Genomic DNA, 56816 nt, shown 5'->3' with positions numbered 1-56816 from the left:
CCGCGGCCGGGCGACCCCCTGGCCCCCGTCCCGCAACGCCACGTGCTGGTGCGGGTCAGGTAATGCGTACAGGGAGTGCCACGGGGCGGGTTAGGGACAACGGACAGTTCTGCGTCATGAACACAGCGAAGCCCTCATCCGCCGCTGTCTCGGCCCGGATGAGCCGACAGGCGCGCCGCGACACCAAGCCCGAGGTGGCTGTTCGTAAGCTGCTCCACGCCTCGGGTCACCGCTACCGGGTCAACGCTCGCGTTCCCGACATGCCTCGACGGTCCGTGGACATCATGTTCACCAGGGCCAAGGTCGCAGTCTTCCTCGACGGCTGCTTCTGGCACGGCTGTCCCGTGCACGCGACTCAGCCGAAAGCGAATGCCGAGTGGTGGCGCGAGAAGCTCGACAAGAACATCGCCAGGGACAAGGAGACTTCGGGGCATCTGGAGGCGGCGGGCTGGACGGTCCTGCGGTTCTGGGAGCACGAGAGACCGGAAGAGATCGCGTCGCAGGTCGCGGCGAACCTGGCCCACATCAAGTCCGAGAGAGCCCGACGAACCGAGGACGGAAACCCGTGAAGAAGCTGCGTTCCCTGGATCTGTGCTCCGGAGGGGGAGGGCTGACGCTGGGGCTCGAACAGGCCGGGTTCGAGCCGGTGTTGCTGCTCGACAAGAATCCCGTCGCGTGCGAGACGCTACGACTGAACAGGCCCTCTTGGCAGGTCCTGGAGACGGATCTCTTGGACTTCGACCCGGTGGATCACCAGCACTGCTACGACGTCGACCTACTCTCGGCCGGTCTGCCCCGGGTGAAGTCGGCGGCGACTCGCGGCCGGACCACCGACGACGACGAGGTACGTCTCCTGGAAGCCACCATCTACCTCGTCCACGCCGTCCAGCCGAGGGCGCTCCTCATCGAGAACGTTCCCGGGCTTGCGGGGGCGCCGGAATTCGCGGCGTTCCGCGACTTCGCCCACAAGGAGCTCGTCCATCTCGGCTACACCTTCAGTTGGTTCGTACTCAACGCCGCCGACTTCGGAGTCCCTCAGGACCGTAAGCAGGGTGTACTGGTCGCGATGAAGAGGAAGGGTTCGCGAGCCTACCAACCGCCTGTGGCCACGGTGTCCGAGCATGTCAACGTGGGCCGTGCCCTCCGCGCCTCCATGTCCGCACGCGGTTGGACCGGCACCGATGACTGGGCCGCGTCTGCCGACAAGGTGGCCCCGACCCTGGTAGGAGGCTCGGACAATCGCGGGGGTGCCGATCTGGGCCTGACCGGCACCAAACGTGCCTGGGCCCGGATGGGCATCAACGGCGGCGCCCTCAGCGACGAGGTCCCGGGCCCCGACGGGATCCAGGAATCGGACACGTCCGGCTCTCCGCTCAAGAAGCTGACAGTGGCGCAGACCGCCATCCTGCAGTCCTTCCCGTCGGACTGGCGGTTCGCAGGCGGCAAGACCGCCAGGTACCGGCAGATCGGTCATGCCTCACCGCCACCCGTGGGACACGCTCTGGGGCTGTCCATCGCCGAGGCCCTGATCTGAGGGACAGCCCGCCGCGCCGTGGGTGATTCCGTGCCGGGCCACCCGTGCGGCGTCGGCAGCGGCGCCGCACGGGTATCCTGTGCGACGGCGATCTTCGCGGATCGGTCATGAAACGCGACGCCTGTACAGCCACTTCGACAGCCTGGAGATCATGTGCGTCCGGTCGAGATCGTGGACCTGTTCGCCGGGCCCGGCGGGCTGGACGTAGCCGCGAGAGATCTGGGGCTACCGGTCAGCGGTATCGAATGGGATGACGACGCGTGTGCCACGCGGAAGGCTGCCGGCCTCGTCACCCAGCCCGGTGACGTACGAGAATTCGGCCCCTCGGACTTTCCCAACGCCACGGTGCTCGCGGGCGGACCGCCCTGTCAGACCTTCACCGTGGCCGGCACCGGTGCCGGACGCAAGGCGCTGGAGACCGTCCTCGAATATGTCGAACGAATGGGCCGAGGTGACGACGTCACCAAGGATCTGCAAAGGCTGGACGACGAGCGCACAGGCTTGGTGCTGGAACCTCTCCGGTGGGTGCTCGAAGCAGAGAAGACAGGCTCTCCCTATGACGTGATCGTTCTGGAGCAGGTCCAGTCGGTTCTTCCGGTGTGGGGTGCAGTCGCAAAAGTGCTCAAGAAGTTCCACTACTCGACAGAATTCGGCGTGCTGCGCACGGAAGAGTACGGGGTCCCGCAAACACGTCGCCGCGCCATTCTCATCGCACGCCGGAAAGGCGAAGGCCCCGACGCCACGCTCCCGCAGACGACCCATCAGCCCTACCGCAAGGGCGTGGGTCCCGATGTCGGCAGTTCGAAACATAAGCCCTGGATCAGCATGGGCGAAGCCCTGGGCAGGGACGACAAGTTCGTCGTCATCTCCAACTACGGAACCGGCGGAGATCCCAAACTCCGCGGCCGACGGCGCTCCGACGAGCCTGCTGCCACCGTCACCGGGAAAATCTTCCGCAACCGTGTGCAGACGATGGACGGCAAGGAACTCGACCGTTTCAGCCCGGCCGAGGCCGGACTCCTGCAGACGTTCCCCGCCGACTATCCGTGGAGCGGCCAGGACGTGGCGCAGCAGATCGGCAACGCCATCCCGCCGCTCCTTGCCCGGCACGTCCTCACAGAGGCGCTCGGCCTCGGGGAGCCGTCCTACTCCGAGGCCGAGGCCGGCATGTTCGACTTCGCCGTCTCCCGCTAAGCCGGCTACCGCCGACCGGTCGACGGGCTCACACTTCGGACGCCACGGTTCTCCCCCGTACCGGCGCGTCCTGGAAGAGGTCCCGGAACTGTTCGGCCAGAAGGTGCACGGCCTCTTCCGGTACGGGGATGTCTCCGGGCCCCTGAGGTAGGGACCGGCGCGCCACCGGCGGAGCCGAGTCGGCGCTCATGACCCATTCGTGCAGCGCCTCGCCGTCCCCCTCGTCGTCCGCCGCGAGTACGTCGTACAGCAGAGTGCTCGCTGCTGCGTTCGCAACGGTGGCGAGAGCGTTCACCTCACGGCCCGTACTCGCCACCTCCTGCTCCACGAGTCTTATCAACGCCTGTGCGGTCGGCCTGTGGTCGATGACGTCCAATCGCAACACCGTGTTGAGGACGTCCTGATTCCCGCAGGCCACCACCGCCGGACCGTAGTCGGCACCGTTTCTGAACAGTTCGGCTGCCCACCACAGGCGGGAAAAGGCTTGCGTGTGATGCGCACCGCGGAATCGACTCGCCGAGACCATCGGGGGCAGACCGTCCTTGCCCTTCGCCGGGAGGTGCCGCCACACGAGGTAGTCCGGGGCGACAGCCAGCGCCAGGTGGTTCCACAGACCCTCGTCGGCAGCCTCCCTACGAGTGAGCCGAAGCGTCGCGTGCAGGCGGGGAGCGAGCCACGCGTCGGCCTTGGTACGCGTGTCGTCCTTGTAGAGGTGCATCACGTCGTCGATCAGATCCCGCACCGGCTCGACCCGGAAACGAAAATCTGCATCCGGCAACGCCAACACCTGACGGCTCAGGTCGATGTACGGCGGATCCTCCCGACCCGCCCGCACTCCCGTACTGATGTACCTGGCGGCATTGATGTCCGGGAGCAGGGCCAGGCGGTCCGGGAGAGGTTCGGGCTTGTCGGTCATGCCTTGCTCGCCTTCTGGGACGCGTCGAGTGCCCGAATGGTGGTGCCGAGGTTTCTTGCCACTTTCGCCCGCCGCCCCGCCGCATAACTGATGCGGGGCAGAAGTTCGTTCCAACCGGACGACTCTTTGCGGCGGGCATATATCTCACCCAACGCATCGACGTCGGACATCCCCGGGAGGACGTCACGGAGCATTCCTCGAAGCACCGTGTCGCGCCATCCGCCGGGCCACTCGGGTTTTCCCTCGGCATCCAGTTCGAGGTCGCTGACGGCGGCATGGAACACCGCTGTCCATACGTCGATGGCGATCTGTGTCGCGAGCATGTCTCTGACAGCCCTTTCAAGCGAGCCACCACCGGAGTTGAGCAGTTCCGCGACGCCCTCGAATCCCGTGTTGAGATGAACGGTCGGAAGTTCCCCGGAGGTCTCCACCAGCCAGGGGGCATCCTTGAATGGGCGAAGCCACTCTTGCGGCCCGTCCACGAAGTCGACCTCGTTGATACGCAATTCACGTCGACGGACCGGCGATCGTGCGGTGAAGTCGACCACCCAGTTCGCCTCGGATCCGCCGATCACCCGTCCTGGCACACCGTCCGTCGTCGCGACGACGGACACCGACAAATCGGCACGGCTGAGATGGGCCGCCCGCCACAGTCCGAGCCTCCCTTTCCACTCCGTCCCGTCCCCCTGCCGTCGAAGCACCGCCGTTGTACGCGTGTTGGTAGCCTTCTCGGTCAACACGGCGACGGCAGCGACGTCCTGCCATGGCCCCTCGTCCAACTCCTTGGCGGGCAGGAACGCGGTGAGGCCGATCCGGCAGTAGGTCCAGTCGGACCGCTCCACCTGGTGGAGAGCGACGACACGCTCGTCTCCGGAGAACACCGACGTGGAAAGTCTGTGCTGGTCCTGTTTCACGGCCGTCACCTGGAGCGATACCTCTCCGGCCAAGGTCGGGTAGGGGAAGACCTTCATTCGGAGGCACCCTTCGACTTCTGGAGATCGACGACCAAGCCTGCGAGGACCGCGCGCACCGGGTGGGTGGAGACATCTGTGGTGGCGGTGAACGATGCCGTACGCGCGCCGGCCTTGAAGTGCAGTGCGTCGTCGACAACTCGGCAGTTGTCGCCGGCGACGACGCTCGACCACGCAACGGACGGCCGCCCGCCCGACCTGACCTCGAATCGGGCGACCGGGCTCATGACCCATGGGTCCTTTCGGACGGGCAATTTGACCTCCGCCTCGATCTGCCACGCTCCCGCGTCGTCCACGAAGGCGTCCAGGTCGAGGATGACCGGGAAGCCGCCGCCTTTCGTGCCGGCCGACGGCGCGCCTTCCAGCCCCAACAGCTCCCGAAGCGCTTTTGGACCCTCCTGACTCCGCTCCTCGCGACGACCGACGATCGCCCGAACCGCTTTGTTGGCAGCCGTGGTGAACTCGGAGATCCGCCAGTGAGCCGTGGGCGAGTAACTTGCGCGCAATTCTTCCGTCTGAGCCCATTTGTTGTGCTCGGGTGGCTCGGAAGCGCGAAGGAATGCCTCGGCCCTGTCGGCCTCCGCCGCGTCCTGTCCGGCTGCATGGCCTGCCAGTAGTACCGCTTGGAACGGGCCGGCCCCCAGGGGAAGATCCGAGACCCGTACGGACCGGACCTTCATTCGGCTGCCCCGCATGGTGACAATGTGGTTGGGCTTGCCATCTCTGTCCTCCGCAGCGGTCACCAGGAGCACCGCTTCGTGCACGACAGCCTTGCCACGTCCACGTATCGCCGGAACCTTCAAGGGAACCCGCGCCATGGCCACCTCTCCGACCTCTGTGAGTCGGTCGACGGTCTGTCCGTCGAAGAACGCCTTCAGTGCCCGGGTGAGTGCGGGGCGCGCGATTCGTGGATCGACACGTTGTTCCTTCATCACCACGGCGCCGTTTCGCAGGCTCCGAACCGATGCTTCGAGCAGGGGCGCGGTGGTGGAGCCGGACGTCATGGCCGCCCAGAAGTTGTCGGCGAGCGCCAGCACCAACTTCCTGTGCATCGTCTGGACGGACTCCTCCTCGTCGGCCTCTTCCCCTGCCGGGTCGTTCGGTCCGCTCGCCACGTCGTGCGCCCCGACGATGAGAAAGGACGTACCGGGCTCCTCGCTCTCGCGTGTCAGGTGAAGGCGCTCCACGGTCTCCTCGTCGGCCCACCATGAACGCGCCACGTTCTTCCGGGCTCCCGGATCTGTGTCGGGTTCGCCGAACCAGGCAGGACCCGCATAGGTCTCCCCGTCCACCATCCGCCAGGGCAGTTCGAGGCGCCCGATCAGTCGGCGCTGCGAACGACCCTCGTGAGGTTCGGACAAGGTGGAGTTGATGAGGACGAGTCCCAGCCGGCTGGTGGCCCACAAGGTGGCCTTGCCGAGACCGTACGAACCGCCCGCGCCGTCGTCCGACTTGTGACTGTCGAGTTGCCGTCGGACGACCGCCGCGAACCGGCCGTCCTCGTAGTCGTCCCCGGTGAGACCCGAGGCGTTGTAGTCGTCGACCCGGAGAAGTACGAGCCGGTCCCGCTCGTTCATGTCGCGCAGGCCCTCGGCGATGACCCTGCCCACCTTCTGGTCCTGGGCAGCCGCAGCTTCGTAGTGAGGACGCAGGTAGGACCAGCCGATCGCGTCCCGGAAGCGGGCCAGCGGCTCACCGCTGAGTTCGTGCAGGGTGTACCGAACCCGCACGGGGCAGGCGCGGTCCAGGCGTTCGTCGAGACTGTTCTGGGTCGCCTCCCGCGCCAGGACATCGACGTCGGCCTCGAAGGCGAAGGCCGCGGGATTGCCGAACTCACGTCCTCCGTCGGCATGCGACGGTCGGTGGTACCAGGAGACGGGACGAACGCTCACGGTGTCCGTCGTGCGTGTGTGAACCGTGCCGGCGTCGGTACCGAGGGCCTCCGCGATACGGCGCATCATGTCCTCGCGCGGCACAGCCCTCCCGGTGATCCAGGCGGAGACGGCCGCGCGAGTGAGACCCACTCGCTGCCCAAGTTCAGCCTGGCTCATGCCCAACCGTCGTAGCTGTCGCGCCAGCCAGGGACCGAAGTCCTCTCCGCCGTCCACGTCACACCACTCCTCGCCTCAGTTCGGCACATCGTTGCGAGCCTCATCCTAGCCGATATTTGACAACCATCATGAGTGACAATGTTGATTGACGCAGCCCACTCGACCCCCGGTTCCTTTCTCGTTCCAGATTTTCCATACGACGCCATCAACCCATATAAAGGAAATGGGAGCAATGGACACTTTGCCCGATATGCCCCATTCGAATTTCGATGCCGAGTCCATCTATCTCCCCCGAACGAGGTATGTCTGATCGGGAGTTGACGAATGAGAGATTCCCACATAACGTGCTGCCACGGCCAAATTACCGGCAGCCGAGGAACCCTCGGAATGTGGCCCTCCATTTGTCGTGCCCAACAACGGAAAACTCCTCTTCACCCACAAGGTGGAGAGCGAATTATCCGTGCTCGAAACAATATTCGCGTGCTTCGTGGAAGCAACCGGGTTCATCATTCTCCGAAGCAGTGCACGTCGTAATGTACTTCTCTCCTCAGGTGCATTCCTCCGCCCTACTTGCATGCCCATCAATTCGTCCGACCGACGACAGAGAAAACGGGGGCCTTCCATGCCGGAAGACTTTAGGTACATCGATCTCCATGACTCCATCGAAGGGCCCGAACTGCGTCTCGAATTCTTGATGTCGATGGGCATGACGCCTGCCGATCTCAAGAGCGCTCGTCGCAGGCGTGAGGCATCCCGTCGTCGCACGGCCGCGAAGAGGGGCGCAGAGCGGAGCGAGTCCCCGGTGACCGCCGAATCCCGCCGCGCGCGTAGTTCGCGGCGGCGTCGTCCCACGTCGACGCCCACGGCAACGACAGGACCGCGCGACAGGAACACTCCTCGTCGCCGCGTTCGGCGGTCCCCGTCCCGCCGGAAGTTCATCATTCTCATCATTGAGCTGTGACAAGCTGATACACCGTCAGATCTGACGTCCATCGTCTCCCCGGGGCCGGCCGAACGTGGTCGGCCCCTGCCTTCCTCGCGTCCGGCGATCGGCCCCAGAAATGGATCTCACTGTGAACCAAGCCTCTGCGACGAGCACTTCGGCTGCTTCTCCCGTCATCCAGAAGATCCTCGAGCAGTCGGCACGCGTGCTGGAGACCTACCGTGTCGATCCCGGTCTCATCCTGGAGCATGCCAACGGGGAGCGGCGAATCACCCAAGGGGGCTACGGGGATCGTCAGTTGTTCGAGCTGGTCCAGAACGCCGCCGACGAGATCGCCTCCGCGCCGGGCGGAAGGATTCACGTAGTTCTCACCGATGATCGCCTCTACTGTGCGAACGAGGGAACCGAGGTCACCCCGGAGGGTGCCGAGACCATTCTCCGCATGAGCGTGTCAAAAAAGCGCGGCGGTCAGATAGGCCGGTTCGGCGTGGGGGTGAAGTCGATTCTGGCTGTCACGAACACGCCACAGTTCTTCAGCACTTCGGGCTCCTTCGGCTTCGACCGGGACTGGTCCTACGACCAGATCAGGAGGGCACGTGGGACCGAGACGGACGAACAGTTCGAGGCGCCGGTCCTTCGGATGGCCCGCCCGCTCGACGCCGCCGAGGAACGTCTGGCGGACCCCGTGCTCGACCAACTGCTGGGCTGGGCGACGACCGTGGTGCGGCTTCCGCTGCTGCCCGGCGCGGCGGAACGGCTCGGACGCGACATGCACCGGAGCAAGGCGAAGGACGACGAGGACCGCAAGGAGTTCCCCGCCGGGTTCCAACTCTTCTCGCATCACGTGGGAGTTGTCGTTCTCGAGGACCGTCGTCCGATGCCCCACGCCCGTCGTGAGATCACCGTCGAACATGACGAGTACCGACACACGATCAACGAGACCCGGACGGGAAGCTCCGTCGTCACGACCGACTGGAAGGTGTTCACGCACGCGCACCGCCCCACCGACATCGCCCGACGCAGTGCCGGCGAGATGCACGACCGCGGCACGATCGACATCGCCTGGGCGGTTCCGGAGTACACGGGCGACACGGTCCTCACGACGCAGCGAGGTCGGGGCGAGTTCTGGGCCTTCTTCCCGACCAAGTACCCCATGAGCCTGAGCGGGGCCCTCAACGGTGCCTGGAAGACGAACGAGGACCGCCAGAACCTCCTGGACGCGAGCCCTTTCAACCAGGAGATCATCCGGGTCGCCGCGCGACTCGTCGTCGATTCCCTCCCCCACCTCGCACCCCGACAGGACCCCGCGGCCTACCTGCCTCTCTTGCCGGGTCGCGTCAGGGAGTCGTTGAACTGGGCGGACAGGTACCTGACCGAGCAAATCTGGAAGTTGGCAGGACAACGCCCTTCACTCCCTGATCAGGACGGCGTCCTGCAATGTCCCAGGGACTTGAAACTCCACCCGAGCATGGGCACCAAGGGGAGTCTCAAGCTGCGATGGCTCCAGATGTGGAACGCCCATCGGGGACGTCCCACCAACTGGATCCACCCCTCCACCCAGGAGGACGGACTCCGCATCGGCAAGGTCGAGCACATCCTCGACGAGACGAAGCAACAACGTGCCACCGTACGAGAGTGGTTGGAAGCACTGGTGTCCGACGGCACTGTCGAGGGCTCCGCCGTGGCGATCCGCATTCTCGCCGAAATGATTCGCGAGTTCTCACCGTTCGCGGCAGAGGCCCGTCAGGCCCACATCGTCCTCACCGAAGAACACGGCCTGGTGCCTCCCGTGGCCGGCAAGGTCTTCCGTAGAACGGTCCAGGACGGTCTCAAGGACGACCTGGTGTACGTGGACGGCCGGCTCTCGGCGGACCCGTCTCTGACAGCTGACCTCAACGAGATCGGCATCCGCGAGGCCGACGCCCGTGGTCGCTTCGTCGGCGTTCTCGATCAGGGCTTCGACAACTACGGCCCACAGGACTGGACACGTTTCTGGGAGCTGTTCCACAGTGCCGGCGGCAGCCACGTCTCCATGGAGGTGAAGACCCGCGTCGGCGCGCCCATGAGCACGCTCTTCGTCCGCACCGTGGACGGTCGCTACCACCGGATGAGCGACTGCCTGCTGCCGGGTCCCGTCGTCCCCGGCGACGGAACCCGGGACGGGTCCGTCACGGTGGACATGGGGTTCCACTCCGACGACATGTCCGTCTTCCGCGAGTTCGGCCTCCGCGACCGACCCGTCGGCGGGCAGCGGCCCGAGGGCACCGAGTGGTTCGACGAGTATCGCGTGTCGGTCCACGAGGACTACTGCAGGACCTTGGACAGCAGCGCGAGCCGGCCCGCCCTCAGTCGGATCAAGCTTGAGGGCGCAGCTCCTGGCGGGCCTCTGCACCTGCTCTCCAGGCTGTCCGACGAGGGCAAGGCAGCCTTCGTCAAGGCTCTGCCCGACGAGAGCGTCATCGACTCGTGGACGATGCAGATCGGTGTCCAGGCGTCGACCCGACGACGGGTCATCTCCCCACTCCGCTGGATGCTCCACGGTCACGGCATGCTCCCGACATCGCAAGGAGTCGTCCGGATGGGCGATGCCGTCGGGCCACAACTCCACGCGTACAGCGATGTCCTGCCCGTGGCCGACATCAGTGCGGAAAAGGCCCGGAAGCTGCATCTGCCCGGCGTGGTCGCCGACGTTCCCCCCGGCCAATGGGCCCAACTCCTGCAGGAACTGGCAAGCAGCGAGGACGACGCCTTCGTCGGACGCACCTACGTGATGCTCACGCGTCTCGAAGTGCCCTTCCCCGACACGCTCACACGCTGCCGTATCGGCTCCGAATGGGGTGCCCGCGAGGACGGAGAGATCGCGGTGGCCGCCGGTGAGGACGAATATCGGGCCCTCCGCGCCGAGCAGATTCCGGCCCTGCTCACCGGAGGCTCGGCGGACGCCGATCTCCTGATCCGCACCTGGGGGATGCTGCGTCACTCCGACGTCATCACCAAGGAGACTCGGCACGTGGGGGTGGGTGAGCCGATTCCGCTGCGGGACGAGTACCCCACCCTTCGCCAGCGGCTCGGGAGTTCCGTCAACAATCTCAGCCTCCTCCGGTGTTCCGAGTTGGAGGAGGTGACCCGCACGCCGCAAGGAACCCGTGCGGCACCGCTGACCGGCGCCCTCCACGGCTCCACCGTGCTCGTACTCGAATCCAGTTCCCGACTCGACGCACTGATCACCGCCGACCGCGAACTTCGCTGGGGCCTGGAGGAGTCGGGCTGTCGCGCCGTGCTGGACGCCCAGGAACGCCAGGAGGCCGACCAGCAGGTGCAGAGCGCCCTCCGTAAGGTCCGGGAGGCGGACAGCGTCGAGGAGAAGTTGGAACTTCTGATCGGTGCGACGGCGCTCCGGGCCGGTCTGCCACCCGGTCTGCTGGAGAGCGAGCGGGCGGCACTCGGCGACGAGGAGCCCTCCCCCCGGCGTATCGCGCGGATGGCGTACAACGCCCACGGGGACGGTGTCCTTCACAACCACGCCAAGGATCTCGTCGCGGCGTACCCGAGTCACGCGCCCTCCTCCTTCAGCGGCGCCTCCCCGGCGGTGAAGTTCGTGTCGGAGTTCGGTTTCCCCGACTCCTTCGCGGGTGCCCGGACACCGTCCCTGGAGCCGAGGATCGACGTCGCAGGACCGACGGCCTTCCCACGCCTGCACGACTACCAGGAGCGTCTGGCCACCAACGTGTTCGCGATGCTGGACCGGCTGACCCCGCAGCGCGGGATGCTGTCGCTTCCCACCGGTGCGGGAAAGACGCGAGTGACGGCCGAGGCCGTCATCAGGTGGGTCAAGCAGTCGGGGCAGTTGGCGGGTCCCATCCTGTGGATCGCCCAGACCGAGGAGCTGTGCGAACAGGCTGTTCAGAGCTGGAAGTTCGTCTGGTCCAAGGTGGGGGCCGACAGCCCGCTCACCATCAGCCGTCTCTGGTCGTCGAACGAGGCCGGTCCGGTGACGGACCGCCCGCACCTCGTCGTGGCCACGGACGCGAAGCTCCACAAGTGTCTGGGAACCCCCGGTTACGCATGGCTGCGGTCGGCCGGCCTCGTCGTCGTGGACGAGGCGCATGGGGCGATCACGAAGCGGTACACGGAGATCCTCGCGGAACTCGGCCTCACCGCGCGTGAGACCGAACGGCACCTGCTCGGGTTGACCGCCACGCCGTTCCGTAACACCAACGACGAGGAGACCCGCCGTCTGGTCCAGCGATTCGGCGCCCGGCGTCTTGACGAGGGAATCTTCCCTTCGGGTGCTCCCTACGCGGAGCTGCAGGAGTTGGGCATGCTCGCCCGGGTCGAGCACCGAGAACTTCTTGGTGGAACAATCGAGTTGACGCACGACGAGAAGCAGCGGGCCGACCAACTCAGTTTGCTGTCCAAGGCCGCCGAACAGCGACTTGCCGATGACCAGGACCGTAACGACCGCATCCTCGAGGAGATTCGAAGCATGCCGTCCGACTGGCCGGTCCTTGTCTTCGCCACGTCCGTCGACCACGCGAAGTTCCTGGCCGCGAAGCTCAAGGATCTCGACATCTCAGCCGCTGCGGTGGACTCCGCCACACCGACCGGTGAACGTCGACAGCGGATCGACCTCTTCCGGCGAGGGGGGATCCGTGTGCTCACCAACTACGGTGTTCTCACGCAGGGTTTCGACGCCCCCGCCACCCGTGCTGTTGTGGTGGCTCGCCCCACGTACAGCCCGAACGTCTACCAGCAGATGATCGGTCGCGGCCTGCGCGGGCCCCGCAACGGAGGCAAGGAGTCCTGCCTGATCCTGAACGTCCGGGACAACATCACGAACTACGGGAAGGCCCTGGCGTTCACCGGGTTCGAGCACCTGTGGGGAGCCAAGTGAGCGCCGTTTACCTCGAGAGTCCGCAACTGACGTCCGAGCAGCGGACGGTGGTCGAACAGCCATGGGACACGAGGTTGTTGGTCACCGCCGGTGCGGGTGCCGGCAAGACCCACACCCTCGTCCGTCGACTCGACGCGCTGATGAGTGACGAGGAGGAGGCGCTGGAGGCCCGGGAGATCCTTGTGTTGAGTTTCTCCCGAGCTGCGGTCAGGGAGTTGCGGGAGCGGATCGCGCTGCACGGGCGCGAGGCCCGTCGGGTCAGGGTGCAGACGTTCGACTCATGGGCGTACTCGCTGTTGCGGAACATGTATCCCGACCGCGAATGGAGCACGCTGGGCTTCGACGAGCGCATCCAGGAGGCCACCGAGGCGATCATGCGGGGTGCCGTCGAGGCCGGTGAACTCGGTGCGCCTGCGCACGTCGTCATCGACGAGGTACAGGATCTGGTGGGCGATCGCCGGGACATGGTCGAGACCCTGCTCGACCGCTTCCAGGACGGCTGCGGCTTCACGGTGGTGGGCGACGGGGCACAGGCCATCTTCGGTTTCCAGGTGGCGGACGACGACGCCCGCGCGGCGGAGACGAACTATTTCTTCGACTGGCTCAGGGCGTCGTACCCGGACGATCTGGTCGAGCTCCATCTGTCCGCCAACTTCCGGGCTCGTACGGACGAGGCGCGTACCGCGCTCCCCCTCGGCCCGACCCTCCGTCGGCTGCCCTCCGAGACAGAGGAATCCGACGCCGCCGGTGAACTTCTCCACCGCGAGCTCTCCGACCTGTTGCGCCGCTGCCCCGACTTCGGTCCGCTGGACAGCGACTTCACCCTGGCCTCGCTGCGGGAGTTCCCCGGTACGTGCGCGATCCTCTGCCGGGACAACCGGCAGGCGCTCGTCCTTTCGGACACGCTGCACGCGCGAGGGATCCGGTCCCGGTTGCAGCGGTCCTTCCGTGACCGCCCCGTCCCTGCCTGGGTCGCGTCCGTTCTGCGTGCCACCGGGTCCACGACCATGGTGGAGGAGCGCTTCCTGGACCTTCTCGCCGCCGGTCCTGCTCCTGACGATCAGGACCCGGGCCGACTCTGGCGTTCACTGCGTGGCGCGGCGCGCGGGCCCCGCGGTCTGATGGACGTCACGGGGGTGCGTCGGCTGATCGTCGAAGGGCGGTTCCCGGACGACCTCGTCACGACCGAACCCGTCGGGCTGGTGGTGTCCACGGTTCACCGTGCGAAGGGGCTCGAGTTCGATCGCGTCATCGTGGTGGAGCCGCCGAACACGACGGACCTGCGAAGGCAACACACGTACATCGACCCTGCCGCCGAAGCCAGGGCGCTCTACGTCGCGATGACCCGTCCGAGGGACGACCTGTTCCGTATCGCGGCCCCCAACACGGCAATGGTCCGAAGGGAGAAATTCAGCGACCGTTGGTACCTGGGCGGCGGGCAGTCGTACTTCCGTAACGGGCTGTCTGCGTCCGGACAGGACGTCTCCCGGGAACACCCTCCGGGTATGGACGGGTTCGAGGCGGATCCCTCGGAGATCCAGACCTACCTGACGTCCATGGTTCGGCCCGGCGACGAACTGGTGCTCCGTGCCCAGCACGAGATGCCGTTGGCAGTCGATGAGAGCCCTCCGTACACAGTTTTCCACCACGACAGGCCGATCGCGGTGGTGTCGCAGAAATTCCGTCGGGACCTTCATGCGTCCTTGAAGATCAACAGAACCTGGAGCATCAACTGGCCGGTGGAGATCACGGGCTACCGGGTGGACTGTCTGGAAAGCGTGGCCGGTAGTACCGCCTCCGCCGCGCGTGCCGGACTCGGCGACCACGGAGTGTGGGTGGTACCGCGTATGTCCGGGCTCGGTCGGTATCGACGAACCCGGACGGAACTCTGAAGAGGGACCTGAGACATGACGAACGGCGAAGGCCGACACGGCCGGCACTACGCGATGCGCGACGAACTCGTCGCCCAACTCCGGCGAGACCTCATGGGACCGGGGCCGGGGGGCGACGACGAGGTTCTGACGCAGGACCCGCCGATCACGACCTACCCCGTCGGGGTGCTGTTCCCCCGGCCCTCGACGGAAGAGGCGGAGGAGGAATTCGCCGCCGTCCGAGCCGAGGACGACGGTCTCGACGACGTGCCTGTCCAGCGACGCCTCGACGTCGAGGACCACGGACCGGATCTCGGAGTCGCGCTCGCCACCAACCGGCGGCCGTCGTCCATGGGGCTCACCTTCGCCGTCGACCCCGCCCTGTCGCCCACGATCCTGGTGACCACCGAGGCCGCCGCGTACGACCCGATCGATCCGCAGGGCCGACCGATCTCCGCGAAGCGTGCGGAGGCCCGAAGCACGTCCGACCAGTCCGAACACTGGCGACGACGCCCGCTGGCACTGCGTCCCGTGACGATCGACGTGACACGCACCGGCATGTTCCGGCCGGACCCCCTCGGCGACGGCGTTGAGCTTCGGGCACTTGTACGTCCTCCCTCGGGACCGGACGCCACCGTCACCGTGACCGTCACCTTGATCAACGAGAAAAGGGTCGGTGAGCACGAACTTCAGGACGCCTTCTCCCTGTACCAGCCTCGCCTGACTGTGACCTGCCCCAACGGTGAGCGGGCGTTCGTGGAGCGGCCGGCCACCAGGGGACCGGTCGACCCGGAACAGGGCGCAAGCAGGCTGCTTCACCGGTATGCGCCCACGTTCGCCATGGGCCATGGTTGTGCCGCCGACTGGGACTGGACCCCGGCGCCTGTCGGCGCTCCACCTGCCGAGCGGTCCGCCGTCGCCGCGCTACGGACGGAGTTCGTACCCACTCATGACGTACTCCTCACCGACTCCAACCCGGAGATCGACGATTCGGCACTCACCATGCAAGGTCTGGCGTCCGGTGCGGATTCCGACGTTCTCGGTGCCCTTGACGATCTGTTGACGGGATACGAGAGGTGGATCGGGAGCAAAGCGAAGGAAGTCGACACCCTGAAGGGCACGTCTTTCGAGGCCCCCGCAAGGGAGCAGGTCAAGCAGTGCCGTCAAGCACTGGTGCGCATGCGGTCCGGCGTCCAGGTACTCAGGGATGAACCCGATGCCCTGAAGGCCTTCCGCCTCGCCAACCTGGCGATGGCCCGGCAGCGCGCCCGTGGCGAGTGGATCAGGAACGGCCACGTCGGTTCGCCCGACGACAGCGCGGGACGATGGCGCCCCTTCCAGGTGTCCTTCATGCTCCTGTGTCTGGAAGGAATCGTCGATCCGACACACCCGGACCACGAGATCGCCGACCTGCTGTGGTTCCCCACCGGTGGCGGCAAGACGGAGGCGTATCTCGGACTCATCGCCTTCATCACGTTCCTGCGTCGTATGCGGCTGAAGGAGCGCGGCGCGGGCGTCACGGTGCTCATGCGCTACACCCTCAGGCTGCTCACTCTGCAACAGTTCGAACGCGCCACAGCCTTGATCTGCGCCATGGAGCGGATCCGGATCGAGCATGTGGCGACCCTGGGCACCGAGCCGATCTCGATCGGGATGTGGGTCGGTCAATCCGCCACCCCGAACAAGCTCTCGGTTGCGGCGGCCAGTCTGACGGACCTGCGGGGCGGTAAGGCGCTCCAGGAGAAAAACCCCGTCCAACTCCACGCCTGTCCCTGGTGTGGCGCCCGCCTCGACGCGTACCAGTACGAGGTGGACGAGGAGGCCTGTCGGATGTACGTCCGCTGCCCCGACGGTGCCTGTGACTTCCGCAACGGCCTCCCCGTCCATCTCGTGGACGAGGCCGTGTATGACGCCCGTCCCACACTGGTGATCGCGACGGTGGACAAGTTCGCCGCGATGCCTTGGCGCGAAAGAACGGCTGCCCTCTTCAACCGCGACCGCTCGGACGGAACCCCCCCGCCCGAGCTGATCGTCCAGGACGAGTTGCACCTCATCTCAGGACCTCTGGGCACTCTCACCGGACTGTACGAAACGGCGGTGGACCTCCTTTCCGATCGTCCGAAGGTCATCGCTTCCACAGCGACCATCCGACGCGCGACCGACCAGGGCAAGGCGCTGTTCGATCGAGCGGTGGCGCAGTTCCCCCCGGCGGGACTCGACGCACGCGACTCCTGGTTCGCCGTCGAGACCCCCCGGGAACGAAAGGCCAGCCGCCAGTACATCGGCCTCCTCACACCGAGTACGAGCCAGTCCACACTGCTCATTCGTACGTACGCGACACTTCTGCACCAAGCGATGCGGGCAGACACGACCGAGGACGTGCGTGACGCGTACTGGACGCTTGTCGGGTACTTCAACAGCCTCCGGTTGTTGGCGGCGGCCGAACTTCAGGTGCACGACGACGTCGAGGCATATCTGGAGTACCTCGCGGACAGGGACGGCGTCGAGAAGCGGACGATCAAGGAACAGACAGAGCTGACCAGTCGTGCGAACTCCAGCGAAGTCCCGGCCCGACTCAAACAGATCGAGCGGCGGCTTCCTCACGACGAGACGGTGGATGTCCTTCTCGCGACCAACATGATCTCCGTCGGAGTGGACATCGACCGGTTGGGACTGATGGCAGTGATGGGTCAGCCACAGACGACCGCCGAATACATCCAGGCCACCAGTCGGGTCGGCCGACGGCATCCGGGACTGGTGGCCGTCATGCTCAACTCGGCACGCTCCCGCGACCGTTCGCACTACGAGGGCTTCCGGCACTTCCACTCGGCCCTCTATCGCGAGGTGGAGTCGACCAGCGTCACGCCGTTCTCCTCCCGTGCCCGTGACCGTGGTCTGCACGCGGTGATCGTCGCCCTCGCCCGCCTGCTCATCCCCGTCGCCCGACCTGCGGACGGTGCGGGCAGGATCGACGAGTTCCGAGAAGAACTCGAACGGAGGGTCAAGACACCACTCCTGGAGCGGGTCCTGAGGGTGAACAAGGACGAGTATGAGGCGACGCGTGATGCGTTCGACGAATTCGTCGAGGACTGGTCCGCCCAGGCCGAGGCGAACGGCGGATTGGTGTACGAATCCCCACGTGGTCGAAGAACACCCTCTCTTCTGTGTGCCTTCGACGACGAAACCAATGAAACGGCGTGGCACACACTGTGGAGTCTGCGCGATGTCGACGCCGAGTCCGCTCTCTTCTTGGAGGCATCCCGATGACCCCGCCGCCCGCCCGTCGTCGCCGAGGAAGCTCGCCCGAGCGCAGCTTTCCGCGACGCGGTTCGGTCCGACGTTCACAGATGATCACGACGTACGGAGTCGGCTCGCTGATCGCTGTCGACAACGAGTCGTTCATCGTATGCGGGACAGATTCCTGGAATGTCAACGACGCACCGAGAATCGACGAACATCGACTCGCGCAGAATCTCGGGGTGAAGTATTTCCGACTCCCACCCGCCTCCGACGACACGAGCAGGGACGGGGTGAGGGTCCGCCGTTTCCCACTGTGGCACTCTTGCCCGAGATGCGGCACCTTGCAGCATGTGCGCGGCTTCAACTCTCCACCTGGTAAGAACGAGTGCGGGGACTGTGAGGAGGAATTGGTCCCTTCGCGCTTCGTCATGGCCTGCGCCCGCGGGCACATTGACGACTTTCCCTACTGGAAATGGGCGCACCGCAACAACCGCCGAATCGGCGAGACCGGCCTGTGCGGAGGAAAGATGCGCCTGCGGTCCAGCGGAAAGACGGCATCACTTCGCTCCATCCTGATCTCCTGCACCTGTGGTGTCCCCGAAGTTTCCATGGAAGGCGCTTTCCGCAGCAGGGCTCTGTCCGAGCTCAAGGTCCGCTGCGACGGCAGACGTCCATGGCTCAAGAATGACCCGGTCAAGCCATGCACCGAAGCGCCGAGAACCCTTCAACGAGGCTCGTCGGTCGTATGGCACCCGATCGTGAAGACCGCACTGTCGATCCCCCCGTGGAGTGGCGGTCTCGCCGCCCGCCTGGCGGACCATTGGGACGAATTGCGCGTCATGACACGCGACGAAATCAAGATCTATCTCAAAGCCGTCACCATCAAGGAGTCGTACGAGTTCTCCTTGGACTCCGTACTCGAACTCCTAGAGGCAGAGAGTCACGAGGACGGAGAAGATGTCGATGAGCAAATCAAGGACAGTTCCCACGTCGCCCTGCGTAGGAAGGAATACGAGCGACTGATCGAAGGGAAATTGGAGAGCTCTGCGGATCGGGAGGAACAGTTCATCTGTGAGCCGCCGAAGGCGTCGGCGTCGGCCTTGACGCCTTACGGATTGACGGGTCCGATGCTGGTGAAACGACTCCGTGAGGTTCGGGCGCTCACGGCATTCTCCCGGGTCGACACTCCGGACACACATTCCGATGTCCACAAAGCCGAGTTGTTCCTGACTCCCCAGGAGTGGCTTCCCGCCATGGAGGTCCAGGGCGAGGGGGTGTTCCTCCGACTCGACGAGCGGCGACTCGACGCGTGGGCACAGAACATCGCGGTGGCCGCCCGGGTGGAACGCATCAGGAACAACCAGCTACGCCGGCTACGCGTGCGTACCGGAGACCCTACGGCCGCCCCGGCCTCACCTACGACGCCTCGCTCGGTGCTGCTGCACACACTCGCGCACGTTCTCATCAACGAGTGGAGTCTGGACGGCGGTTACCCCGCCTCCTCGCTTCGGGAACGGTTGTACGGCGACGACAACATGGCTGGACTCCTCATCTACACCGCGACCAGCGACTCCGCCGGAAGCCTCGGCGGCTTGGTCGCACAGGGCGAACCGAACAAACTTGAAACATCTCTGCCGTCCGCATTGAGTCGGGCCAGGTGGTGCTCGGCCGATCCGCTCTGCGTGGAATCGGAGGCCAGTGGTGCCGACAGTGTCAATCTGGCCGCCTGCCACGCGTGTGTCCTGTTGCCGGAGACAAGCTGCGAGTTGAACAACACCCTCCTCGATCGCGCACTGTTGATAGGGACACCCGACGACCCATCGATCGGTTTCTTCCACGACTCATAACCACTCCGAGGGGAAGTCCGATCCTCCGCGCGCATCGCCGAGGCCGGGCAGTCGGCCAATCTCAGCGGATTTCTTCGAGTTGGGCCTCGAAGCGGGTCTGGGCGCGGTCCAGGGATTCGTCCGGGTCGCAGCCGTGGGCGCGGAGCCAGTGGAGGACGTCCGCGATCAGGTCGATCGCCGCCTTCTCCGCCAGCGCCGCCGACAGGGGGCTCGCCTCTTCCGGCGTGGGGTTCTGAGCAGCGCCGTGTCGGACGATGCTCATCTCGGCATGCGCGATACGTGGATTCCTCGGCTGCCCGCTGGACGCTCCCGCACCGGTGGGCAACTCACACCACACCGCCTTGGAGTCGACCCGGGAGATCACACCCCACCGGTCGGACACCGCGTCGAGGATCATCAGGCCGCGGCCCGACTCCGCGTCGGACAGGGGGGCGAGGAGCGTGGGCATCGCTCGGGCGTCCGGGTCGCTGAGTTCGATGCGGAGGTGGATCCCGTCCGTGGAGACCGCGAGAGTGACCGGGGTCCCTACGCCGATGTGGTTGATGACGTTGGCGACCAGCTCCGAGACGCAGAGCTGAGCGAGATCCTCCAGATCCGACAAGCCCCAGAGCGAGAGGTGCAGTCGCACCGCCCGGCGCACCCGGGGGACCGCCTGCGGCTCCGCCGTGAACGCCACCTCCCACGGGCGCCGCTGCACGCAACCACTCTCCTGGTAAATGGCCATGCTCCTGCTCCTTCCGTCGGGCGCCCGATGGCGTCGCGTCCGATGTGAGCCTGCGGTGACAGTCCGTCACTCGTTGTGACAGGATGACAGTGGGCATCCCGAGATGCAATGTGCACGAAGGGATTCCCTCTAACGAGTGATTGGCGTGAGCCATCCGTTCCGATGGGATGGAACCCCCGTTGCCGCAAGAGGAGTTGCCATGGCCGGATCACCCACCGCACGTCGTCGTCGCTTGGCGATCGAGCTCAGGAAGCTGCGCGACGAGAGCGGGATGACCTGCAATCAGGTCGGCAAGGAGCTGGACTGGAGCGGTTCCAAGGTGAATCGCATGGAGACCGGGCAAGGGCGGGTACAGCCGTCGGACGTGGACGCGTTGTGCCGCTTCTACAGCACGTCCGACGAGCTTCGCGAGTTGCTCAAGGGGCTGGCCAAGGAGTCGAAGACCAAGGGCTGGTGGCACGCGCACGGTGACGCCGTGCCGTCATGGTTCTCGGTGTATGTGGGGCTGGAGCAGGCCGCGTCCAACTTGCGTACATACCAAGGTGAGTTCATTCCCGGTCTGTTGCAGACCGCCGAGTACGCAACCGAGTTGAGCAAGGTCACGCCCGACCAGGATCACGACGAGATCCCTCGCCAGGTCGATGTGCGCATGCGTCGACAGGAGTTGCTGACGAGCGGCACCGCTCCGGACTTCTGGGCCGTGATCCACCAGAGCGCCCTCATGCACGTCATTGGCAGCGGACAGGTGATGGGCGAGCAGCTCGAACGTATGCTGGATATCGGAAGGCAACGCAACGTGACCTTGCAAGTCCTGCCGTACGACGCCGGGGCGTACCCGACGACCGGACCCTTCACAGTGCTCGGTTTCCCCGAGCAGGAGGACCCGGATGTGGTCTATCGGGAAGGGCTGACAGACTCCATCTACCTCGAACTCCCGGCACACGTACGTATCTACACGAAAGCCTTCGACCACCTCAGGGCTCTGGCTCTGAGCCCCCAGCAATCAGCAGTACTGATCCGATCAGCCTTGGAGGGACACTCCCCATGACCGCGTCCACCACCGACCCCCAGTGGCGAAAGAGCAGCTACAGCAACGGAGCCGGCGGAGAGTGTGTCGAGGTCGCCGAGTCGGGCGGTGGTACCGCCGTGCGGGACTCGAAGGTGCCCCACGGGGCGCGGATCGCCGTGCGGCGCGCCGCCTGGGGTGACTTCGTCGGCGCGCTGCGGGAGGGGCGGCTTGGTTGAGGGGTCAGCGGTAGTCGTCCGGGTGGTTCTGCATCCAGGCGTTGATCTTGTCGCGGGTGCCGATCAGGTCCGTGCGGTTCTTTTCGAGGTTCGGGGTGGATCTGTCGTCGCCCAGGGTCTTCCAGAGGTTCGCCGTCCAGGCCAGGGGCTTGTCGAAGTGGGACGGGCCCTTCGGGTCGGCCTTCATGGCGGATTCGAGGCCGGTGAGTTCGTCGTGGACGCGGCCGAGGAAGTAGTCGCAGTTGCCCGGCACGCAGTCGTCGTTCAGCGTGGCCTGGAGCGTGGCGAAGGCGTCGCGGACCTTGACCGGCGCCGGAGTGAGCGTTGAGGTCGGCGCCTCCGGGATCGGGGCGGCGGCCTTGGTGGGCGGGGACGACGGTGCGGTGTCGGCCCGGGGCGGGGTCGCGGAGCGGGGCTCGGGGTCGGCACCGGAGCAGGACATCAGCGTCGCCGCCAGGAGCACGACGAGTGCGGTGGCGCGGTGAGTTCGGCGTATGTGCATGGTGGTCCCCCTCAGGCTCGGTGCCGTCGAGCCTATCCCTGACGGGTCGTCGGCTCAGCGGCGGAGCACCCGGAGTCGGGCCGCGCGGGTGGTGGCGAGGTGAAGGCGGGTGAGGACCGCGGCGATCAGTTCCTGGGGGGGGTCGCGGACCAGGGACGGGGTCACGCTCAGGACCGACACCCCGTGGGACTCCAGCCGCAGGCGGCGGCGGAGGGCGGCGCGGTATTCCGCGATGCCCAGGTGGTACTCCGCCGAGTCGGCCTCCAGGGCGACGCCCTCGTGGGGCCAGTAGGCGTCCGGGGGGGCCAGGAAGGTGCCGGCCGGGGTGAGGAGCGTCCGGTTCCGGAGGGGGTCGGGGATGTCGGCGGCGAGCAGGGTGTCGCGGGTCTCGCCCTCGGCGAGGGAGCGGACGCCGACGCGGAGGTCGTCCATCACCGCGCGGGCCGCCGGGTTGCGCAGGGCGTGGGACGCGCGGAGTTCGGCGCGGAGGTCGTCCGGGTGGCAGCGGCCCCGCTGCACCGTGCCCACCAGCAGTACGCGAATCCGGTCCGGGGACGGCTCGTGGGCGGCGAAGTCGGAGGCCGCGCGGACCGCGCGGACGCGGGGGATGCCCTCGCCGCGCAGGGTCGGTGACGCGGCGGGCGGACCGGACGGTCCGGTTCACCCGCCCAGCGCGTGCGAGATCGTGTAGATCAGCAGGCCCGCCAGGGCGCCCACCACCGTGCCGTTGATGCGGATGAACTGGAGGTCACGGCCGATGTGCGCCTCGATCTTCTTGGACGTGTGCTTGCCGTCCCAGCTCGCGACGGTGTCGGAGATCAGGGACGTGATCTCGCTCCGGTACGTCGTCACGACGTAGTCCGCCGCGTCCTCCACCCAGCCCTCCAGCTTTCGCTGGAGCCTGCCGTCCGTCGCCAGCCGGGCGCCGAGCGAGAGGAGGGAGGCGCGGGCGCGCAGGCGCAGTTCGCTGTGGTCGTCCTCGGCCGCCGCGATGATCATCGCGCGTACGGAGGACCAGGCCGACGCGATGATGTCCTGCACCTCGGGGCGGGTCAGCAGGTCGGACTTGAGGCGTTCGACACGGGCCCGGGTCTCCGTGTCCGACTGGAGGTCGGAGGCGAAGTCCTTGAGGAAGCGGTCGATCGCGCCGCGCGCCGGGTGCGTCGGCATGTCGCGCATCTCCGTGACGAAGCGCAGCAGTTCCTTGTAGACGCGGTCGCCGATCCGGCGGTCGACGAAGCGCGGGGTCCAGCCCGGCGCGCCGCCCTGCACCGCGTCCATCACCGAGTCGCCGTGCTCGACCAGCCAGTCGTGGGCGCGGGTGCAGATCAGGTCGACGGCGCGGTGGTGGGCGCCGTCCTCCACCACGCGTTCCAGTGTCTTGCCCATGCCGGGGGCGACCTCCACGGCGTCCGCGCGGCGGGTGATCGCCTCGCCCACGACCGCCTGGACGTCGTTGTCCCGCAGAACGGTCAGGGCGCCGCGCAGGGCGGTGGCCAGTTCGGCGGTGACGCGGTCGGCGTGCGCGGGTTCGGCGAGCCAGGCGCCGAGCCGGCCGCCGATGCCCAGTCCGCGCAGCCGGGTCCGTACGACGTCGGAGGAGAGGAAGTTCTCCCCCACGAACGAGCCGAGGGAGGCGCCGAGTTGGTCCTTCTTGTTCGGGATGATCGCGGTGTGCGGGATCGGCAGGCCGAGCGGGTGGCGGAAGAGGGCCGTGACGGCGAACCAGTCCGCGAGCGCGCCCACCATCCCGGCCTCGGCCGCCGCCGCGACATAGCCGGGCCAGCCGGTGTGGCCGGAATTCTCGGCCCAGGTGGCGAGGATGTAGACGAGGGCGACGAGGAGCAGCAGACCGGTGGCGGTGGCCTTCATACGGCGGACGCCGCGCCGCTTCTCCTCGTCGGCGGCGGTGAATCCGAGCGAGCCGAGCGGGGAGAACGGCGAGCGCCTGCCGGGGGTGGCGGAGGAACCGGGAGCGGCCGGGGCGTCGGCAGGGGCCGAGGCGGTGGCCGAGGCGGTGGGAGGGGCCGAGGCGTCAGGAGGGACCGGAGCGCCGGGGCCGGGCTCGGACGGCGGGCGTGCCGGGAGGGCCGTCGCCGGGCGACCCGCGCGTACGGGGTCCACCGGTCGCTCCTCAGTAGGAGGACGGTCGTCCGCAGACGAGCGGTCGTCGGCCGTGCCGGAGCCTCGTGCCCTGTCCGGATCGGCCGGATCGCGTCGTTCCATTCACTCCACCCATCCGCGTACGAGCCCTGTCGTCCCCGTACCCCGCCGTGCCCCGCCTGTACGCATTCTCCCTGCCTCTGGTACTCCCGGCGCGCACCACGAGTTCCCGCGCCATGCCGGATGATGTCCTTTGTACGTAGGTGAGGGAGACACGGGGGACATGAGCGGACAACGGGGATTCGCCCTGCTCGCGGGCCTGGTGACGGTCGTGGCGCTGGTGTGCGCCACGATATTCGCCGGGGTGGGCGCGCTGGGCGGCGGCGGGGGCCGTGACCTGGGCGGCGGCAGCGGCGATCGGGCGACAGCAGCCGGGAGCGGCGCCGGGGACGGTGCGCGGGACGGCGCGGGCACGGGCACCGCCCGGGGAAGCGGCGCGGGAAGCGACTCGGGTGGCGAGGCGGGAAGCGGCTCGGGCGGCGGGCGGGCCCGTACGCCCGTGGGTTCCGCCGCACCCGTCTCCGCCGACGCGTGGGTCGGGACCTGGGCCGCCGCGCCCGCCGGGATCGAGCCGGGTGCGCCCCACGGCCATGCCGGGCGTTCCCTGCGTAACGTCGTGCACACCAGCATCGGCGGCACCGCCGCCCGCATCACCCTCTCCAACCTCTTCAGCCGCCGGGCGCTGCTGATCGGCCGTGCCTCGCTCGCCGTCTCGGCCGGGAACGGGAGCGCGGGCGCCGCCCCGGGCACCCTGCGGGTCGTCACCTTCGGCAAGAAGCGGTCGGTGATCGTCCCGCCGGGCGGTCGGGTGGTCAGTGACGCGGTACGGCTCCGAGTACCGCCGGACACCGATCTGCTGGTGACGGTGCACACGCCGCTGCCCGGTGGTCCCGTCACGTACCACCCGCGTGCGCTGCGGACCTCGTACACGGCGCGCGGCGACCGCACGCTGGACGGCGGCGGCGCCCCGTACACCGGGCGTGTCCCGGTCTGGCGGTATCTCACCGCCGTCGACGTGCTGAACCGGCGGGCGCGCGGCTCGGTCGTCGTCATCGGCGACTCGATCACGGACGGCGTCGGCTCCTCGTACGACGCCGACCGCCGCTGGACCGACACGCTGGCGGACCGGGTGCGGGACAGCGGTCTGGGCGTGCTCAACGCCGGCATCAGCGGCAATCGGGTCCTGCGCCGGAACCTCGCCGCGGGCAAGGGCCCGAGCGGCGTCGACCGGTTCGGGCGCGACGTCCTCGGGCAGTCGGGCGCCGAGGTCGTCTTCGTCGCGCTCGGCATCAACGACATCATCGGCCGGCCGCACGAGACCGACCCGGAGCGGATCGTCGCCGGGCTGCGGTCCCTCACCCGTCAGGGGCGCGCGCGGGGGCTGCGGGTGGTCGGCTCGACCCTCATGCCGTTCGGCGGCAGTCCGCGTCACAGCGACGCGGGGGAGGCCGTGCGGGACCGGGTCAACGAGGCCATCCGCGCGGGCCGGGTCTTCGACCGGACCGTCGACTTCGACCGGCTGCTGCGCGATCCGTACGCCCCCGACCGACTGCGGCCCGACTACGACTCGGGCGACGGTCTGCACCCGAGCGACGCCGCGTACCGGGCGATGGGGCGCTTCGTGGACCTCGGGGACCTGGTGGGCAGGGAGCCGGCGCGGCTCTGAACTCCCCGGCCGTGTCCGGTCGCCCGGCCGTGACCGGTTCTCCGGCGACGTCCGGTCCCCCGGCCGCCGGCTCCGCGTCGGCCCCGTTCCGTGAAGACTCCGTTCCATGACGGGCGGTGGAGCGGGGGCGGCCGGTGAGGGCTCCCGTGGATCAGTCCAGTTCCTTGCGGAGCCGGTCCTTCTCCAGCTCCGCCTTCTTGCGCTCCTCCTTGAGACGGCGCTTCTCCGTCACCCTCATCTTGCGCTCGACCCCCACGCCGCCCATCATCGCGAACCCCGTGATGATCACCCGTGGCGATCCCGGGCTCACCTCCGTGGTCTCCCCGCTCTCCCCGAAGCCGCCCATCAGCCCGAAGCCGCGCACGTTGACGTCCATGTCCGGCGGTACGGTCACATGGACGCCGCCCATCACCGCGAAGCAGCGGATGACCACGTCCCGCTCCTCGAACTGGGCCTCCCGCAGGTCGATCTCGCCGCCGCCCATGCAGGCCGCCGCGACGAACTTCGGCCCGACCGTCCACGACCCCTTGCGGTTGAAGCCGCCGAAGATGGCGAGCGCCCACTTGGAGGTCGCGGCGCTCCGGCCGATCCGCGCCGGCCAGCCCCCGCGCCGGTCGTCGATGCCGGGCCGCGCGAGGTCGCCGGTGGAGCCGGGCGCGGGCAGATCCCGTACCAGCGGCTGGAGTTCACCGTGCGTACGGGCCTTGAACGCGGCGTCGAGACGGGTGTCGAACTCCTCCATGTCGATGCGCCCCTCCGCCACCGCTTCGCGCAGCAGTTCGGCAACACGCTCGCGCTCGGAGTCCGAGGCGCGCATCTCAGGAAGTTCATTCGTCATGTTGTCAGCCTAGTCAAAGGTGAGGCAGACGTCACAGCGCCGGGCAGCACGCGGGCCCCTCGCTTCGCAGCGCCGCGCACCGCGCGCGTTCCGTCGAACAACGGCGCCGGGCGCCACGCGCGTTCCGTCGAGTGACAAGCGCCTGGCGCCGCGCGGGCTCCCGCGCGTCGTCACACGGGACGCCGCGCGGGCTCCGGCACCGTCCTTCGGGACAGCATCGTCGCGATGACCGACTCGATGTCCGGCTCCCGCACCGACAGATCCATCAGCGGATACTCCGCCGCGATCCGCGCCACCAGCGGCGCCGCCGAGGCCGCCGCCGGAAACGCCAGCCACTGCCGGGGCCCCTCCACCTTCACCACCCGCGCCCCCGGCAGCTCCACCGGCGGCAGCTCCCGCTCCAGGTCCACGACCAGCGTCCGCTCGCTCCCGCCCACCTCGTGCAGCCCGGCGAGCGCCCCGTCGTACACGAGCCGCCCGTGGTCGATGACCATCACCCGCGCGCAGAGCTGCTCGATGTCGGTGAGGTCGTGCGTGGTCAGCAGGACCGTCGTACGGCGCTCGGCGTTCAGCTCCCGCAGGAACTCACGGACCCGCGCCTTGGAGATCACGTCCAGCCCGATCGTCGGCTCGTCCAGATACAGCACCTCGGGATCGTGCAGCAGCGCCGCCGCGATGTCGCCGCGCATCCGCTGGCCGAGCGAGAGCTGGCGTACGGGGACGTCCAACAGCTCGCCCAGTTCGAGCAGTTCGACGCAGCGGTCCAGATTCTCCCGGTAGCGCCGGTCGGGGATGCGGTACATCCGGTGCGCCAGCCGGTACGAGTCGATCAGCGGCAGGTCCCACCACAGGGTGGTGCGCTGGCCGAAGACCACACCGATCCGGCGGGCCAGCCGCGTACGGTCTCGCGACGGGTCGATCCCGGCGACCCGCAGCCGGCCCGCGCTCGGGGTGAGGATGCCGGTGAGCATCTTGATGGTGGTGGACTTGCCGGCGCCGTTGGGGCCGATGTAGCCGACCATCTCACCGCGCGCCACGCCGAAGCTGATGCCGTCGACGGCACGCACCTGGTGTCTCTCACGGCGCAGCAGGCCCGCCCGTTTCCGTACGTCGAAGACCTTCTCGATGCCGTCCAGCCGGATGAAACCGGAGTCGTCCGCGTCCATGTCCCCGTGCCTTCCTCTCCTGATGTCTCTTCCCGAGGTTCTTCTCCGAGGTCTCTCCCGAGGTCTCTCCGAACGGCCTTAGCTTCCCGTGCTGCGGTACGCCCGCAGCCCCGCCCGCCACGCCAGCCCCGCCAGCGCGCAGCACCCCGCCGCCACCACCGGCGGCAGGAACGCCACCCAGTCCGGCAGCCCCAGCGGGTCCTCGCGGTCCAGCACGTACAGCGCGGGCAGCCAGTTGACGAAGGCCAGCGGCAGGACGAACGTCACCCCGCGCACCAGGTCCTTCGCGAAGACCGTGGGCGGGTACTGGAGCAGCGTGTTGCCTCCGTACGTGAAGGAGTGCTGCACCTGCGCGGCGTCCTGCGCCCAGAACTGGAACGCCGCCCCCGCCACGAACAGCGACGCGAAGATCGCCGTGCCGCTGAGCACCATCATCGGGATCATCGCCACCTTCAGGGGCGTCCACGCGATGTCCAGCGCCGTCAGCGCCCAGCCGAGCACCAGCAGACCCTGGGTGACCCGGCCCAGCCGCCGCAGCGCGAAGCGGTCGGCCGCGACCTGGGCGAGCACCGGCGCGGGCCGCACCAGCAGGGTGTCCAGCGTGCCGTCCCGGATCCGGCGGCCCAGCCGGTCCGTCGAGCCGACGAACAGGTCGGTGAGGCCGAAGGCCGTACCCGCCGCGCCGTACAGGAAGGCGACCTCGGGCAGCGAATAGCCGCCCAGCCGGTCGACGTGCGAGAACATCAGCAGGATCGTCACGAAGTCGAACCCGGTCACCGCGAAGTTGGCGAGGGCCGTCAGGGCGAACGACGTGCGGTAGGTCATCGTCGAGCGCACCCACATGGCGACGATCAGGCCGTACGCGCGGGGCCCCTCCCACAGAGGCGAGCGCCACCGCCCCTCGCCGGCCGGCTCCGCGCCGCCGGCCGCCCCGTACCGCCGCTCACCGACCACCGTGCCCGCGTCGTCAGCCACCCTGCACCACCACCCGTCGCATCGCCACGGCCTGGAGCAGCCGCCCCAGCGCCAGCAGCGCCAGCGCCCAGCCGATCTGGAAGGCGAACGCCTCGATCAGGCCCCACCCGGTGCGCCGGCCCAGGAACACGTCCGCCGGGATCTGGAGCAGCGACGACCACGGCAGCACCCTGGCGATCTCGCCCAGCAGGCCGGGGAAGAGCGTCAGCGGCAGCAGCATCCCGGAGAAGAACATCCCGGCCAGGAACGAGACATGGCCGGCGCCCGCGCCGTCCAGCAGCCAGAAGGCGGACAGCGCGACCAGGTAGCGCACGCCGAAACCGACCACCACGCCCAGGAACACGGACAGCAGGAACGCCAGCCAGATCAGCGGCCGGCCGGGCAGCGCCAGGTCGAAGGCGAGCGCGCCGACCCCCATCGGAACGATCCCGCGGCCCAGCAGTTGGAAACCGGCGCGCCCCAGGTCGGCCGCGAGCCACCACAGTTGGAGGTCGGCCGGGCGGTAGAGATCGATCGCGACATCGCCGGTCCGGATGCGCTCCATCAGCTCGTCCTCGAAGCCGCCGCCCATGATCGCGCAGGTCGTCAGCAGCGCCTGGCCGAGCCAGGCGTAGGTCAGGGCCTGGGAGAGGTCGTAGCCGCCGAGGTGGGGCCGCTCGTCCCAGAGCGCCGTGTAGGTGTACGCGATGATGAAGCCGAACACGGTGTTGGTGAACACCCCGGCGGCGGTGGCGATCCGGTACGTCGCGTGGCGGCGGAACGCGCCCGCGGCGACGGCCGCGTACAGACGCACGTCAGCAGTCCTCCTCGGCCCTGTTGTGTGTGAGCGCCCGCGAACGCGCGCGCGTGGTCGTCCGTCTGCGTGCTGGTCCTGCGTGTCCGTGCCCGTGCCCGTGTCCGTGCCCGTGTGCGCGTGCGTGCGGTCCTGCGTGCCCGTGCCTGTGTGCGTGTGCGTGTGGTCCTGCGTGTCCGTGCCCGTGCCGTCCTGCGTGCCCGTGTGGCTGTGCCCGTGCGTGTCCCGTGACGTACGTGTCCGGTCGTAGGTGCGCGTGTCCCGTTACGTGTGGTCGCCCCGTGCCGTTTCCGCTGTAGGGCACCAAAGCGCAGGACCCTAGCCCAAGGGGGTCAGCCACCGCGAGCGGTTATCCGGACGGCGGCCCCGGGCCGGTTCGACCGTGTTTCATGGTGGCGCAGAAGAATCGCCCGTACCGCCCGTTATCCCCTCATTGACCCGGTCGAGGAGCCTCCGCACACATGAGCGACGCGCAGCAGCGGGGCTGGGACCCGCGCGACCCGACGGACCGCGGCTCAGGCTCAGGCTCCGGCTCCGGGTCGGGCTCCGGCTCCGCCGGGAGAAGGACCGGCCGCAAGGGGCGTCGCAAACGCACCGGCTGGCGTCGTGCCCTGCCGACCTGGCGGATGCTGCTCGGCGCGTTCCTGCTGTGCGCGATCGTCCTCATCGGCGGATTCATCGCCGGGTACACGCTGGTGAAGATCCCGGCGGCGAACGTCGCGGCCGTCGCCCAGTCCAACGTGTTCCTGTACGCGGACGGCGGCCAGATCGCCCGCGACGGCGAGGTCAACCGGGAGAACGTGCCGCTCTCCCAGGTCCCGAGGCCCGTACGCCGCGCCGTACTGGCCGCCGAGGACCGGGACTTCTACAACGAGCCCGCCGTCGACCCGCAGGGCATGGTGCGCGCGGCGTGGAACACCCTCACCGGCAAGGGCACCCAGGGCGGCTCCACGATCACCCAGCAGTACGTGAAGAACTACTACCTCGCCCAGGAGCGGACCCTCGTCCGCAAGGCGAAGGAGTTCTTCATCGCGATCAAGCTGGGCCGCGAGGAGAGCAAGGCGCAGATCCTGGAGGGCTATCTCAACACCAGCTACTTCGGGCGCAACGCGTACGGCGTCCAGGCCGCCGCCCACGCGTACTACGGCAAGGACGTCCAGCAGATCGACACGGCGGAGGGCGCGTTCCTGGCCGCCCTGCTCAACGCGCCCAGCGCGTACGACGTGGCCCTGCACCCGGAGAACAAGGGCCGGGCGGAAGGCCGTTGGAACTACGTGCTCGACGGCATGGTGAAGGAGAAGTGGCTCGGCCCCGACGAGCGGGCCGCCATGGTCTTCCCCGTACCGGACGAGGCGAAGCCGTCCACCGGTCTGTCGGGACAGCGCGGCTATCTGGTCCAGGCCGTGCAGGACCACCTCACCGGCAACGGCATCCTGGACGACAAGACCCTGGCCTCCGGCGGCTACCGGATCACCACCACGTTCCGGCGGCCCATGCAGAGCGCCCTGGTCGAGGCGGTCGGCCGGCAGGTCCTGTCGAAGGTCGACGACAAGCGCCCGGCCGACCGCGACGTGCGCGTCGGCGCCGCGTCGATCGACCCGGCCACCGGGGAGGTCGTCGCGATGTACGGCGGGGTCGACTACACCCGGCAGTACGTCAACAACGCGACCCGCCGGGACTACCAGGTGGGTTCCACCTTCAAGCCGTTCGTGTTCGCCGCGGCCGTCGAGAACGGCTCGCACACCCAGGACGGCGAACAGATCAGGCCCGACACCGAGTACGACGGCACCAACAAGCGCATGGTGGAGGGGCCCGACGGGCCCACCGGCTACGACCCGGCCAACGAGGACGACGTCTCGTACGGGCAGGTCAGCGTCAGCGAGGCCACCGACAAGTCCATCAACGCCGTGTACGCGCAGATGGCCCAGGACGTCGGCCCCGGCCGGGTCCGGGACACGGCGGTCCGCCTCGGGCTCCCCGACGACACGCCCGACCTCACCGAGTCGCCGTCCATCGCGCTCGGCCCGGCGACGGCGAGCGTGCTGGACATGACGGAGGCGTACGCGACACTCGCCAACCACGGGCGGCACGGCACCTACACGATGGTCACGAGCATCACCAAGAACGGCCGCACGGCCGAACCGCCGCGCGGGCGGGCGGTGCAGGCCGTCAGCCGTGAGGCCGCGGACACCACGACGGCGATCCTGCGGAGCGTGGTGGAGGACGGCACGGGGACGGCGGCGCGGTCCGCGAACCGCCCGGCGGCGGGGAAGACGGGCACGGCCGAGAACGACAAGGCCGCCTGGTTCGCCGGGTACACGCCGGATCTCGCGACCGTCGTCGCGCTCATGGGCGCGGACCCCGAGACGGCGCGGCAGCGGCCGCTGTACGGGGCGCTGGGTCTGGCGCGCGTCAACGGGGGCGGGCCGCCCGCGCGGATCTGGGGCCAGTTCACGGCGGCGGCGCTGAAGGGCACCGAGGCCACGGACTTCGACCTGACGCCGGCGGAGGGCATGGAGTCCGTCCCGCCGTCGGACGACGAGTCCGGCCGGCCCGACGGCCCGTCGTCGTCGCCGGGCCGGCCGGAGAGCCCGGGGACGTCGGAGCGGCCCCGGGCGCCGGGCACGGGCGGGGGCACCGGCGGGGGCGGGACCCGGCCCCCGGGACAGACCGACGGCGGCGGAGGCGGCACCGGCACGGACGGCGGCGCCGACGTCGGAACGCAGGGCCGGACCCGGGGCCAGGACCAGGACCAGGACGGGACGGACGGTCTGACGGACGGGTTCGTCGGAGGCGGAGCAGGAGGCGGGGACGGCGGCGGAGGCGGGGGTGGCAACGGGGGCGGTGGGAGCGGCGGGGCGGACGGCGGTACGGGCAACGGACCGCCCGGTGTCCCCGGCTTCTAGTGACCCGACGTCATCTTCAGGCCCACCACGGCCACCAGCAGCAGACACACGAAGAAGATCCGCGCGGCCGTCGCCGGTTCGCCCAGCACCGCCATCCCGACGACCGCCGCCCCGGCCGCGCCGATCCCGACCCACACGCCGTACGCCGTACCGATCGGCAGGGCCTTGGCGGCCTGCGCGAGCAGCAGCATGCTGGCGACGATGCCCGCGCCGGTGAAGAGGCTGGGCCACAGCCGGGTGAATCCGTCGGTGTACTTCATACCGACCGACCACCCGACTTCGAGCAGACCGGCGACAACGAGCAGAACCCAGGCCATGACGGCACCTCCGGCGGAGCGCGGACAACGGGTGCGTCGTCTTTACCTTTGACCCGGTACGGCGCGTCTCGTCGGGGTCCCTCCAACGTAGCAAAGGAACGCCGGAAGGGCCGGTGACCAAGGTCACCGGCCCTTCGGGCACGTGCTTACAGGTACAGCCCCGTCGAGTCGTCCGAGCCCTCGAAGCGGTCCGCCGCCACCGCGTGCAGGTCGCGTTCGCGCATCAGGACGTACGCCACGCCCCGGACCTCGACCTCGGCACGGTCCTCGGGGTCGTACAGCACCCGGTCCGAGGGCTCCACCGCCCGGACGTTCTGGCCGACGGCCACCACCTCGGCCCAGGCGAGGCGCCGTCCCACGGCGGCCGTCGCCGGGATGACGATCCCACCGGACGAACGCCGTTCTCCCTCGGGGATGTCGGTCCTGACCAGCACCCGGTCGTGCAGCATCCGGATGGGCAGCTTGTCGTGCGAGGTGCCGGGAGAAGTGTCGCTCACGCCGACGAACCTACCCGCCCGCCCGCGCCCCGTACGCCGGAGGGGTGACGCGGGGGGCTCAGAACCGGCGGCGGCGCGCCGACATCGTGAGCAGACCCACCAGGCCGACGGCGATCAGCGCGATCGGGACGAGCCGCTCCAGCCGGGGGGCGCCGTCCTCCGAGACGAAGGTGTCCCGCACGCCCGACACCGTACGGTTCACCGCGACGAACGCCCGGCCCGCGGTCTGGTCCACCCGGGAAACCACCCGGGCCTTCGCGTCGCCCACGATCGTCTGCGGGTGCACCCGCACGCCGATCTCGTCGAGCGTCTCGGCGAGCTGGTCGCGCCTGCGGACGATGTCCGCCTCGATCTGCGCAGGGGTCCTGGCATCCGACACCGCGCTGCCTCCGTGGTCGTGGTCCGGTGGGTTGGTCCTTCGATGCTCCGCCTTCACGGACAGTCTGTCAGCTCGGCCGCGCTCGCACCCCGCGGCGCCCCTACTACGCTCGCACTGATGCATCCGGGCGCCAGTCCGCCCCCGTACCGAGGAGAACCATGAGCGAGCGACTTCAGCCCGGCGACACCGCCCCCGCCTTCACCCTGCCCGACGCGGACGGCAACGAGGTCTCGCTCGCCGACCACCTGGGACGCAAGGTCATCGTCTACTTCTACCCCGCGGCGCTTACCCCCGGATGCACCAAGCAGGCGTGCGACTTCACCGACAACCTCGGCGTGCTGGCCGGCGCGGGCTACGACGTCATCGGCGTCTCGCCGGACAAGCCGGAGAAGCTGGCCAAGTTCCGCGACAAGGAGAACCTGAAGGTCACCCTGGTCGGCGACACCGACAAGTCGGTCCTCACCGAGTACGGCGCCTTCGGCGAGAAGAAGCTCTACGGCAAGACGGTGACGGGTGTCATCCGCTCGACGGTCGTCGTGGACGAGGAGGGCAAGGTCGAGCGCGCGCTGTACAACGTCCGCGCGACCGGCCACGTCGCGAAGATCATCAAGGACCTCGGCATCTGAGGTCCGGCTGCGACAGCCGGGTCCACCGCGGGTGGGCCCGGCAGGGGGCCGGGCGGGCGTGACGATCCGTCCGCGGGGCGGTCGTGACCATCCGAACAGCGGTTCGTTGATCCGTACGAGGCGGCGAACGTGCGGCCGGATGCGGAGGGGGCCCGTGGGGCCGAGATATACGCGCGAGACACTGCGGACAGCCGCTCGCTCGACCACGAACCTGGACGAGGCGTTGTGCCTGCTTGGCAGAACCCCGACACCGGCCCGCCGTGGCTATCTTCGCCAGAAGCTGACGGAGTGGGGCATAGACACGGCTCACTTCACCTCGGGACGCGTCCGGCACACGGAAGAACGGTTGCGGGCGGCCGTCGCCGCGTCGACAAGCGTCAAGGACGTACTGAGGCACCTGGGCATCAGCCCGGTGGGCGGCAATCACGCGCACATCAACCGGCGTATCGCGGCGCTGGGAATCGACACGGCGCATTTCGCCCAGAGGCCGCGACGCTCGAAAAAGCCTGGTGAACTCCTCCGCCTCGGTCTCCCGGAGCAAGGCCGCACTCCCGGAGCGCGCCTGCTGCGGGAGCTTCTGCTGGGCGGAGTACCGGAGTCCTGCGCGATGTGCGCGACCGGCGCGACCTGGAACGGCCGGCCGCTGAGACTGCAGGTCGACCACATCAACGGCGACTGGTGGGACAACCGCGCTTCGAACCTGCGACTGCTCTGCCCCAACTGCCACGCTGTGACGGACACGTATCGCGGCCGGAAGCGAGGGCCCGGGACATGAGCCTCAAGTATCCGGCGGAAGTGCTCGCGCGAGCCGCCGAGGAATCCGTCAGCCTTGTCGATCTGATGCGCCGAGTGAACGCCCCCCTGGGCAGCAACACACGCGCCTACCTTCAAAGGCGGCTGGACTTCTACGGAATCGACACGTCGCACTTCGCCGACGAGTCACTGCCCGCGCGAGAACGCCGCAGCTACTCCGAAGAGTTACTGCGTGAGGCAGCCGCCCAGGCGCACAGCATCCGTGAAGTGCTGGAGTACCTGGGCTTCCCGCCGGAGAACAGCCCGTACGGCCACATACGCAAGCAGCTCGACCGCTTCGGCATCGACACCTCCCACTTCGTCACGGCACGGCGTCACAGGCCGACGACCACGTCCCGAGCCGAACTGGTCGGCGCCGTCGTCAAATCCAGCAGCCTGGCGGGCCTGCTGAGAACTCTCGGTATCGCCGATAGTTCCACCGCCCGTGCGCAGCTGAAACGGAGTCTGGCGACACACGGCATCCCCGTCGCTCACTTCACCGGGCAAGCGCACGCCCGGGGCGTTCCGTCCGCACGTCGTAAGTCGGCGGCCGATCTTCTGGTTCACCTCCCGCCGGGGTCGGCGCGAACGAAAACCGCGACGCTGAGACGCGCGCTCGATGATCTCCACGTGCCGCACCTGTGCGCCACCTGCGGTATCGGCACCCTCTGGCAGGGCAAACGCCTCGTACTACAGATCGATCACGTCAACGGGGACCGGCTGGACAATCGCCGCGAGAACCTTCGGTACCTCTGCCCCTCGTGCCACAGCCAGACGGAGACTCACTCGTGCCGGGCCAGTCGTAGAAAACCTCGCGAGCCGGCGCCCGGGGCTCAAGTAAAGTGAGGGGGACGCGCCCGTACTCCAACGGCTAGAGAGGCTAGTTTTAGAAACTAGTGGTTGTCGGTTCGAATCCGACCGGGCGCACCAGGTATCAGCAGCCCGCGACCTTCGAAACCAAGGTCACGGGCTCTCTGCTGTGATCCGGCTCAGCCCAGCAACTCCCGCACCACCGGCACCAGGGCGCGGAATGCCTTGCCCCGGTGGCTGATCGCGTTCTTTTCCGACGGGGTCAGTTCGGCGCAGGTGCGGGTTTCGCCCGACGGCTGGAGGATCGGGTCGTAGCCGAAGCCTCCCGTGCCCGACGGGGTCGTGCGCAGGGTGCCGCGGAGTTGGCCCTCGACCACGTGCTGGGTGCCGTCCGGGAGGGCGAGGGCCGCCGCGCAGGCGAAGTGGGCGGTGCGGTGGGCGGGCGCGATGTCGGAGAGCTGGGCCAGCAGGAGGTCGAGGTTGGCGCGGTCGTCGCCGTGGGTGCCCGACCAGCGGGCCGAGAAGATGCCGGGGGCGCCGCCGAGGACGTCTACGCAGAGGCCCGAGTCGTCGGCGACGGCCGGGTGGCCGGTCGCGCGGGCCAGGGCGTGCGCCTTGAGCAGGGCGTTCTCGGCGAAGGTGACGCCGGTCTCCTTGACGTCCGGGATGTCGGGGTGGGCGTCCGCGCCGACGAGGTCGTGGGTGAGACCGGCGTCGGCGAGGATGGCCCTGAGTTCGGTGATTTTCCCGGCGTTGCGGGTGGCGAGAAGCAGGCGGGTCATGGGGCCGATTATCCGCGCGCCCGCCGGGTGCTCGGTCACCGGCACCGGCACCCGCATCGTCACCGGCACCGGCACCGGCACCGGAGACAGGTCACGGGGTGCAGACCTTGCCGATCTCGGCGGCCGCGTCCGTGACGGGGGCGAGGTCGGGGGTGGTGTCACCGTTCTCGATGGACTCGCGGACGGTGCCGACACCGGTGCTGAGGTCGCCGACCGCCTTGCTGAGGTCGGCGTTGTCCGTGGTGTCCCGGAGGTTGTCCAGCTCGGTGTCGATGGTGTCCAGGGCCTCTTCGGCCTGGGTCACGTCGTTCGAGGCGGCGGAGATCGCCTGCTGGAGGTTGTTGACGCTGGTGGCTATGGCGTCGGCGGTTTTCACACAGTCGACGGCCTTGTCGAGGGCGCCGCAGCCGGCCACCCCGGTGAAGGTGAGCAGGACGGCGGCGATGGTCACCGCGGTTCGTCGGCGCGAGGCCATGGGTGGGTTCCCTCCCGTTGGTGCGGTGGGGCGTACGCGGGCTTCCCCCGTACGCCCCTGTCGGTCGCGACTGTAACGACGCCGCACACGGGCTTCTTGGTTGCCCCTTTACCTGGCGAGGGTCTCTTCCAGGACAGCGGTCTGGACGGCGGCGAGGTCCGCGCAGCCCGCCGTGGCCAGGTCGAGGAGCGCGCCGAGTTCCGCGCGGTCGAAGGGCTCGGCCTCGGCGGTGCCCTGGACCTCGACGAAGCGGCCGTCGCCGGTGCAGACGACGTTCATGTCGGTGTCGGCGCGCACGTCCTCCTCGTAACAGAGGTCGAGCAGCGGCGTGCCGTCGACGATGCCGACGCTGATCGCGGAGACGGTCCCGGTCAGGGGCTTGCGGTTGGCCCGGACGATCTTCTTGGTCCTGGCCCATTCGACGGCGTCGGCGAGGGCGACGTACGCGCCGGTGATCGCGGCGGTGCGGGTGCCGCCGTCGGCCTGGAGGACGTCGCAGTCGAGCACGATCGTGTTCTCGCCGAGGGCCTTGTAGTCGATGACGGCGCGCAGCGAGCGCCCGATGAGCCGGGAGATCTCGTGCGTACGTCCGCCGATCTTGCCGCGTACGGCCTCCCGGTCGCCGCGGGTGTTGGTGGCGCGGGGCAGCATCGAGTACTCGGCCGTGACCCAGCCTTCGCCGCTGCCCTTGCGCCAGCGCGGGACGCCCTCGGTGACGGAGGCGGTGCAGAAGACCTTGGTGTCGCCGAAGGAGACCAGGACGGATCCTTCGGCGTGCTTGCTCCATCCGCGTTCGATGGTGACGGGGCGGAGCTGTTCGGGGGTGCGGCCGTCGATTCGAGACATGGGGGTGAGCCTAACGGGACATGGGTGAGGGGCCCGTTCCGGTTCTCCGCCGGGGGTACGGCGGTTGTCCGGATCGGGCCCCTCGGTGCGGGGTGGCCGCGCGGGCTCTCGGCGGCTCAGCCCTGGTCGTCCGTCATGTCATCGCATGTCTTCGATGTCGGCGGCGATCGGGTCGGCGTCCGTACCGATGACGACCTGGACGGCGGTGCCCATCTTGACGACGCCGTGCGCCCCTGCGGCCTTCAGCGCGACCTCGTCGACCTTGTCCGGGTTCACGACCTCCGTACGGAGGCGGGTGATGCAGCCCTCGACTTCTTCGATGTTCTCGATGCCGCCGAGACCGGCGACGATCTTCTCAGCCTTGCTGGCCATGACTGTGACTCCCTGCTGTCCGAGGGGCGGCGTCCCGGCGCCATCGTGTTCCGATTTTTACGTTAACTCACTGTTTTCCCAAGTTCACCGTTTGTCCAGCTTCACGGTTGGCCCATCCTCGCGGGCGGGCGACCGGCCGGTGCCGAAGGATGACGGTCACCAGGGGTACGCCGCCGACGGGCCGACGGGAGGTCGCCGATGAGTGCGACGGGGGCCGACGCGCCGGCCACTCCCCCGGCTCCCGGGCGCCGCTGGTGGAACGGTCTCTTCCAGGGGTTCCAGAAGGTCGGGCGCAGTCTCCAGCTGCCGGTGGCCGTGCTGCCCGCGGCGGGTCTGCTGGTCAGCCTGGGCAATCTCTTCACGGCGTATCTGCACGGCCCGTTCTGGGACAAGACCGCCAAGGTCCTTCTCCAGGGCGGCAACGCGATCCTGGACGGGAGCTTCGGGCTGCCGCTGCTGTTCTGCATCGGGGTCGCGATCGGTTTCGCCAAGAAGGCGGACGGGTCGACGGCGCTGGCGGCGGTCGCGGGGTTCCTCGTCTACCACAACGTGCTCGTCGCGTTCCCGGCCGACGGCACGGTCACGGACGAACTGCCGGAGGGAAATCCGCAGAATCCGGGGGTGCTCGGCGGCATCCTGATCGGGCTGCTCACGGCGGTGGTCTGGCAGCGGTTCCACCGTACGAGGCTGGTGGACTGGCTCGGCTTCTTCAACGGCCGCCGGCTCGTGCCGATCCAGATGGCGTTCCTGGGGGTGATCCTCGGGGTGCTGTTCGGGCTGCTGTGGCAGCCGGTGGGCGACGGGCTGACGACGTTCGCCAAGCACCTGATCTCGCTGGGCGCCTGGGGTGCGGGCATCTTCGGGGTGGCGAACCGGCTGCTGATCCCGATCGGTATGCACCAGTTCCTGAACACGTTCTTCTGGTTCCAGGCGGGTGAGTTCACGACGGCGGACGGGACGGTCGTCCAGGGTGATCTGACGCGGTTCTTCGCCCAGGACCCGACGGCGGGTCAGTTCATGTCGGGCTTCTTCCCGATCATGATGTTCGGTCTGCCGGCCGCCGCGCTGGCGATGGCCCACTGCGCGCGGCCGGAGCGGCGGAAGCAGGTGGCGGGGCTGATGCTCTCGGTCGCCCTGACCTCGTTCGTGACGGGGGTCACGGAGCCGCTGGAGTTCTCGTTCATGTTCGCCGCGCCGCTGTTGTACGGGGTGCACGCGCTGCTCACGGGTGCCTCGATGGCGATCACCTGGGCGCTGGGGGTGCACGCGGGCTTCAGCTTCTCGGCCGGGCTGATCGACTACGTCGTCAACTGGCATCTGGACACGAAGCCCTGGCTGATCATCCCGATCGGGTTGTGCTTCGCGGTGGTGTACTACGTGGTCTTCCGGTTCGCGATCACGCGGTTCGACATTCCGACGCCGGGGCGGGAGCCGGTGGCGGTGGAGGACGACGTGGAGCGGGAGAACACGAAAGGGTGACCGGCCTCACGGGGGTGCCGGTGTCACGGCGGTGCCCCCGGCCCGGTCCGGCCGGGGGCACGAGGAGTGCGGGTGCGGGGTGTACGGGGTGTGCGGGGTCCGCGGCGTGCGGAGGATCTCGTACGCCACGCCACGCCACGGTCACCTCACGTCCCGGTCCCGTACGCCGGCGCGCTCGGGGACTCGTACGCCGTCGCGTTCAGATCTCGTACACCGCGCCGGGCACGGCCAGTTCGGCCGGTCCGCCGTACACGGCCCGCGCGTCGCGCAGGTTCCGCTCGGCGTCCGTCCACGGCGGGATGTGGGTGAGGACCAGCCGGCGCGCGCCCGCGCGGGCGGCGTGCTCGCCGGCCTCGCGGCCGTTGAGGTGGAGGCCGGGGATGTCCTCCTTGCCGTGGGTGAAGGCGGCTTCGCAGAGGAACAGGTCCGTGTCCTCGGCCAGCTCGACCAGGGCCTCACTGACTCCGGTGTCGCCGGAGTAGGTGAGCGACCGGCCGTTGTGCTCCAGGCGGATGCCGAAGGTGTCGACGGGGTGGGCCAGCTTCTCCGTACGGACCGTGAAGGGCCCGATCTCGAACCAGCCCGGCTTGAGCGTGTGGAAGTCGAAGACCTCGCTCATGGACTTCTCGGTCGGGGTGTCGGCGTGCGCGGTGGTGAGGCGCTGTTCCGTGCCGTCCGGGCCGTGGACGGGAATGGTGTCGCAGCGTCCGCCGTCGTGGCGGTAGTAGCGGACGACGAAGTAGCCGCACATGTCGATGCAGTGGTCGGCGTGCAGATGGCTGAGGAAGATGGCGTCGAGGTCGTAGAGACCACAGTGACGCTGCAACTCGCCGAGGGCGCCGTTACCCATGTCGAGGAGCAGCCGGAAGCCGTCGGCCTCTACGAGGTAACTGGAGCAGGCCGATCCCACGGAGGGGAACGAGCCCGAGCAGCCGACGACGGTGAGCTTCATGGAGCGTGAACCTCCGTGGCGGGAAGGGGGGCGACGGGGGTCGTTCGGTCTGTCGAGCCTAAGGCGCCGAGTGGCCGGTCGCTCCTCCGCACCGGCCCGTTGTGGGGGAACTCACCTGCTGTGTCACCGGTTCGGGCGGTCCTCGCCGGCGGGGTCCCGGCCGGGGTCCCCGCCCCGCGCGGGCGGGGTGCGGCGTACGGTCCGGTGCATGGACACAACCTGGTGGGTGGCGTTGATCGTGGTGGTGGTGCTGGCGGCGGTCGCCACGCTCGTGGACGGGCGGGGCCGCAGTCCGCGCCCGCCGCGCGGGCGCTCGCGCGGTCCGGGCCGGACCGGCCGGACGGGCCGTACGGATCGCACCGACCGCAGGCCGCCGCGCGGCCCCGCCGGGAAGAAGACGCGCGGGAAGGCCGGCGAGAAGGCAGGCGGGCGGGGGCCTCGGGCGGGCGAGATCTGGTGGGCGATGGTGCCGTACGAGGACGGGACCGGCGCGAAGGACCGGCCGTGCCTGGTGCTGTCGGTACGGGGGCGTACGGCGCTGGTCGCCAAGATCACCAGCAAGTTCCACGAGGGGCGGCCTGGGGTGATCCCGCTGCCGCCGGAGGCGGTGGGGGACACCGAGGGGCGGCGGAGTTTCCTGGAGACGGACGAGCTGCGCCGGGTGAACACCCGTGAGTTCCGGCGCCGGGTGGGCACGCTGGAGGACGGGCTGTGGCGCCAGGTTCGGCATCTGGCGCGTTAGGTTCTGTCGCTCGGATCGGGCCGGACCGGTGAGCGCCCGCCGCGTCGGCGGCCGATGTCACGTGGGTGCCGTGGATCGCACGGCGGAGGAGGGAGGCTTGGCGGAGGCCGTGCCTCCCTCCGGTGCTGTCAACGGCGGTGAGGCGTGGTGCCGGGGCACGCGAGCCCGGCACGATCCGAACGACCGGCCCCGGGTCCAGCCCGGCGGATCTTCACGGGCACGTAGCTCCCCGGGCCGGGCCCGGGTCCCGCCCGGGAGCTTCGCGGATCGGCCGCCGCCCCGTCGGCGGGCGGCGGAGTCAGCGGCCGGGCACACGCGAGCACGCCCCGGGCCTGATCCGGCGGGGGGCCGACGCCGAGTGCCCGGCGGATCAAGGAGGTTGGGGATCGCGCGGTGGCCAGGTACGGCGGTCCCCGCGCGGGGAGCGCCGTACCGGCGGACGCTCAGGCCCAGAGCTGGCCCTGGAGGGTGGCGACGGCCTCTTCGTCCGTGGCCGCCGTGTAGACACCGGTGGAGAGGTACTTCCAGCCGCCGTCGGCGACGACGAAGACGATGTCGGCGCTCTCGCCCGCCTTGACGGCCTTCTTGCCGAGCCCGAGGGCCGCGTGCAGCGCGGCGCCCGTGGAGACGCCCGCGAAGATGCCCTCCCGCTGGAGGAGGCTGCGGGTGGCGACGACGGCGTCGGCGGAGCCGACGGAGAAGCGGCCGGTGAGGACGGACTCGTCGTACAGCTCGGGGACGAAGCCCTCGTCCAGGTTGCGCAGGCCGTAGACCAGGTCGTCGTAGCGCGGCTCGGCCGCGACGATCCGGACGTCGGGCTTGTGCTCGCGCAGGTAGCGGCCGACGCCCATGAGGGTGCCGGTGGTGCCGAGACCGGCCACGAAGTGGGTGACGGACGGCAGGTCGGCGAGGATCTCCGGTCCGGTGGTGGCGTAGTGGGCGCCCGCGTTGTCCGGGTTGCCGTACTGGTAGAGCATCACCCAGTCCGGGTTCTCCGCGGCGAGTTCCTTGGCCACGCGCACGGCGGTGTTGGAGCCGCCCGCCGCCGGGGACGGGATGATCTCGGCGCCCCACATGGCGAGCAGTTCACGGCGCTCCCGGGAGGTGTTCTCCGGCATCACGCAGATGATCCGGTAGCCCTTGAGCTTGGCGGCCATGGCGAGCGAGATGCCGGTGTTGCCGCTGGTGGGCTCCAGGATGGTGCAGCCGGGGGTGAGCCGGCCGTCCTTCTCGGCCTGCTCGACCATGCGCAGCGCCGGGCGGTCCTTGACGGAGCCCGTGGGGTTGCGGTCCTCCAGCTTGGCCCAGAGCCGGACCTCGTCCGACGGGGACAGCCGGGGCAGCCGTACGAGGGGGGTGTCGCCGACGACCGCGAGCGGGGAGTCGTACCGCATCAGAGCGCGGGCATGTCGGGCATCGCGGCGCCGGGGGCGCCGCCCGCGACGGCCGGGAGGATGGTGACGCTGTCGCCGTCGGCGAGTTTGGTGGAGATGCCGTCCAGGAAGCGGACGTCCTCGTCGTTGAGGTAGACGTTCACGAAGCGGCGCAGCTGCTCGCCGTTGGCGCCGTCGACGATGCGCTCACGGATGCCGGTGTGGCGGGTTTCGAGGTCGGTGAGCAGTGCCGCGAGGGTGTCGCCGTTGCCTTCGACGGCCTTGGCGCCGTCGGTGTAGGTGCGGAGGATGGTCGGGATGCGGACCTCGATGGCCATGGCGTGGGCTCCTGTCGGAAAAAAGGCGTGACGGGCGCGCGGCTCTGCCCCCGCGCGGGGGTGGTGCTCGGGACGGGCGTCGTACCGCGGCTCAGGCGGGGGCGCCGGCCGTACACATGGCGCTCGCGAGTCGGCACAGATCGACGTGCAGCCGCGCCACCAGCAGATCGCCGGGCGTCTTGTCGCTCACGTCAGGGGAAACCATGGGGTCATCGTATCGATTCCCGGTCCACGTTCCGGTATGGCATCTCGTACCTCGGACGTTCCGGGTCCGTCAGATGGACGGACCGGGGGCCCGCGCAGTTCGGCGCCCGTGCGGGCCCGCCGGCTCAGACGACCCGGACGTCCTCCTCGGTGACCTCGCCGTCCACGATGCGGTAGGAGCGGAACTGGAAGGGGCCCGCGCCGTCGGTGTCGGCGGTGGAGACCAGGACGTAGTGGGCGCCGGGCTCGTTGGCGTAGGTGATGTCCGTACGGGAGGGGTACGCCTCGGTCGCCGTGTGCGAGTGGTAGACGACCACCGGTTCCTCGTCCCGGTCGTCCAGCTCCCGGTAGAGCTTGAGCAGGTCCGCCGAGTCGAACTCGTAGAAGGTGGGCGAGCGCGCCGCGTTGAGCATGGGGACGAAGCGCTCGGGCCGGTCGCTGCCCTCGGGGCCCGCGATCACACCGCACGCCTCGTCGGGGTGGTCGGCCCGCGCGTGGGCGACGATCTGGTCGTACAGCGCCTGGGTGATGGTGAGCATGGGGTGAAGGATAAACAGGTGGCCTCCGCGGCTGAGACGCGGAGACCACCTGGTGAGACAGTGCGTGAGACGTGCGACGGGTGAGGCGAGTTGGGCCCCCGCAGGAACAGGGACGCCGGGGTCCGTCAGTCCGACGCCTTCGCGTACTCCGGCTCGTACGGGCCCTCCGGGTCGCCCGGCCCGCCCGCCGCGAGTTCCGCGCTGCGGCGCCTGAGCAGCGCCCAGCCGCCGGCCAGGAACAGCGCCCAGACCGCGCCGACGTACAGCGAGATCCTGGAGTCGGAGTCGTACGCGATCAGACAGGTCACGAAGGAGAGGAAGGCCAGCGCCACCCAGCTCAGGGCCGCGCCGCCCGGCGCCGGGAACGGGGACGCCGGAAGGCGCCCGGCGACCACGGCGGAGCGGTACTTGATGTGGCTGATCAGGATCATCATCCAGGTCCAGATGCCGGCGGCGGTGGCGACGGAGGTGACGTACAGGAACGCCTTCTCCGGGACGAGGTAGTTGAGGACGACGCCGATGCCCATCAGCGCGACGGACGCGGTGATGCCGGTGGCCGGGGAACGGCGGGAGTTGAGCCGGCCCAGCGCGCCCGGGGCCTCCTTGTTGGCGGCGAGGTCGCGCAGCATGCGGCCGGTGGAGTACATGCCGGAGTTGCAGGACGACAGGGCGGCGGTAAGCACCACGAAGTTGACGATCCCGGCGCCGAGCGGGATGCCGATCCTGGCGAAGGCGTGCACGAACGGGCTCTCGCCCTCGCTGAACTCGGTCCACTTCACGACGGCGAGGATCACGGTGAGCGCGCCGACGTAGAAGACGATGATGCGCCAGGGCAGCGTGTTGATGGCCTTGGGGAGGGTCTTCTCCGGGTTCTCGGACTCGCCCGCCGTGACACCGACGAGTTCGACGGCGAGGTAGGCGAACATCACGCCCTGGAGGGTCATCAGACTGGAGCCGATGCCGTTGGGGAAGATGCCGCCGTGCTGCCAGAGATTGCTCGTGGCGGCGGTCGCGCCCGCGTCGGAGAAGCCGAGGGTCAGCACGCCGAGGCCGATGACGATGATGCCGATGATGGCGGTGACCTTGACCATCGAGAACCAGAACTCGACCTCGCCGAAGATCTTGACGGAGATCAGGTTGACGCCGAAGAGGACCACGAGGAAGACCAGGGCGCTCACCCACTGCGGGATCGCGGGGAACCAGAAGTGGATGTAGATCGCCGCCGCCGTCAGCTCGGCCATGCCGGTCACGATCCACATGAGCCAGTACGTCCAGCCCGTCACGTACCCGAAGAACGGGCCGAGGAACTCGCGGGCGTACTCCGCGAACGAGCCGGAGACCGGCCGGTAGAGCAGCAGTTCGCCCAGTGCCCGCATGATGAAGAAGACGACGACGCCGGCCAGCGCGTACATGAGGATGATGCTCGGCCCGGCCTTGGCGATGTTCGCGCCGGCGCCCATGAAGAGACCGACGCCGATGGCGCCGCCGATCGCGATCATCTGGACCTGGCGGCTGCCGAGCCCGCGTTCGTAGCCCTCTTCCGAGGTGCCGGTGGAGGGACCGCGCGAGGGGCCGTGCGAGGGGTTGTCGACCTGTGGGGAGGTCATGGTGAGGTGCCCTTTCTCCGTGCCTGTGCCGGTGGTCGTGAAGATTTACCACGGGCCGGGCGGCGATCCCGGCAGGACGCTGTGGCGCGCTCCACAGGAAGAAAGGGAGGAACCTCCCCCGCGATCGCAATGCGCGCGGGGGCGGTGACGGGATCGTAATCAGGAGTTGAGGGCCCGTTGAGGGAACGGAGCCGGTCCGTGCGTCCCTCAGGGCATCATCGTCTCGACCAGCGTCTCCTGGAGCGCCCCGAGCCACAGATAGGCCATCACCATCGGCTTGCGCGGATCGGAGTCCGGCAGCCGGTACAGGCCCTCGCCCTCGTCCTCGTCGGTGATGTCCAGCCGGCTGGCGATCGTCAGCCGCAGGTCGTTGAGCACACCGAGCCAGTGCCGGCAGTCGTCCGGCGTCAGCTTCAGTACGGCTCCGCCCTCGCCCGCGGCGGACAGCGCGTCGAGACCGCGTACGACCGCGAGACCGTCCTCGCGCTTGCGGGTGCGCAGGTCGTTCTCGGTGAAGCGCCTGAACTCCGAGGCGTACTCGCGCAGTTGTTCGTCGGTCTCGTCGCCGAACCCGTACGCGTCCGGGAACAGCCGGGCCAGCGCGGGGTCGGACGGCGGCTCGCTGGGCCCCTCCGCGAAGAGCGCGGCCAGCGGGTCCTCGCCCTGGGCCGGTTCGTCGCCGGGGCCGATCAACTCCAGGAGCTGGACGGCGAGGGAGCGCAGGATGGAGATCTCGACCTCGTCGAGCGCGACGGCGGCGCCCCCGCCGGGGATCGCCTCGAACTGCCCGGCCATCAGTCGCGGTCCTGGGTGAGCGTGGCCCACAGGCCGTATCCGTGCATGGCCTGCACGTCGCGTTCCATCTCCTCGCGGCTGCCGCTGGAGACGACGGCGCGGCCCTTGTGGTGGACGTCGAGCATCAGCGAGTTTGCCTTGTCCTTGGAATAGCCGAAGTACGTCCGGAAGACGTACGTCACGTAACTCATCAGGTTGACCGGGTCGTTGTGGACGATCGTCAGCCACGGCACGTCCGGTTCCGGGACGATGAACGTCTCCTGGGCCGACTCGGGGCGTTCGATCTCTGTCGGGGCAACACTCACTGTGGGGGACGACCTTCTTCTCCGCCGGGGGTCCCGGGGCCGCGCCCCCGGGATGCAGGGCCTCACAGCCCCATGCTGCCACCCGGAGGGGTCCCCCGCACAAACGGCGGTACGCGCACCCGGCAGCACCGGAACGCGCCTCCGCGCGGACGACGGTATGAGCCTCCGTTAGAAATCGTCACTCTGACGAAATCCGCTGTAGCATCGTCGGCATGAACTCCGCGGACCTTGAGAAGGGCCTGGCGAGGGACGAGGGCGGCCGGCGGGTCGGCGTTCCCTCCACCGCGCTCTTCACCGACCAGTACGAGTTGACGATGCTCCGGGCGGCGCTCCGGGCGGGGACGGCCGAGCGCCGTTCCGTCTTCGAGGTCTTCACCCGGCGGCTGCCCGAGGGGCGGCGCTACGGAGTGGTCGCGGGCACCGGCCGGGTGCTGGACGCCGTCGAGAACTTCCGCTTCGACCCGGACCTCGTCGCGTTCCTGCGCGAGCGCGGCATCGTCGACGGACCGACCCTCGACTGGCTCGCCGACTACCGCTTCCGCGGCGACATCTGGGGCTACGCCGAGGGCGAGGTGTACTTCCCCGGCTCGCCGATCCTGCGCGTCGAGGGTTCCTTCGCCGAGTGCGTGCTGCTGGAGACGGTGATCCTGTCGATCCTCAACCACGACTCGGCGATCGCCGCCGCCGCGTCCCGGATGTCGGCCGCGGCGGGCGGACGGCAGCTGATCGAGATGGGCGCCCGCCGCACCCACGAACTGGCCGCCGTCGCCGCCTCGCGCGCCGCGTACGTGGGCGGCTTCGACACCACCTCCGACCTGGCGGCCGGGTTCCGCTACGACATCCCGACGGTGGGCACCAGCGCCCACGCCTTCACCCTGCTGCACGACAGCGAACGCGACGCGTTCCGGGCCCAGGTGGACTCGCTCGGCGGCGGTACGACGCTGCTCGTGGACACCTACGACGTGGCCGAGGCCGTCCGTACCGCCGTGGAGATCGCGGGACCGGGCCTCGGCGCGGTGCGAATCGACTCCGGCGACCTGCTGCTGGTCGCGCACCGGGTGCGGCAGCAACTGGACGAGCTGGGCGCGGTCGACACCCGGATCGTGGTCACCTCCGACCTGGACGAGTACGCGATCGCCTCGCTGGCCGCCGCGCCCGTGGACGCGTACGGGGTCGGCACCCAGCTGGTCACCGGCAGCGGCCACCCCACCTGCTCGATGGTGTACAAACTCGTCGCCCGTGCCCACTCGGCGGATCCGGGGGCGCCGCTGCACCCGGTGGCGAAGAAATCGCTGGGCGGCAAGACGTCGATCGGCGGGCGCAAGTGGGCGGCGCGGCGGGTGGACGCCGAAGGGTTCGCGGAGGCGGAGGTCCTCGGCACCGGCCCGGTCCCCGACGACCTGCTGGACCGGCAGCTGCTGGTGGAGCTGGTCAAGGGCGGCGAGGTGGTGGCGCGTGAGCCGCTGGAGGCCGTCCGGGAGCGGCACGTGGCGGCGCGGGCGGGGCTGCCGATGTCGGCGATCCAGCTGTCGCGCGGCGAGCCCGTCATCCCGACGGTCTACCTGTGACGGGCCCGGCCCCCGCGGCGGGCATGACCGGGCCGCGAGCGGGAACGCCGGGCTCCGAGGGGCCCTCCCGAGGCCGACACCTTAGGCTCGGTGGCCCGCACCCGTACCCCATCGAAGGACACCCGCCATGCACCGCGCGTTGATAGTCGTGGACGTCCAGAACGACTTCTGTGAGGGCGGCAGCCTCGCGGTTCCGGGCGGCGCCGAGGTGGCCGCCGCCGTCACCGATCTCATCGGGCAGTCGACGGCCGGCTACCGCCATGTGGTCGCGACGCGTGACCACCACATCGATCCGGGTGACCACTTCTCGGCCCGGCCCGACTTCGAGCACTCCTGGCCGGTGCACTGTGTGGCGGGCACGGAGGGGGTGGGCTTCCACCCCAACTTCGCGCCCGCCGTCGCCTCGGGGTCGATCGAGGCGGTCTTCGACAAGGGCGCCTACGCGGCGGCGTACAGCGGCTTCGAGGGCGCCGACGAGAACGGTGTGACCCTGGCGCGGTGGCTGAGGGACCGCGACGTGTCGGAGGTCGACGTCGTCGGCATCGCCACCGACCACTGCGTACGGGCGACCGCCCTGGACGCCGCGCGCGAGGGCTTCACCACCCGGGTGCTGCTGGACCTGACGGCGGGCGTGGCCGACAGGACGACGGAACGTGCCCTGACGGAGCTGCGCACGGCGGGCGTGACCCTGACGGGCACACCGGTGGTCCGTGAGACCACGACCGGCGCGTAGCGCCTGCGACCGGCGAGGCCGCGGGCTCCCCGGGCCGGTCCGGGGAGCGCCCTGCGGCAGCGGGCCGACGTGCCCGCCAGGCGCGTCCGCCTCCGGGCCATCACGCGCCCGGCTCGGCGGCCCCTAGGCGGAGGCCCACGTCCGTCGGGACGGACCGCCTCCGGGCCATCACGCGCCCGGCTCGGCGGCCCCTAGGCGGAGGCCCACGTCCGTCGGAACGGACCGCCTCCGGCGTGCGGTCCGGGGATCGGGGCGGAGCTACGAGCGCCACGCGGCGGCAGGCACGGGGCTGACGAGGCGTGCCGGTCGGCCGGCCCGCCTCCGGCGTGCGACGCGCCGGTTCAGCCGCCCTACGCGGAGGCCCACGTCCGTCGGGACGGACCGCCTCCGGCGTGCGGTCCGGGGATCGGGGCGGAGCTACGAGCGCCACGCGGCGGCAGGCACAGAGCCGACGCCCGTGCCCGCCGGGCCGCCCGCCTCCGGCCCATGAAACGCCCGGCTCGGCGCCCCTACGCGGCGCTCACGTCCGTCACGCCGCCAGGCGACGGGCAGGGGCCTGACGGGCAGGCCGGTGGTCCGCGTAGCGCCTGCGACCGGCGAGGCCGCGGGCTCCCCGGGCCGGTCCGGGGAGCGCCCTGCGGCAGCGGGCCGACGGGCCCGCCAGGCGCGCCCGCCTCCGGGCCATCACGCGCCCGGCTCGGCGGCCCCTAGGCGGAGGCCCACGTCCGTCGGAACGGACCGCCTCCGGCGTGCGGTCCGGGGATCGGGGCGGAGCTACGAGCGCCACGCGGCGGCAGGCACAGAGCCGACGCCCGTGCCCGCCGGGCCGCCCGCCTCCGGCCCATGAAACGCCCGGCTCGGCGCCCCTACGCGGCGCTGACGTCCGTCACGCCGCCAGGGCGGCGCTCGGGTGGGGAGGGTGTCGGGAAGGGGCCCGGGGCTGGTCGTGGGGGCGGCTGTGGGGGGGTGCGCTCGCCTGGGCGGGTGTGGTGGGCGTCCGGTGGGCCGTAGCGCCGGGCGGGGCGCAGCAGGGACCGTATCGGCTGCCAGAGCTCCTGCGCGCGCTCCGGGGTGCCCCGCCAGAGCAGGCCGTCCGGATGGTGGAGCACCGCCGTGATCTCGTCCGGGGTGGGCGGTTCCGCGTTGCCCCGGAGGTAGACGGCGCGCAGTCCGAGGTTCCGCAGCCTGGTCAGGGCGCGGGCCCGGTTTCTCGCGTGCACCAGGATCCGGACCGTACGGCCTTCGGCCACCGGGCTGGGCACGGTCAGTGCCACCACCACGGTCCCGGTCGGGAGCCTGCTGAAACCTCCGCCTGCCATGTGTGTCCTCATCCCCCGTGAGACGTCGCGTCAATAAGAGTCAGTAGGACGCACCTAAACACGATCGGCCGCCACCCCGCTAGTGGGCGACGGCCGATCATGGTTTGACCTGCAACGATGACCGTTACTTGGTCGAGCGGTCCACCTTCACCGTCATCGTGGAGCCATTGAGCGGCTCGTTCACGATGGAGATCTTGGTGTTGGTGTCAGGAACGTCGACACCGGCGGTCGGGTTCTCCTCGTACCAGTAGGTGCCCTTGCGGTCGTCGAAGACCGGCTTGCCCAGCTGGGGGAGGATCCACTTGGCCTTGCCGGCCTTGTGCAGCTGGAAGAGATCCGTCGGGTACAGGCTGAACGTGGAGTCGAACGCCTGGATGCGGTTGCGCATGAGCGTGCCGTCGGCCCACTTCATGGGCTTGGCGTGCGCGTCCACCGGAAGGACCAGACCCTTGCCCGGGTGGACACTGGTGTTGTTGTCCTTCTGGGAGGTGTCCCAGAGCCAGACCATCAGGCCGTTCTGGTACGGGTAGTGCTCGACCCAGTCGGCCTTCGGCGCGGCGAAGCCGAAGTTGTACGGCCCCGTCTTCAGGGTCGTGTCGAAGCTGACGTACTGCCGGTTCTCCGCGAGGTAGAACTGGTCGTAGTCCTGGGTGAAGGACTCACCGATGCGGGAGAAGCCACCTGTGGTCCAGGCCGCGTCCGCCGTCTCGGCGTTGTCGGTGAAGAGCGGGGTCCCGTCGGCGACGACGCTGATCGCGTCGGCCGTGAAGCCCTTGCCCGCCACGCCGCCGTCCGTCTGGTAACGGAAGCGGATGTCGACCTTCTTGCCCGCGTACGCGTCCAGCGCGTAGACGAGCTTCTTGTTCGTGCCCGAGACACCGGTCAGCGCCGGCTTGTCGCCCGCGTCACGGGTGATGGCCTTGCCGTCGGCGGTGCCTTCGGCCGGGACCCAGTTGCTGCCGTCCTCCGACACCTCGGCGTACAGGTAGTCGTAGTCGGCCTCGATGTCCCACCAGCCGGTCAGTTCCAGCGTGGCGCCGGACTTCCCGGTGAGGTCGACCGAGCGGGTGAGGGTGTTCTTGAGGTCGTCACCCATGTCGCTCCACCACTGCGTGGCGCCCTCGGCGGGCTTCGCGATGGTGGTGGTGACCTGCTTCTTGGGCAGCTCGACGACGAGGGCCTGCGGGTTCTTCGTGTTGTACTCGGAGACGCCCAGCTTGTGGGTCGACGCCGTCGCGGCCTTGGCCTCGTCGTAGTCGAGCCAGCCCAGCTGGAGCTTGTCCCAGGCGGTCATGTCGCCCGGCAGGTCACCGATGGAGCCCTGTCCCCGGCCGAGCCAGGAACCGGAGGACATCAGCGTCCAGAAGCCGGTCGAGTTCTCGCCGCCCGCGGTGTCGTACAGGTCGGGCAGGCCGAGGTCGTGGCCGTACTCGTGCGCGAAGACGCCGAGTCCGCCGTTCTCCGGCTGCATCGTGTAGTCGCCGACCCAGATGCCGGTGTTGCCGATCTGCGTGCCACCGGACTTGTTGTCCGCCGGGCCGGTACGGCCGGCGTCCGTGCCGTAGGCGTACCAGCGGTGCGCCCACAGGGCGTTCTCACCCTCGGCGCCGCCGCCGGCCGACTCGTCCTCGCCCGCGTGGACGATCTGGAAGTGGTCGATGTAGCCGTCGGACTCGTTGAATTCGCCGTCGCCGTCGAAGTCGTAGCGGTCCCACTGGTCGTACGTCGCCAGGTCGGCCTTGATCTGGGCGTCGGTACGGCCCTTGGCCTTCTGGTCCTCGGCCCACGCGGTGGTGCCGTCGCGGACCGCGTCCCAGACGTTGGCGCAGTTGGAGTCGCCGCAGTAGTTCGAGCCGTAACGGGCCTCGTTGTACTTGACCTTGACCCAGTCGGAGACCGCGCCGTCGACCGAGTAACGGCCGGACGAGGTCTTCTCGTAGTAGGTCTTCAGCGACTCCTTCGGCTGGGCCGCGGAGCCCTTGCCCTCACCGAAGTAGAGGTCCTGGAAGTGCTTCTGGTTGTAGTCGGCCTGCCAGGCGGTGGAGTTGTCCACCTTCCGGTCGGGCTGGGCTATCTCGTTGTGCTGCGGGCCGGGCTCGCCGCCGAACTTCTTGATCGGCGCCTCGGGACCGTCCGCACCGTCCGGGTCGAACATGGTCGTGTTGTCGACCTCGTCGCCGAACTCCACCAGGATCGTGAAGATCTTGTCGGTCTTCTCCCGGCCCAGCTCGACGTACTTCTTGTCGTCGAGCTTGACGACCTGGGAGCCGCCGCGCTTGGTGATCTTCTTGTCGCCCTTGAGAACCTGCTCCAGGGCGGCCTTGCGCTGCTGCTTGCGCTGCTTGCTGAACGGGCCTTCCAGATCGTGCTGGTGCTGGCCCTTCTGCGGCGCCGGGTCGCGGCGCTCGATGCTCGCCGGACCCGATGTGGGGTTGCCCTCGGCCTGCGCCGGGGCGAGCGTCGCAGCCGTCGCGGCGGCCGTGGCAAGGGCCACGAGCACCGCGGACGTTCTGAACGCCCCTCGATTGATGGTCACTTGATGTTTCCTCTCCCCGCACCCGGGGTTCGCGGACCGTTGTGTGGGGGTCCGCGCGCGGGGTGCGCGTCACAAGTGACGACATTCGACCGGAGTTGACGGAGAAAAGACAGCCCTTGACTTGAACAAGCCAAGTGCACTATGCACGAGTCCGGTTCCGGTATCCGGACGTTCCGCAATCGGACACCAGGCGCACCGGTCTGTCATACAGAGGGGTGTGTGACTCCGTGCGCCCCCCATGCACCGGCCTCGGGGGTGAGGTCATGCTTAGTGTCGATTCGCGCCGGGCATGGAGCGTCGTAGGGTCGTGTCATCGAGCGACTCCGCGCAGCCACGCGAGAGACCCAACACCCCCCGACATCAATCCCGATCGCCCCGAGGGACGGATACAGCCATGCCGCGTCCGACTGCCGCACAGCTCGCGTACGGTTCCGCCACCGTCGTCCTCTCCACACTCGCGATGCTGCTGCTCTCCGGCATCACGTCGGTCGTCGGCGTCTCGGTTGTCGGGTTCGTAGGTCTCTGTCTCGGTGTTCTGGTCTCGGTGAAGGCGGTTCCGGGGCGTCCGGCGGGTGCGGCTCGAGCCGCCGACTCCCCCGCGTCCGCGAGGAATACGGCCGGATCGCCGTCCGCCGCGGACACCCGGGTCCCGGCGTCACTGCGGCGCTGACACGACGACGGTGCGCGCGGCCTTGTCGTGCAGGCCCTGCCGGTAGGGCCGGTCGAGCAGGAGCAGCAGCAGGATCAGCAGCGGCCACAGACAGGCGCAGCACACCAGGGCGGGGACCCACAGCACGACGGCCCGCAGGAACGAGGCGCGTGAGTCGGGCACCCGTCCGTCGTTGAGCATCGCCACGCGAATCTTGAAGAGCTTTTTACCGATGGTCCGGCCCCCGCGCTGGGTCATCACCGTGTCGTAGCCGACGTACGCGATGAGCGCGATGATCCGGAAGACCCACTGGCCGCCGCCGTTCATGCCGTTGACGGTGTCGTTCCAGCTGTTCGACTCGTTCGACCAGTGGGTGTAGACGTTGAACGGGATGCTGATCAGCGCGAGCGGGACGGCGACGATGATCCAGTCCACGATGCGCGCGAGGATGCGTTTGCCCACGGACGCGAGGGGCGGCATGCCCCGGAGCGGATCGTTTCGGCCGTACGGGTCGCCGGGGGGCGGGGGCGGGGAGCCGCCGTAGGGGTCACCCGGCGGGGGCGGGTCGGCTCCGCCGTACGGGCTGCCCGGCGGAGGTGGCTGGGAGCCGCCGTACGGCTCGCCGGAGCCCGGTGCCGGACCGCCGCCCGGGGGCGGGCCACCGGGCGGCGGCGGCCCGTCGGGCGGCGGCTGCTTGCGCAGCGGGTCGTCGTCGGGCGGCTGACCGGGCGTCGGCTGATCGTTGCTCATGGGGGCAGTGCACCGCGCCGTACCGATGCCCGCAACGGATCACCCGCCGTTCGGACGAGCCCCCGGGCGGGACCGCGCCCCCGCCCGGGTGACCGGGTGTCAGCCCGCGACGAACGTGCGGGCCGCCTTGTCGTGCCAGCACTGCCGCCACGGCCGGTCGAAGACGCACCACAGCACGTTCAGCACACCGACGACGAGCACGCCGAGCAGGCCGTACACGAGCCAGCGGCGCAGCGCGGCGCCGAAGGTGGGCGTCTCGAACGACTCGATGTCCCGCACCTGGAGTCCGCACAGCTTCTTGCCGAGCGTGCGGCCCCAGGCGGCGGTCGGGAGTGCTTCGTACAGCGCGCCGATGAGCAGCAGCGCGGCGAGGACCCCGCCGAACAGGCCGGCCGTGGTGCCGTCGATCAGCCAGACGGTGACGGTCTCACCGGTCTGCTTCGCCGCCTCGACCTTGTCGTCGATGTGCGCGAGTGCCCTGGACACCAGGGGTACGGAGGCGGCGCCGACCATCGCGAGGAGGACGACGGTGTCGATCAGCCGGGCGGCGAACCGTTTGCCGAGTCCGGCGGGGCGGGCCGACGCCTGGGCCTGGGCGGCCCGCAGGAAGGGGTCGTCGGCCGGGGGCCGCCAGGGCACGACCGGCTGTCCGGCGGCACCGCCGGACGCGCCGTGCTGCGACGGGGTGAGCGGGTGCGCCTGCTGGGCCCAGGACGGGGCGCCGCCGCCGGGGCCGGGTGCGAGCGGGCCGGCGGCGGGCGGGCCGGCGGCGGGCGGGCCGGCGGCGGGCGGGCCGGCGGGCGGCTGCATCGAGCGGGCCTGCGGCGCGTCGGGTGTCACCGGCGGCGGCGCGGGCGTCTGGGCGGGCGGCGGGACGGGCGCGCGCCCGGCGGCGGCGCGGCGCAGGGCGCGCAGGGCCATGGTGCCGTCGGTCTGTCCGGTGCGGCCGGTGGCCTGTTCGCCCCGGGCGCCGCCCGCCGGGCGGATGGTGACGGTGCCGTCGGTGGGGATGCCGCCCTCGCCGGTCCGGTCCGGGCCGCCGCGTCCGGGGCGCGGGACGCGGATGGCGACCGTGCCCTCGCGGGGAGGTGAGTCGTCGTCATCGGGGTCCGACCCGGCGGCCGGGCCCGCGGACCGTACGCCGGGGAGCGCGCCGCCGGTGGGATCGGCCGCGGGTTCCGCCGTCCGGCCGGGGAGCCGCGAGTCGTACCGGGGGTCCCGGGCGGCCTCGTCCGGGTCCGGTGCGGCCGGGGTGTTCCGGCCGCTCTCGCCCCAGGAGACGCGCGCGTCACGGTCGCCGCCGAAGCCGGTCTGCCGCCGGGTGTCGGCCTGCCAGACGGAGGCGGGTTCCTGACGGGGTGTCCCGGCGGGGTCGTCCTCGTCGAAGAACATCGGCCCCGTCTCCTCGACGGAGGGGGCCGGGGTCCGCCGGGCGGCGGGCACGGCGGGCGCCGCCGGGCCGCCGTGGGGCTCCTCGGGGAGGTCCTCACCGGCCCCCGGCGCGGGGCGGCTGGTGCCGGGCACCCAGGAGCCGCCGTTCCAGTAGCGGACGTATCCGGGGATGGACGGGTCCGGGTAGAAGCCGGGGGAAGGGCTGCCGTCTCCGGTCGCCGAGGTCGGGGCGCTCATCACCGTGGTCCCGTATCTCTTCGATGGGCTCAATGCAAGGGTCCACATCTATCAGACCACCGCATGGCCCTGGGCCCATCCGGCCGTTTGGACCCCCATCCGGTCACGAACGAGTCACGGTACGTCGCGGGGGCACCTTCCTTCCCGAAGTCGCGTCATGGCGGCGGGAGTCGGCGCTCTCCATCGGTAGGCCCACTCCCCGGGGCGAGGTACGAGGAAGGACGCGTCTGACATGGACACCGTGGTGGAACGTGAGTTGGAGATCGATCTGGTGCTCTCGCCCGAGCGCACCGTGCCCGTCCCGGCCCGGCTGATGTACCGGTCGGACGATCCGTTCGCCGTGCACATCACCTTTCACATCGGCTCGGACACTCCCGTCAACTGGACGTTCGCACGCGAACTTCTGGTCGAAGGGGTGTTCCGGCCCTGTGGTTACGGTGACGTACGGATCTGGCCCACGAAGATCGACGGGCGGGCCGTCCTGAGCGTGGCGCTGTCGTCCCCGGACGGCGACGCGCTGCTGGAGGCGTCGTCGGCGGCGGTCTCGGCGTGGCTGGAGCGGACGTTGACGGTGGTGCCGCCCGGCTCGGAGGCGGAACTGCTGGGGATGGACGCGGGGCTGGAGCGGCTGCTCGCCCCGACGCCGGCCGACGATCTGTGGCCGAGCGCCCCGCGCCGGGACCCGGCGTCGGACGAGTCGCCGGACGCCGGGTCCTGAGGCGCGGGGCGGTGCGGCTCGGGGGCCGGGCCCGGTCGCCCGGGTCCGGTCCGCTGCCCGGTCGGTGTGCCGGTAGGGCGGTTCAGAACAGCTTTCCGGGGTTGAGGAGGTTCAGCGGGTCGAACGTCTTCTTGATGCCGCGCTGCAACTCCATGCCGACCGGGCCGAGTTCGCGGGCGAGCCACTCCTTCTTCAGGACGCCGACACCGTGTTCGCCGGTGATGGTGCCGCCCAGTTCCAGGCCG

51 protein-coding genes, 1 tRNA gene, 1 pseudogene and 1 riboswitch (2 of these 54 only partly in view) are annotated in these 56816 nt (G+C 69.5%); of the genes and pseudogenes, 22 read left to right on the top strand and 31 right to left on the bottom strand.

Going from position 1 to position 56816, the window contains the following annotated elements; all coding sequences use genetic code 11:
- The 4 genes from OG875_RS20420 to OG875_RS20405 form a co-directional block, all read left to right on the top strand.
- On the top strand, window positions 1-94 hold the final stretch of the coding sequence (locus OG875_RS20420; RefSeq protein WP_330175656.1) for an SEC-C domain-containing protein. Its footprint begins 905 nt before the window's first position; only the last 94 of its 999 coding nucleotides appear in the window; the start codon falls outside the window, past its left edge; it ends in the stop codon at window positions 92-94.
- 22 nt (window positions 95-116) lie between these two features.
- The gene (locus OG875_RS20415; RefSeq protein ID WP_330175655.1) at window positions 117-569 is read left to right on the top strand and encodes a very short patch repair endonuclease; all 453 of its coding nucleotides are present in this window, start codon (window positions 117-119) and stop codon (window positions 567-569) included.
- Window positions 566-1534, top strand: coding sequence for a DNA cytosine methyltransferase (locus OG875_RS20410; protein ID WP_330175654.1), 969 nt, complete (start codon window positions 566-568; stop codon window positions 1532-1534). Before OG875_RS20415 ends, OG875_RS20410 begins: the two co-directional genes overlap by 4 nt.
- A 171-nt stretch (window positions 1535-1705) precedes the next feature.
- The gene (locus OG875_RS20405; RefSeq protein WP_330175653.1) at window positions 1706-2728 is read left to right on the top strand and encodes a DNA cytosine methyltransferase; all 1023 of its coding nucleotides are present in this window, start codon (window positions 1706-1708) and stop codon (window positions 2726-2728) included.
- A gap of 28 nt (window positions 2729-2756) precedes the next feature.
- Here the strand turns inward: OG875_RS20405 and OG875_RS20400 are convergent, their stop codons facing one another.
- From OG875_RS20400 to OG875_RS20390, 3 genes are read right to left on the bottom strand one after another with little or no spacing between them, the layout of a single operon-like run.
- Window positions 2757-3644 (bottom strand): DUF6339 family protein, encoded by an 888-nt coding sequence (locus tag OG875_RS20400; protein ID WP_330175652.1) that lies wholly within the window; start codon window positions 3642-3644, stop codon window positions 2757-2759.
- Complete coding sequence (locus OG875_RS20395) at window positions 3641-4615, bottom strand: hypothetical protein (RefSeq protein ID WP_330175651.1); 975 nt, start codon at window positions 4613-4615, stop codon at window positions 3641-3643. Before OG875_RS20395 ends, OG875_RS20400 begins: the two co-directional genes overlap by 4 nt.
- Window positions 4612-6723, bottom strand: a complete 2112-nt coding sequence (locus tag OG875_RS20390; protein WP_330175650.1) for a helix-turn-helix transcriptional regulator — start codon at window positions 6721-6723, stop codon at window positions 4612-4614. Before OG875_RS20390 ends, OG875_RS20395 begins: the two co-directional genes overlap by 4 nt.
- Before the next feature lie 1004 nt (window positions 6724-7727).
- Between OG875_RS20390 and OG875_RS20385 the strand changes: the two genes are divergently transcribed.
- Genes OG875_RS20385 through OG875_RS20370 form a run of 4 tightly spaced genes read left to right on the top strand, consistent with a single transcriptional unit; the run spans window position 7728 to window position 19461 of the window.
- Window positions 7728-12503, top strand: coding sequence for a DEAD/DEAH box helicase (locus OG875_RS20385; RefSeq protein WP_443079154.1), 4776 nt, complete (start codon window positions 7728-7730; stop codon window positions 12501-12503).
- Window positions 12500-14395, top strand: coding sequence for a UvrD-helicase domain-containing protein (locus OG875_RS20380; RefSeq protein WP_330175648.1), 1896 nt, complete (start codon window positions 12500-12502; stop codon window positions 14393-14395). Before OG875_RS20385 ends, OG875_RS20380 begins: the two co-directional genes overlap by 4 nt.
- Before the next feature lie 15 nt (window positions 14396-14410).
- On the top strand, window positions 14411-17641 hold the full coding sequence (locus OG875_RS20375; RefSeq protein WP_330175647.1) for a helicase-related protein: 3231 nt from the start codon (window positions 14411-14413) through the stop codon (window positions 17639-17641).
- Complete coding sequence (locus OG875_RS20370; protein WP_330175646.1) at window positions 17638-19461, top strand: DUF1998 domain-containing protein; 1824 nt, start codon at window positions 17638-17640, stop codon at window positions 19459-19461. Before OG875_RS20375 ends, OG875_RS20370 begins: the two co-directional genes overlap by 4 nt.
- Window positions 19462-19522: 61 nt before the next feature.
- Here the strand turns inward: OG875_RS20370 and OG875_RS20365 are convergent, their stop codons facing one another.
- Entirely contained in the window at window positions 19523-20185 is a 663-nt protein-coding gene (locus OG875_RS20365; RefSeq protein ID WP_330175645.1) for an ATP-binding protein, read from the bottom strand.
- A gap of 199 nt (window positions 20186-20384) precedes the next feature.
- Here OG875_RS20365 and OG875_RS20360 point away from each other — a divergent pair, with 199 nt between their 5' ends.
- On the top strand, window positions 20385-21233 hold the full coding sequence (locus OG875_RS20360; RefSeq protein ID WP_330175644.1) for a helix-turn-helix domain-containing protein: 849 nt from the start codon (window positions 20385-20387) through the stop codon (window positions 21231-21233).
- The gene (locus OG875_RS20355; RefSeq protein ID WP_330175643.1) at window positions 21230-21430 is read left to right on the top strand and encodes a DUF397 domain-containing protein; all 201 of its coding nucleotides are present in this window, start codon (window positions 21230-21232) and stop codon (window positions 21428-21430) included. The genes OG875_RS20360 and OG875_RS20355 overlap by 4 nt, the downstream gene beginning before the upstream one ends.
- Before the next feature lie 4 nt (window positions 21431-21434).
- Here OG875_RS20355 and OG875_RS20350 read toward each other — a convergent pair whose 3' ends face one another.
- From OG875_RS20350 to OG875_RS20340, 3 genes are all read right to left on the bottom strand, one after another.
- Window positions 21435-21932, bottom strand: coding sequence for a hypothetical protein (locus tag OG875_RS20350; RefSeq protein WP_330175642.1), 498 nt, complete (start codon window positions 21930-21932; stop codon window positions 21435-21437).
- Window positions 21933-21986: 54 nt separating this feature from the next.
- A complete protein-coding gene (locus OG875_RS20345) occupies window positions 21987-22460 on the bottom strand; it encodes a hypothetical protein (protein WP_330175641.1) in 474 nt (157 codons plus the stop codon).
- 132 nt (window positions 22461-22592) lie between these two features.
- Window positions 22593-24158 carry a DUF445 domain-containing protein gene (locus tag OG875_RS20340; protein ID WP_443079153.1) on the bottom strand — a complete coding sequence of 522 codons (1566 nt, stop codon included), beginning with the start codon at window positions 24156-24158 and terminating at the stop codon, window positions 22593-22595.
- A 160-nt stretch (window positions 24159-24318) separates the two neighbouring features.
- Between OG875_RS20340 and OG875_RS20335 the strand changes: the two genes are divergently transcribed.
- On the top strand, window positions 24319-25761 hold the full coding sequence (locus tag OG875_RS20335) for an SGNH/GDSL hydrolase family protein (RefSeq protein WP_330175639.1): 1443 nt from the start codon (window positions 24319-24321) through the stop codon (window positions 25759-25761).
- A 151-nt stretch (window positions 25762-25912) separates the two neighbouring features.
- Here the strand turns inward: OG875_RS20335 and OG875_RS20330 are convergent, their stop codons facing one another.
- From OG875_RS20330 to OG875_RS20315, 4 genes are all read right to left on the bottom strand, one after another.
- Entirely contained in the window at window positions 25913-26599 is a 687-nt protein-coding gene (locus OG875_RS20330) for a DUF1707 SHOCT-like domain-containing protein (protein ID WP_330175638.1), read from the bottom strand.
- A gap of 170 nt (window positions 26600-26769) precedes the next feature.
- Window positions 26770-27765, bottom strand: a complete 996-nt coding sequence (locus OG875_RS20325) for an ABC transporter ATP-binding protein (RefSeq protein ID WP_330175637.1) — start codon at window positions 27763-27765, stop codon at window positions 26770-26772.
- Window positions 27766-27843: 78 nt separating this feature from the next.
- The gene (locus tag OG875_RS20320; protein WP_330177832.1) at window positions 27844-28647 is read right to left on the bottom strand and encodes an ABC transporter permease; all 804 of its coding nucleotides are present in this window, start codon (window positions 28645-28647) and stop codon (window positions 27844-27846) included.
- Window positions 28648-28732: 85 nt separating this feature from the next.
- Complete coding sequence (locus tag OG875_RS20315) at window positions 28733-29533, bottom strand: ABC transporter permease (protein WP_330175636.1); 801 nt, start codon at window positions 29531-29533, stop codon at window positions 28733-28735.
- A 461-nt stretch (window positions 29534-29994) separates the two neighbouring features.
- Here OG875_RS20315 and OG875_RS20310 point away from each other — a divergent pair, with 461 nt between their 5' ends.
- Complete coding sequence (locus OG875_RS20310; RefSeq protein WP_330175635.1) at window positions 29995-32439, top strand: transglycosylase domain-containing protein; 2445 nt, start codon at window positions 29995-29997, stop codon at window positions 32437-32439.
- Here the strand turns inward: OG875_RS20310 and OG875_RS20305 are convergent.
- The 3 genes from OG875_RS20305 to OG875_RS20295 all read right to left on the bottom strand — a co-directional run bounded on the left by OG875_RS20305 (window position 32436) and on the right by OG875_RS20295 (window position 33632).
- Window positions 32436-32756, bottom strand: coding sequence for a DMT family transporter (locus OG875_RS20305; protein ID WP_330175634.1), 321 nt, complete (start codon window positions 32754-32756; stop codon window positions 32436-32438). The genes OG875_RS20310 and OG875_RS20305 overlap by 4 nt on opposite strands.
- 30 nt (window positions 32757-32786) lie before the next feature.
- Window positions 32787-32858, bottom strand: a riboswitch (guanidine-III (ykkC-III) riboswitch).
- Between the two features lie 44 nt (window positions 32859-32902).
- On the bottom strand, window positions 32903-33205 hold the full coding sequence (locus tag OG875_RS20300; RefSeq protein ID WP_330177831.1) for a GroES family chaperonin: 303 nt from the start codon (window positions 33203-33205) through the stop codon (window positions 32903-32905).
- Between the two features lie 106 nt (window positions 33206-33311).
- Window positions 33312-33632 carry a DUF3618 domain-containing protein gene (locus tag OG875_RS20295; protein WP_330175633.1) on the bottom strand — a complete coding sequence of 107 codons (321 nt, stop codon included), beginning with the start codon at window positions 33630-33632 and terminating at the stop codon, window positions 33312-33314.
- A gap of 158 nt (window positions 33633-33790) precedes the next feature.
- Here OG875_RS20295 and bcp point away from each other — a divergent pair, with 158 nt between their 5' ends.
- From bcp to OG875_RS20275, 4 genes are all read left to right on the top strand, one after another.
- Window positions 33791-34258 carry a thioredoxin-dependent thiol peroxidase gene (gene bcp, locus OG875_RS20290; protein WP_330175632.1) on the top strand — a complete coding sequence of 156 codons (468 nt, stop codon included), beginning with the start codon at window positions 33791-33793 and terminating at the stop codon, window positions 34256-34258.
- A gap of 139 nt (window positions 34259-34397) precedes the next feature.
- Window positions 34398-35033, top strand: a complete 636-nt coding sequence (locus tag OG875_RS20285; protein ID WP_443079152.1) for an HNH endonuclease — start codon at window positions 34398-34400, stop codon at window positions 35031-35033.
- Complete coding sequence (locus tag OG875_RS20280) at window positions 35030-35896, top strand: HNH endonuclease signature motif containing protein (RefSeq protein ID WP_330175630.1); 867 nt, start codon at window positions 35030-35032, stop codon at window positions 35894-35896. The genes OG875_RS20285 and OG875_RS20280 overlap by 4 nt, the downstream gene beginning before the upstream one ends.
- Before the next feature lie 7 nt (window positions 35897-35903).
- Window positions 35904-35980, top strand: a tRNA-Leu gene (locus OG875_RS20275).
- 59 nt (window positions 35981-36039) lie between these two features.
- On the opposite strand, the gene rdgB is transcribed toward OG875_RS20275, so the two are convergent.
- From rdgB to OG875_RS20255, 4 genes are all read right to left on the bottom strand, one after another.
- Window positions 36040-36642 (bottom strand): RdgB/HAM1 family non-canonical purine NTP pyrophosphatase, encoded by a 603-nt coding sequence (rdgB, locus tag OG875_RS20270; RefSeq protein WP_330175629.1) that lies wholly within the window; start codon window positions 36640-36642, stop codon window positions 36040-36042.
- A 91-nt stretch (window positions 36643-36733) separates the two neighbouring features.
- Window positions 36734-37117: a hypothetical protein gene (locus OG875_RS20265; RefSeq protein ID WP_330175628.1), complete on the bottom strand. Its 384-nt coding sequence runs from the start codon at window positions 37115-37117 to the stop codon at window positions 36734-36736.
- A gap of 108 nt (window positions 37118-37225) precedes the next feature.
- Complete coding sequence (gene rph, locus OG875_RS20260) at window positions 37226-37963, bottom strand: ribonuclease PH (RefSeq protein ID WP_330175627.1); 738 nt, start codon at window positions 37961-37963, stop codon at window positions 37226-37228.
- Window positions 37964-38101: 138 nt separating this feature from the next.
- Complete coding sequence (locus tag OG875_RS20255; protein WP_330175626.1) at window positions 38102-38335, bottom strand: PTS glucose/sucrose transporter subunit IIB; 234 nt, start codon at window positions 38333-38335, stop codon at window positions 38102-38104.
- 198 nt (window positions 38336-38533) lie between these two features.
- Between OG875_RS20255 and OG875_RS20250 the strand changes: the two genes are divergently transcribed.
- Window positions 38534-39814: a PTS transporter subunit EIIC gene (locus OG875_RS20250; protein WP_330175625.1), complete on the top strand. Its 1281-nt coding sequence runs from the start codon at window positions 38534-38536 to the stop codon at window positions 39812-39814.
- 199 nt (window positions 39815-40013) lie between these two features.
- Here OG875_RS20250 and OG875_RS20245 read toward each other — a convergent pair whose 3' ends face one another.
- Entirely contained in the window at window positions 40014-40766 is a 753-nt protein-coding gene (locus tag OG875_RS20245; RefSeq protein WP_330175624.1) for an MBL fold metallo-hydrolase, read from the bottom strand.
- Window positions 40767-40974: 208 nt separating this feature from the next.
- Here OG875_RS20245 and OG875_RS20240 point away from each other — a divergent pair, with 208 nt between their 5' ends.
- The gene (locus OG875_RS20240; protein ID WP_330175623.1) at window positions 40975-41508 is read left to right on the top strand and encodes a type II toxin-antitoxin system PemK/MazF family toxin; all 534 of its coding nucleotides are present in this window, start codon (window positions 40975-40977) and stop codon (window positions 41506-41508) included.
- Window positions 41509-41951: 443 nt separating this feature from the next.
- On the opposite strand, the gene OG875_RS20235 is transcribed toward OG875_RS20240, so the two are convergent.
- The 7 genes from OG875_RS20235 to clpS form a co-directional block, all read right to left on the bottom strand.
- Window positions 41952-42902: a PLP-dependent cysteine synthase family protein gene (locus OG875_RS20235; RefSeq protein ID WP_330175622.1), complete on the bottom strand. Its 951-nt coding sequence runs from the start codon at window positions 42900-42902 to the stop codon at window positions 41952-41954.
- Window positions 42902-43219, bottom strand: a complete 318-nt coding sequence (locus OG875_RS20230) for a MoaD/ThiS family protein (protein WP_330175621.1) — start codon at window positions 43217-43219, stop codon at window positions 42902-42904. The genes OG875_RS20235 and OG875_RS20230 overlap by 1 nt, the downstream gene beginning before the upstream one ends.
- 91 nt (window positions 43220-43310) lie before the next feature.
- Window positions 43311-43424, bottom strand: a complete 114-nt coding sequence (locus OG875_RS20225; RefSeq protein ID WP_330175620.1) for a putative leader peptide — start codon at window positions 43422-43424, stop codon at window positions 43311-43313.
- Between the two features lie 124 nt (window positions 43425-43548).
- Complete coding sequence (locus tag OG875_RS20220) at window positions 43549-43962, bottom strand: M67 family metallopeptidase (RefSeq protein WP_330175619.1); 414 nt, start codon at window positions 43960-43962, stop codon at window positions 43549-43551.
- A 125-nt stretch (window positions 43963-44087) separates the two neighbouring features.
- Window positions 44088-45569, bottom strand: coding sequence for an amino acid permease (locus tag OG875_RS20215; RefSeq protein ID WP_330175618.1), 1482 nt, complete (start codon window positions 45567-45569; stop codon window positions 44088-44090).
- Between the two features lie 207 nt (window positions 45570-45776).
- Window positions 45777-46364, bottom strand: a complete 588-nt coding sequence (locus tag OG875_RS20210; protein WP_330175617.1) for a DUF2017 domain-containing protein — start codon at window positions 46362-46364, stop codon at window positions 45777-45779.
- Complete coding sequence (gene clpS / locus OG875_RS20205) at window positions 46364-46669, bottom strand: ATP-dependent Clp protease adapter ClpS (RefSeq protein ID WP_330175616.1); 306 nt, start codon at window positions 46667-46669, stop codon at window positions 46364-46366. The genes OG875_RS20210 and clpS overlap by 1 nt, the downstream gene beginning before the upstream one ends.
- A gap of 212 nt (window positions 46670-46881) precedes the next feature.
- On the opposite strand from clpS, the gene OG875_RS20200 reads away from it, so the two are divergent.
- Window positions 46882-48237 (top strand): nicotinate phosphoribosyltransferase, encoded by a 1356-nt coding sequence (locus tag OG875_RS20200; RefSeq protein WP_330175615.1) that lies wholly within the window; start codon window positions 46882-46884, stop codon window positions 48235-48237.
- A gap of 127 nt (window positions 48238-48364) precedes the next feature.
- Window positions 48365-48970 carry an isochorismatase family protein gene (locus OG875_RS20195; protein ID WP_330175614.1) on the top strand — a complete coding sequence of 202 codons (606 nt, stop codon included), beginning with the start codon at window positions 48365-48367 and terminating at the stop codon, window positions 48968-48970.
- 1022 nt (window positions 48971-49992) lie between these two features.
- Here OG875_RS20195 and OG875_RS20190 read toward each other — a convergent pair.
- Both OG875_RS20190 and OG875_RS20185 read right to left on the bottom strand, forming a co-directional pair.
- Window positions 49993-50289, bottom strand: a pseudogene (locus OG875_RS20190) (hypothetical protein); the annotation flags it as partial.
- 124 nt (window positions 50290-50413) lie between these two features.
- Entirely contained in the window at window positions 50414-52825 is a 2412-nt protein-coding gene (locus tag OG875_RS20185; protein ID WP_330175613.1) for an immune inhibitor A domain-containing protein, read from the bottom strand.
- Between the two features lie 394 nt (window positions 52826-53219).
- Here OG875_RS20185 and OG875_RS20180 point away from each other — a divergent pair, with 394 nt between their 5' ends.
- Complete coding sequence (locus tag OG875_RS20180) at window positions 53220-53495, top strand: hypothetical protein (protein ID WP_330175612.1); 276 nt, start codon at window positions 53220-53222, stop codon at window positions 53493-53495.
- Here OG875_RS20180 and OG875_RS20175 read toward each other — a convergent pair.
- Both OG875_RS20175 and OG875_RS20170 read right to left on the bottom strand, forming a co-directional pair.
- The gene (locus OG875_RS20175) at window positions 53481-54224 is read right to left on the bottom strand and encodes an RDD family protein (protein WP_330175611.1); all 744 of its coding nucleotides are present in this window, start codon (window positions 54222-54224) and stop codon (window positions 53481-53483) included. The two genes, OG875_RS20180 and OG875_RS20175, sit on opposite strands and share 15 nt — an antisense overlap.
- A 99-nt stretch (window positions 54225-54323) precedes the next feature.
- Window positions 54324-55853 (bottom strand): RDD family protein, encoded by a 1530-nt coding sequence (locus OG875_RS20170; RefSeq protein ID WP_330175610.1) that lies wholly within the window; start codon window positions 55851-55853, stop codon window positions 54324-54326.
- Between the two features lie 232 nt (window positions 55854-56085).
- Between OG875_RS20170 and OG875_RS20165 the strand changes: the two genes are divergently transcribed.
- Window positions 56086-56571: an SsgA family sporulation/cell division regulator gene (locus OG875_RS20165; RefSeq protein WP_330175609.1), complete on the top strand. Its 486-nt coding sequence runs from the start codon at window positions 56086-56088 to the stop codon at window positions 56569-56571.
- Between the two features lie 82 nt (window positions 56572-56653).
- On the opposite strand, the gene OG875_RS20160 is transcribed toward OG875_RS20165, so the two are convergent.
- A protein-coding gene (locus OG875_RS20160) for an FAD-binding oxidoreductase (protein ID WP_330175608.1) crosses the window boundary here: on the bottom strand, window positions 56654-56816 show its final stretch. The gene runs 1250 nt beyond the window's last position; only the last 163 of its 1413 coding nucleotides appear in the window; its start codon lies beyond the right edge, outside the window; its stop codon occupies window positions 56654-56656.

The organism is Streptomyces sp. NBC_01498 (assembly GCF_036327775.1).
Lineage (GTDB): Bacteria > Actinomycetota > Actinomycetes > Streptomycetales > Streptomycetaceae > Streptomyces.
This window is presented reverse-complemented; position numbering and strand designations above follow the sequence as displayed.

Coding starts and splice junctions, on each gene's coding strand:
- OG875_RS20265 (WP_330175628.1), bottom strand. CDS start 37,117: ATGGCCTCGCGCCGACGAACCGCGGTGACCATCGCCGCCGTCCTGCTC.
- OG875_RS20230 (WP_330175621.1), bottom strand. CDS start 43,219: ATGGCCATCGAGGTCCGCATCCCGACCATCCTCCGCACCTACACCGAC.
- OG875_RS20255 (WP_330175626.1), bottom strand. CDS start 38,335: ATGGCCAGCAAGGCTGAGAAGATCGTCGCCGGTCTCGGCGGCATCGAG.
- OG875_RS20375 (WP_330175647.1), top strand. CDS start 14,411: ATGACGAACGGCGAAGGCCGACACGGCCGGCACTACGCGATGCGCGAC.
- OG875_RS20235 (WP_330175622.1), bottom strand. CDS start 42,902: ATGCGGTACGACTCCCCGCTCGCGGTCGTCGGCGACACCCCCCTCGTA.
- OG875_RS20370 (WP_330175646.1), top strand. CDS start 17,638: ATGACCCCGCCGCCCGCCCGTCGTCGCCGAGGAAGCTCGCCCGAGCGC.
- OG875_RS20175 (WP_330175611.1), bottom strand. CDS start 54,224: ATGAGCAACGATCAGCCGACGCCCGGTCAGCCGCCCGACGACGACCCG.
- OG875_RS20335 (WP_330175639.1), top strand. CDS start 24,319: ATGAGCGGACAACGGGGATTCGCCCTGCTCGCGGGCCTGGTGACGGTC.
- OG875_RS20195 (WP_330175614.1), top strand. CDS start 48,365: ATGCACCGCGCGTTGATAGTCGTGGACGTCCAGAACGACTTCTGTGAG.
- OG875_RS20400 (WP_330175652.1), bottom strand. CDS start 3,644: ATGACCGACAAGCCCGAACCTCTCCCGGACCGCCTGGCCCTGCTCCCG.
- OG875_RS20210 (WP_330175617.1), bottom strand. CDS start 46,364: ATGGCCGGGCAGTTCGAGGCGATCCCCGGCGGGGGCGCCGCCGTCGCG.
- OG875_RS20360 (WP_330175644.1), top strand. CDS start 20,385: ATGGCCGGATCACCCACCGCACGTCGTCGTCGCTTGGCGATCGAGCTC.
- OG875_RS20325 (WP_330175637.1), bottom strand. CDS start 27,765: ATGGACGCGGACGACTCCGGTTTCATCCGGCTGGACGGCATCGAGAAG.
- OG875_RS20350 (WP_330175642.1), bottom strand. CDS start 21,932: ATGCACATACGCCGAACTCACCGCGCCACCGCACTCGTCGTGCTCCTG.
- OG875_RS20300 (WP_330177831.1), bottom strand. CDS start 33,205: ATGCTGCACGACCGGGTGCTGGTCAGGACCGACATCCCCGAGGGAGAA.
- OG875_RS20280 (WP_330175630.1), top strand. CDS start 35,030: ATGAGCCTCAAGTATCCGGCGGAAGTGCTCGCGCGAGCCGCCGAGGAA.
- OG875_RS20415 (WP_330175655.1), top strand. CDS start 117: ATGAACACAGCGAAGCCCTCATCCGCCGCTGTCTCGGCCCGGATGAGC.
- OG875_RS20225 (WP_330175620.1), bottom strand. CDS start 43,424: ATGGTTTCCCCTGACGTGAGCGACAAGACGCCCGGCGATCTGCTGGTG.
- rph (WP_330175627.1), bottom strand. CDS start 37,963: ATGTCTCGAATCGACGGCCGCACCCCCGAACAGCTCCGCCCCGTCACC.
- OG875_RS20165 (WP_330175609.1), top strand. CDS start 56,086: ATGGACACCGTGGTGGAACGTGAGTTGGAGATCGATCTGGTGCTCTCG.
- OG875_RS20200 (WP_330175615.1), top strand. CDS start 46,882: ATGAACTCCGCGGACCTTGAGAAGGGCCTGGCGAGGGACGAGGGCGGC.
- OG875_RS20365 (WP_330175645.1), bottom strand. CDS start 20,185: ATGGCCATTTACCAGGAGAGTGGTTGCGTGCAGCGGCGCCCGTGGGAG.
- OG875_RS20330 (WP_330175638.1), bottom strand. CDS start 26,599: ATGACGAATGAACTTCCTGAGATGCGCGCCTCGGACTCCGAGCGCGAG.
- OG875_RS20395 (WP_330175651.1), bottom strand. CDS start 4,615: ATGAAGGTCTTCCCCTACCCGACCTTGGCCGGAGAGGTATCGCTCCAG.
- OG875_RS20355 (WP_330175643.1), top strand. CDS start 21,230: ATGACCGCGTCCACCACCGACCCCCAGTGGCGAAAGAGCAGCTACAGC.
- OG875_RS20180 (WP_330175612.1), top strand. CDS start 53,220: ATGCCGCGTCCGACTGCCGCACAGCTCGCGTACGGTTCCGCCACCGTC.
- OG875_RS20305 (WP_330175634.1), bottom strand. CDS start 32,756: ATGGCCTGGGTTCTGCTCGTTGTCGCCGGTCTGCTCGAAGTCGGGTGG.
- OG875_RS20215 (WP_330175618.1), bottom strand. CDS start 45,569: ATGACCTCCCCACAGGTCGACAACCCCTCGCACGGCCCCTCGCGCGGT.
- OG875_RS20250 (WP_330175625.1), top strand. CDS start 38,534: ATGAGTGCGACGGGGGCCGACGCGCCGGCCACTCCCCCGGCTCCCGGG.
- OG875_RS20285 (WP_443079152.1), top strand. CDS start 34,398: ATGCGGAGGGGGCCCGTGGGGCCGAGATATACGCGCGAGACACTGCGG.
- OG875_RS20310 (WP_330175635.1), top strand. CDS start 29,995: ATGAGCGACGCGCAGCAGCGGGGCTGGGACCCGCGCGACCCGACGGAC.
- OG875_RS20240 (WP_330175623.1), top strand. CDS start 40,975: ATGGACACAACCTGGTGGGTGGCGTTGATCGTGGTGGTGGTGCTGGCG.
- rdgB (WP_330175629.1), bottom strand. CDS start 36,642: ATGACCCGCCTGCTTCTCGCCACCCGCAACGCCGGGAAAATCACCGAA.
- OG875_RS20245 (WP_330175624.1), bottom strand. CDS start 40,766: ATGAAGCTCACCGTCGTCGGCTGCTCGGGCTCGTTCCCCTCCGTGGGA.
- bcp (WP_330175632.1), top strand. CDS start 33,791: ATGAGCGAGCGACTTCAGCCCGGCGACACCGCCCCCGCCTTCACCCTG.
- OG875_RS20340 (WP_443079153.1), bottom strand. CDS start 24,158: ATGGAACGACGCGATCCGGCCGATCCGGACAGGGCACGAGGCTCCGGC.
- OG875_RS20170 (WP_330175610.1), bottom strand. CDS start 55,853: ATGAGCGCCCCGACCTCGGCGACCGGAGACGGCAGCCCTTCCCCCGGC.
- OG875_RS20385 (WP_443079154.1), top strand. CDS start 7,728: ATGGATCTCACTGTGAACCAAGCCTCTGCGACGAGCACTTCGGCTGCT.
- OG875_RS20220 (WP_330175619.1), bottom strand. CDS start 43,962: ATGCTCACCATCACCCAGGCGCTGTACGACCAGATCGTCGCCCACGCG.